This window comes from Buchananella sp. 14KM1171 (assembly GCF_041380365.1).
Classification (GTDB): Bacteria; Actinomycetota; Actinomycetes; order Actinomycetales; family Actinomycetaceae; genus Buchananella; species Buchananella felis.
The window spans coordinates 1,902,191-1,959,861 of sequence record NZ_CP159981.1 but is presented as its reverse complement, the minus strand read 5'-3'; the positions used below and the strand labels follow the sequence as shown (position 1 = coordinate 1,959,861).

40 protein-coding genes and 2 tRNA genes (1 of these 42 cut by a window edge) are annotated in these 57,671 nt (G+C 68.5%); 15 read left to right on the top strand and 27 right to left on the bottom strand.

Annotated features, from left to right (window positions below; genetic code table 11):
- The 3 genes from ABYF38_RS07535 to argS all read right to left on the bottom strand — a co-directional run.
- Positions 1–2,859, bottom strand: partial view of a cell wall-binding repeat-containing protein gene (locus ABYF38_RS07535; RefSeq protein ID WP_371151771.1) — the 5' portion only. It extends 1,185 nt beyond the left edge of the window; 2,859 of the gene's 4,044 nt are visible here — the first part of the coding sequence; it begins with the start codon at positions 2,857–2,859; its stop codon lies off the left edge, out of view.
- A gap of 616 nt (positions 2,860–3,475) precedes the next feature.
- The gene (lysA, locus tag ABYF38_RS07530) at positions 3,476–4,897 is read right to left on the bottom strand and encodes a diaminopimelate decarboxylase (RefSeq protein ID WP_371151770.1); all 1,422 of its coding nucleotides are present in this window, start codon (positions 4,895–4,897) and stop codon (positions 3,476–3,478) included.
- On the bottom strand, positions 4,894–6,570 hold the full coding sequence (gene argS / locus ABYF38_RS07525; RefSeq protein ID WP_371151769.1) for an arginine--tRNA ligase: 1,677 nt from the start codon (positions 6,568–6,570) through the stop codon (positions 4,894–4,896). The genes lysA and argS overlap by 4 nt, the downstream gene beginning before the upstream one ends.
- A gap of 96 nt (positions 6,571–6,666) precedes the next feature.
- Here argS and ABYF38_RS07520 point away from each other — a divergent pair, with 96 nt between their 5' ends.
- Positions 6,667–7,470 carry a nucleotidyltransferase family protein gene (locus ABYF38_RS07520; RefSeq protein ID WP_371151768.1) on the top strand — a complete coding sequence of 268 codons (804 nt, stop codon included), beginning with the start codon at positions 6,667–6,669 and terminating at the stop codon, positions 7,468–7,470.
- Positions 7,467–8,708 (top strand): galactokinase family protein, encoded by a 1,242-nt coding sequence (locus tag ABYF38_RS07515; RefSeq protein WP_371151767.1) that lies wholly within the window; start codon positions 7,467–7,469, stop codon positions 8,706–8,708. Before ABYF38_RS07520 ends, ABYF38_RS07515 begins: the two co-directional genes overlap by 4 nt.
- A 269-nt stretch (positions 8,709–8,977) precedes the next feature.
- Here the strand turns inward: ABYF38_RS07515 and ABYF38_RS07510 are convergent.
- From ABYF38_RS07510 to ABYF38_RS07490, 5 genes are all read right to left on the bottom strand, one after another.
- Positions 8,978–9,050, bottom strand: a tRNA-Arg gene (locus ABYF38_RS07510).
- 105 nt (positions 9,051–9,155) lie between these two features.
- A complete protein-coding gene (locus ABYF38_RS07505; RefSeq protein WP_371151766.1) occupies positions 9,156–10,661 on the bottom strand; it encodes a M81 family metallopeptidase in 1,506 nt (501 codons plus the stop codon).
- 26 nt (positions 10,662–10,687) lie between these two features.
- Positions 10,688–11,785, bottom strand: a complete 1,098-nt coding sequence (locus ABYF38_RS07500) for a M23 family metallopeptidase (protein WP_371151765.1) — start codon at positions 11,783–11,785, stop codon at positions 10,688–10,690.
- 113 nt (positions 11,786–11,898) lie between these two features.
- On the bottom strand, positions 11,899–12,939 hold the full coding sequence (locus tag ABYF38_RS07495) for a hemolysin family protein (protein ID WP_371151764.1): 1,041 nt from the start codon (positions 12,937–12,939) through the stop codon (positions 11,899–11,901).
- Positions 12,936–14,255, bottom strand: a complete 1,320-nt coding sequence (locus tag ABYF38_RS07490; protein WP_371153016.1) for a hemolysin family protein — start codon at positions 14,253–14,255, stop codon at positions 12,936–12,938. The genes ABYF38_RS07495 and ABYF38_RS07490 overlap by 4 nt, the downstream gene beginning before the upstream one ends.
- 262 nt (positions 14,256–14,517) lie before the next feature.
- Between ABYF38_RS07490 and ABYF38_RS07485 the strand changes: the two genes are divergently transcribed.
- On the top strand, positions 14,518–18,477 hold the full coding sequence (locus ABYF38_RS07485) for a multifunctional oxoglutarate decarboxylase/oxoglutarate dehydrogenase thiamine pyrophosphate-binding subunit/dihydrolipoyllysine-residue succinyltransferase subunit (protein ID WP_371151763.1): 3,960 nt from the start codon (positions 14,518–14,520) through the stop codon (positions 18,475–18,477).
- A 195-nt stretch (positions 18,478–18,672) separates the two neighbouring features.
- Entirely contained in the window at positions 18,673–19,293 is a 621-nt protein-coding gene (locus ABYF38_RS07480; protein WP_371151762.1) for a GDSL-type esterase/lipase family protein, read from the top strand.
- Positions 19,294–19,370: 77 nt separating this feature from the next.
- Here ABYF38_RS07480 and ABYF38_RS07475 read toward each other — a convergent pair whose 3' ends face one another.
- The 3 genes from ABYF38_RS07475 to ABYF38_RS07465 form a co-directional block, all read right to left on the bottom strand.
- The gene (locus ABYF38_RS07475; RefSeq protein ID WP_371153015.1) at positions 19,371–19,445 is read right to left on the bottom strand and encodes a 50S ribosomal protein bL37; all 75 of its coding nucleotides are present in this window, start codon (positions 19,443–19,445) and stop codon (positions 19,371–19,373) included.
- 95 nt (positions 19,446–19,540) lie between these two features.
- Positions 19,541–19,801 carry a mycothiol system anti-sigma-R factor gene (gene rsrA / locus ABYF38_RS07470; protein ID WP_371151761.1) on the bottom strand — a complete coding sequence of 87 codons (261 nt, stop codon included), beginning with the start codon at positions 19,799–19,801 and terminating at the stop codon, positions 19,541–19,543.
- Positions 19,798–20,352, bottom strand: a complete 555-nt coding sequence (locus ABYF38_RS07465; RefSeq protein WP_371151760.1) for a sigma-70 family RNA polymerase sigma factor — start codon at positions 20,350–20,352, stop codon at positions 19,798–19,800. Before ABYF38_RS07465 ends, rsrA begins: the two co-directional genes overlap by 4 nt.
- A gap of 164 nt (positions 20,353–20,516) precedes the next feature.
- Here ABYF38_RS07465 and ABYF38_RS07460 point away from each other — a divergent pair, with 164 nt between their 5' ends.
- The 6 genes from ABYF38_RS07460 (at position 20,517) to ABYF38_RS07435 (ending at position 28,748) form a co-directional block, all read left to right on the top strand.
- The gene (locus tag ABYF38_RS07460) at positions 20,517–21,017 is read left to right on the top strand and encodes a DoxX family membrane protein (protein WP_371151759.1); all 501 of its coding nucleotides are present in this window, start codon (positions 20,517–20,519) and stop codon (positions 21,015–21,017) included.
- Positions 21,018–21,064: 47 nt separating this feature from the next.
- Positions 21,065–22,441: a 3-phosphoshikimate 1-carboxyvinyltransferase gene (locus ABYF38_RS07455; RefSeq protein WP_371151758.1), complete on the top strand. Its 1,377-nt coding sequence runs from the start codon at positions 21,065–21,067 to the stop codon at positions 22,439–22,441.
- Positions 22,442–22,454: 13 nt separating this feature from the next.
- Complete coding sequence (gene rsgA, locus ABYF38_RS07450; RefSeq protein WP_371151757.1) at positions 22,455–23,462, top strand: ribosome small subunit-dependent GTPase A; 1,008 nt, start codon at positions 22,455–22,457, stop codon at positions 23,460–23,462.
- A gap of 55 nt (positions 23,463–23,517) precedes the next feature.
- Entirely contained in the window at positions 23,518–24,309 is a 792-nt protein-coding gene (gene hisN / locus ABYF38_RS07445; RefSeq protein WP_371151756.1) for a histidinol-phosphatase, read from the top strand.
- 171 nt (positions 24,310–24,480) lie between these two features.
- On the top strand, positions 24,481–25,701 hold the full coding sequence (locus tag ABYF38_RS07440; protein ID WP_371151755.1) for an exonuclease SbcCD subunit D: 1,221 nt from the start codon (positions 24,481–24,483) through the stop codon (positions 25,699–25,701).
- Complete coding sequence (locus tag ABYF38_RS07435; protein ID WP_371151754.1) at positions 25,698–28,748, top strand: AAA family ATPase; 3,051 nt, start codon at positions 25,698–25,700, stop codon at positions 28,746–28,748. The genes ABYF38_RS07440 and ABYF38_RS07435 overlap by 4 nt, the downstream gene beginning before the upstream one ends.
- Positions 28,749–28,912: 164 nt before the next feature.
- On the opposite strand, the gene ABYF38_RS07430 is transcribed toward ABYF38_RS07435, so the two are convergent.
- Entirely contained in the window at positions 28,913–29,212 is a 300-nt protein-coding gene (locus ABYF38_RS07430; RefSeq protein WP_371151753.1) for a hypothetical protein, read from the bottom strand.
- 2,129 nt (positions 29,213–31,341) lie between these two features.
- Positions 31,342–31,920, bottom strand: coding sequence for a hypothetical protein (locus tag ABYF38_RS07425; protein WP_371151752.1), 579 nt, complete (start codon positions 31,918–31,920; stop codon positions 31,342–31,344).
- Between the two features lie 738 nt (positions 31,921–32,658).
- Here ABYF38_RS07425 and ABYF38_RS07420 point away from each other — a divergent pair.
- Positions 32,659–33,870 carry an ATP-binding protein gene (locus tag ABYF38_RS07420; protein ID WP_371151751.1) on the top strand — a complete coding sequence of 404 codons (1,212 nt, stop codon included), beginning with the start codon at positions 32,659–32,661 and terminating at the stop codon, positions 33,868–33,870.
- Between the two features lie 355 nt (positions 33,871–34,225).
- Here ABYF38_RS07420 and ABYF38_RS07415 read toward each other — a convergent pair whose 3' ends face one another.
- Positions 34,226–34,708, bottom strand: a complete 483-nt coding sequence (locus ABYF38_RS07415; protein WP_371151750.1) for a DUF6912 family protein — start codon at positions 34,706–34,708, stop codon at positions 34,226–34,228.
- Between the two features lie 160 nt (positions 34,709–34,868).
- Here ABYF38_RS07415 and ABYF38_RS07410 point away from each other — a divergent pair, with 160 nt between their 5' ends.
- Entirely contained in the window at positions 34,869–35,342 is a 474-nt protein-coding gene (locus ABYF38_RS07410; RefSeq protein WP_371151749.1) for a hypothetical protein, read from the top strand.
- A gap of 120 nt (positions 35,343–35,462) precedes the next feature.
- On the opposite strand, the gene ABYF38_RS07405 is transcribed toward ABYF38_RS07410, so the two are convergent.
- The 9 genes from ABYF38_RS07405 to ABYF38_RS07365 form a co-directional block, all read right to left on the bottom strand.
- Entirely contained in the window at positions 35,463–36,122 is a 660-nt protein-coding gene (locus ABYF38_RS07405; RefSeq protein ID WP_371151748.1) for a response regulator transcription factor, read from the bottom strand.
- Positions 36,119–37,564, bottom strand: a complete 1,446-nt coding sequence (locus ABYF38_RS07400) for a sensor histidine kinase (RefSeq protein ID WP_371151747.1) — start codon at positions 37,562–37,564, stop codon at positions 36,119–36,121. Before ABYF38_RS07400 ends, ABYF38_RS07405 begins: the two co-directional genes overlap by 4 nt.
- Before the next feature lie 71 nt (positions 37,565–37,635).
- The gene (locus tag ABYF38_RS07395; RefSeq protein ID WP_371151746.1) at positions 37,636–38,979 is read right to left on the bottom strand and encodes a UDP-glucose dehydrogenase family protein; all 1,344 of its coding nucleotides are present in this window, start codon (positions 38,977–38,979) and stop codon (positions 37,636–37,638) included.
- An 18-nt stretch (positions 38,980–38,997) separates the two neighbouring features.
- Entirely contained in the window at positions 38,998–40,113 is a 1,116-nt protein-coding gene (locus ABYF38_RS07390) for a serine kinase (protein WP_371151745.1), read from the bottom strand.
- Positions 40,110–41,300, bottom strand: coding sequence for a phosphotransferase family protein (locus ABYF38_RS07385; RefSeq protein ID WP_371151744.1), 1,191 nt, complete (start codon positions 41,298–41,300; stop codon positions 40,110–40,112). The genes ABYF38_RS07390 and ABYF38_RS07385 overlap by 4 nt, the downstream gene beginning before the upstream one ends.
- Positions 41,297–43,102 carry an ABC transporter ATP-binding protein gene (locus ABYF38_RS07380; RefSeq protein ID WP_371151743.1) on the bottom strand — a complete coding sequence of 602 codons (1,806 nt, stop codon included), beginning with the start codon at positions 43,100–43,102 and terminating at the stop codon, positions 41,297–41,299. The genes ABYF38_RS07385 and ABYF38_RS07380 overlap by 4 nt, the downstream gene beginning before the upstream one ends.
- A complete protein-coding gene (locus ABYF38_RS07375) occupies positions 43,099–44,250 on the bottom strand; it encodes a glycosyltransferase family 4 protein (protein WP_371151742.1) in 1,152 nt (383 codons plus the stop codon). The genes ABYF38_RS07380 and ABYF38_RS07375 overlap by 4 nt, the downstream gene beginning before the upstream one ends.
- Complete coding sequence (locus tag ABYF38_RS07370) at positions 44,247–45,509, bottom strand: glycosyltransferase (RefSeq protein WP_371151741.1); 1,263 nt, start codon at positions 45,507–45,509, stop codon at positions 44,247–44,249. The genes ABYF38_RS07375 and ABYF38_RS07370 overlap by 4 nt, the downstream gene beginning before the upstream one ends.
- Positions 45,509–46,738: a glycosyltransferase family protein gene (locus ABYF38_RS07365; RefSeq protein ID WP_371151740.1), complete on the bottom strand. Its 1,230-nt coding sequence runs from the start codon at positions 46,736–46,738 to the stop codon at positions 45,509–45,511. Before ABYF38_RS07365 ends, ABYF38_RS07370 begins: the two co-directional genes overlap by 1 nt.
- Before the next feature lie 21 nt (positions 46,739–46,759).
- Here ABYF38_RS07365 and ABYF38_RS07360 point away from each other — a divergent pair, with 21 nt between their 5' ends.
- The 3 genes from ABYF38_RS07360 (at position 46,760) to ABYF38_RS07350 (ending at position 50,742) form a co-directional block, all read left to right on the top strand.
- Positions 46,760–47,335, top strand: a complete 576-nt coding sequence (locus ABYF38_RS07360) for a winged helix-turn-helix domain-containing protein (protein WP_371151739.1) — start codon at positions 46,760–46,762, stop codon at positions 47,333–47,335.
- Complete coding sequence (locus ABYF38_RS07355; protein WP_371151738.1) at positions 47,332–48,936, top strand: sensor histidine kinase; 1,605 nt, start codon at positions 47,332–47,334, stop codon at positions 48,934–48,936. The genes ABYF38_RS07360 and ABYF38_RS07355 overlap by 4 nt, the downstream gene beginning before the upstream one ends.
- A gap of 693 nt (positions 48,937–49,629) precedes the next feature.
- Positions 49,630–50,742, top strand: a complete 1,113-nt coding sequence (locus tag ABYF38_RS07350) for an SLC13 family permease (RefSeq protein ID WP_371151737.1) — start codon at positions 49,630–49,632, stop codon at positions 50,740–50,742.
- Positions 50,743–50,777: 35 nt separating this feature from the next.
- Here the strand turns inward: ABYF38_RS07350 and ABYF38_RS07345 are convergent, their stop codons facing one another.
- From ABYF38_RS07345 to ABYF38_RS07330, 4 genes are all read right to left on the bottom strand, one after another.
- The gene (locus ABYF38_RS07345; protein ID WP_371151736.1) at positions 50,778–51,893 is read right to left on the bottom strand and encodes an IS1249 family transposase; all 1,116 of its coding nucleotides are present in this window, start codon (positions 51,891–51,893) and stop codon (positions 50,778–50,780) included.
- Between the two features lie 357 nt (positions 51,894–52,250).
- Positions 52,251–52,324 (bottom strand) — tRNA-Met (locus ABYF38_RS07340).
- A 495-nt stretch (positions 52,325–52,819) separates the two neighbouring features.
- Positions 52,820–54,064, bottom strand: a complete 1,245-nt coding sequence (locus tag ABYF38_RS07335; RefSeq protein WP_371153014.1) for an MFS transporter — start codon at positions 54,062–54,064, stop codon at positions 52,820–52,822.
- Between the two features lie 434 nt (positions 54,065–54,498).
- The gene (locus tag ABYF38_RS07330) at positions 54,499–57,615 is read right to left on the bottom strand and encodes a UPF0182 family protein (protein ID WP_371151735.1); all 3,117 of its coding nucleotides are present in this window, start codon (positions 57,613–57,615) and stop codon (positions 54,499–54,501) included.
- Positions 57,616–57,671: the final 56 nt, after the last annotated feature.

Below are 57,671 nucleotides of genomic sequence, written 5' to 3'. Positions count from 1 at the left end.
GTCCAGCTCGGCGGCACCAGCAAACTGGCTGCCGTTCTGGGCGCTGAGCGCAACCAGCCTTACGCAGCGGGCCTCAACCTCATCGAACTCCACCAGCGAGGGCGCCTTGCCCTGGAACGTGCCGTTAGCGACCTGCGTGAACTCAGTGCAGTCCCGGCTGGTTTCGATCCGGTATTCGCCAATCACTCCGTTAGTACCGGTGTCCTGGCGCGGGATGTAGCGGAAACCGTCAATGCGCGCGAATTTCTTCATGTCCAGGGTTATCTGGTGCGGCAGCGGAGCGATCGACGGGTTGTAGGCGGTGTGCCAGTGGGAAGAAAGGTCACCATCGATGGCCTTTTCCTGCCCGGTCGGTTCACCTTGCGTTTCCTGTGAATCCGCCACTGCCGTCCACCCCGTACGGTTCAGGTAGGGGCTGGGAGCAGCCACTCCGTAGGCGGTCATTTCCGCCGCAGCACCAAAGGGACGGTTGTTGTGGGTGGAGGTTCCTACCAGGCGGAAGTACTGGAAGACTCGCTTGTCCTCCGGAATCGGGATCGCCTGGGTGGAATCCCCCGGCTGGAATTGTCCAGCGGCCACCTGCTGCCAAACTACTCCGTCAGTCGATACCTCGATGCGGTAGTCCTTGAACTGGCCGTTGCCGCCGCCGCCCGGCCGTGGCGTGTATGTCAGCCGGTGTACCTCGTTCGGAGCGCCCATGTTTACCGTCAGCGTGTGCGGAAGCTGGTCGATCCCCCCGCTGTACTTTGTGTGCCAGAGCGTAGAGCTGTTGTCGTCAATGGCGTTCATTGCGCGACCGTTCTCCCCGGTCGTCTCCTCAGAGTTAGCGCTCGCCAACCAGCCCGACTTGGAGATCTTCGTGAACTCCGGGGAGTAAACCGGCTCGGTGGAGTCCGTGGGAGCCTCAGTTGACTCGACGCACTCAAAGAGCAGCACCTCGAACGGATCCAACTCCACGTAGAAGTTCTTGCCCTTGGAAGCAACGAATGGCTGGGCCTGCCCGTCGCGCTCCGTGCACCTGTAGGTGCCGTGGGTCCCGGCGGGCAATTCGAACGCGTCCTCAACATCCAGCGTGTAGTGCTTGGGGCGCTCAGAGGGGTTACGGACCATGAACATGGCTCGCTCATCTCCACTGCCCGGGTTCCAGGCCGCAGTGCCGTAAACATCTACCTGATGCGGGTCGCCACCAATCCAGTGAGCGTCAGCCAACAATGACTGGTTAGTGCGCGCCCATTTGGCGTTCTTCGCCAGTTCATCCCAGAACCAACCCGCATTGGCGGCACCAACCACAGCCGGGTCTACCAGCGTGTTGCGGATGTAGAGCTCTTGCAGCTCAAAACCTTGCGCAAAGTAGCCGCGCATGTCTGCCGCCAAGGCCTTCCGAGTGGCCTCGCTGGAAAGGTTGGTGTCCTGGGAGAACTGGGGAGCCCGGTTGGAGAAAATGAATCCGTGGTTCATGAGCTGGGTGATTGGCACCAGCGGAGCCTCCACCACGAAGTTCTTGTAAACCTCCGCGTCGCGGTAAGACACGTACTGCTCCTGGTCGCTGCCCTCACCCACCTTGAAGGCGTCGTGGCCATCGCGCCAGATGGAGTCGGAGAACCACATCCAGTACGGGGATCCCCACGTGCCCACCGTAGTGTTAATGAATACATCCTCGTTGTGAGCACGCATGTCGCGGCTCAAGTTCTGCATGGCCTCATAGTCAGCCCGGTAGGTTTCAGCCGGGCTGGTCTGGTACAGGCCACCACCAATGCCGTCGAACTTGAAGCCCTGCACACCGTCGTTGTCGATCATCTTGAAGATCGTGTCCCGGAAGTGGCTGTAGTACTTGGGACCGGACAACTTGAACTGGCGACCACCATAGGTTTCCAAGCGTTTCTCAGCGGGCTTGGAGGCATTGATAGCCTGGCGGCGCGCAGCTGACGTGCCGTAGCCACCAAACGGGCTCATCCACACGGAAATAGAACCGCCGTGCTTCTCCGCCGCAGCCCGCTGGGGGGCAAAACCGGTCCCGAACTGCCCCGGGTCAAAGGACCACACGTGCAGATTCGACTCATCTGCCACCTGCGGGTCGCGCAGATAGTCCCAACCATCGTCCACCCAGTAGGAGTCAAGCTTCATGTCACGCTTGGATGCCTCTGCGCCAAAGAGGTCGATGGCGTGGGTGAGCTGGTCTGCAGGCATAGTCAGCACGTCAGTGCCCGCATCGCCTGGCTTCAAGTCGAACCAAGACTGGTAGTGGAGGAACGTACGGCGGGCGTGTGTGCTCTCACGCTCAAAGTAGTTCAGGAACGAGCGGCGAATCTGACCGGCAGGACTCACTCCCACAGCGGTCGTGTAGACCAGGGGCCGCTGCGAAGTGACAGGGTTGGCCCGCCGCATCGAGATAGTGGCACGACCGCCCGCAACGCTCGCCTGCGCCAACGGGTTCTCCACTCCAATCCAGGCGATCTTTGCCCCGTTAGGACCTACAGTGATCGGGTAGCCGGTATCCCGCCCCTCGATGCTCGCCTCAGCACTAGGGGCATCGAAAAGCACAAAGTTGGTCGCCGCAACGGGGGCGTCTACAGCAGCGAACGTCAATTCTTGCTGCACATAGTTGGCACCCTCGCGCAAGATAGCCCGGTAGGTGACGTCCAGGCTCGTCCCGCCAGCATCCAGCCGGTACTTGGCCTCCACTGCCTTGCCCGCTATCTGGTTAGCCACGCGCTTGGAGGAGGAGTCTGCCGCAATATCAACGACCCGAGGAGCAACGCTAACCGTGGCGGTGGACAGGTCGTATTGGGCACCACCCACCGTAATGGTGACGGCCTTAGACGGACCCGCCACCGGGGTGTTGGTTTCGACGTTCCTCACGGCGGAAAGCACCGGACCGGCCGTAAAGTCGATGCTTGCACTAATGACCGCATTACCGATCGTCGCCGTGTTCCCTGTAACCGTGGCCTGCGCCGCTCCAGGGGCTGTGCCCGGATAGGTGACCACGTCTGCACCAGGCAAGGCGCTTGCAGCCGCCTCGCCACCGGGCTCGTCAGCAAATGCAAGCGGACTCAATAGTGTGGGCGGGATGAGCACTAGCGACGCTGCTAACGCCCCAATCCTCGCCACGTTGCTGAAGGATCGCATGTTTGTCCCATCGTCGTCGTTGACTTGGGACGAAGATAACAGCTTGCGACCGGTAATGGCCCCAATCCGTCAAGATTGCTCAAATCGTGCGCGGCGTTTTCTTCCTCACACTGAATTTATGGAGATTCTGCTCGAAGAATCCCACTCTCCATGTACACCGGCTTTCTAAACAGCCGGCACCTGCGAGTTTCGACGCAGCCGACCCCGCCATCTCCCCACCAACGCTGCCCCCAAAGGCGGCGGCAGCCTACGCGTCTGCGCCGCTGACGCGTAGGAGCAGCCAGAACCAGAACAGGCGGGAGCCCCAAGTAGCTGGCGCGGCTTCACAGCGGAGCCGGCATCCAAGTCTCTACTGAACGTCCAGCTCCAGCAGGTGCTCCATGGACTGCCTGCGCACCACCACGCTGGCCCGGCCCCCCTCACAAGCCACCACCACAGGCTTAGCCAACAGGTTGTAGTTGGAAGCCATCGCATAGCCGTAGGCCCCAGTGGCCGGCACCGCCAACAGGTCTCCAGTGCGCACGTCGGCCGGGAGGTCAACGTCGTGCACCACGATGTCACCACTCTCGCAGTGCTTGCCCACCACGCGGCAACGCACAGGCGCCTCACCAGAGAGCCGGTTGGCCAACGTAGCGGTGTACTGCGCCCCGTACAGGGCCGGACGGATGTTGTCGCTCATGCCGCCGTCCACGGACACGTAGCGGCGCACCCCGCCGCCCTCCAGCGTCACGTCCTTGATCGCCCCCACGCGGTACAACGTCACCGTGGTAGGACCAACCACGGAGCGGCCCGGCTCCACAGAGACGCGCGGGATAGACGTTCCCAGTTCGCCACACACCTCACGCACAGCCGTCGCGATCGCGCGCACCACCTCGATCACCGGGGTAGGGGCAGCGTCCACCCCCGTGTAGGCGATACCCACGCCGCCACCCAGGTCCACCTCCGGGGTGGCAAGACCAAGCTCCCGCTCCACCCGGGCGCGGAACTCCAGCACCACGCGCACCGCAGCCACGAAAGCCTCCGTACCCAGAATCTGGGAGCCGATGTGGTTGTGGAAGCCAAGCAGCTCCAGCTCAGGGCGGGCCGCAATAGCCGCCACCACCTCCAGGGCGGAACCGTCAGCCACGGAAACACCGAACTTCTGGTCCTCGTGGGAGGTGGCGATGTACTCGTTGCCGCCGGCGTGGATGCCGGTCTTTAGCCGCACCATCACGCGGGCAAGCGTCCCCAGGCGGCGCGCCACCGCAGCGATCTGCTCCACCTCACCCAAGCTGTCCACGAAGATACGGGCGATCCCCGCCCCCTCGCCCGCGCTCAGCGCCAGCTCGATCTCCTCATCCAGCTTGTTGTTGCCGTGCAGCCCCACCATGGCGGGGTCCGCGCCGGCCCGCAGGGCCAGCGTCAACTCCCCCAGCGAGGCGGTGTCGATCCCCATACCGGCCTGACTCACCACGCGCACCACGTCGCTACACAAGAAGGCCTTGCCGGCGTAGAAGGCATCCCCGCCCGCCATGCCGTAGCCCTCCCAAAACTCCTCCGCCATGGCGGTCGCCCACACCTGGGCACGCCCCGCCAAGTCGGCGCGATCCAGCACAAAAGCAGGGGTACCGAACTCACGCGCCAACACGCTGGCCGCCACGCCGCCGATCTCCAACTCGCCGTCGGGCCGGCGCAACGTCGTCCACGACCACAGGTCAGGGCGCTCCCACGGCTCCGGGCAAACCAGGCTCCCCACCGGCAGGCCGTCCGCCTCGCCCACCCCTGCGCTCACATGCGCTCCGGCGCGCTCACGCCCAGCAAACCTAGGCCGTTGGCCAACACGACAGTGACGGCGTCGTTCAACCACAGGCGCGCAACATGAGCGGCGGTGACCTCCTCATCGGCGCGCGGGGTGACGCGGCACTTGCCATACCAGGCGTGGTAGGCGCCAGCCAGGCTCTCCAGGTAGCGGGCCACCCGGTGAGGCTCCGTCAGCTGCGCCGCCTGCGCCACCACCTCCGGGAAACGAGCCAACTCACCCAGCAACTCCGAATCAGCCTCGGTGCTCAACTCCGCCGGGTCAAAGCCCGCCTCGCGGCTCACGCCGTGCTCGGCGGCGTTGCGGGAGACGTTGCAGGTGCGGGCGTGCGCGTACTGCACGTAATAGACCGGGTTTTCGTTGGTGGTGGAAGCCAGCAGGTCCAGGTCGATGTCGATCTGGGAGTCCATGGAGGAGCGCACCAGCGCGTAGCGGGCGGCGTCCACGCCAACGGCGTCCACCAGGTCATCCAGCGTCACGATCGTGCCGGCGCGCTTGGACATGCGCACGGCCTGCCCGCCGCTGACCAGGTTCACCAGCTGCCCAATCAGGATCTCCATGTTCTTGCCCGGCTCGTCACCAAATGCGGCGCACATCGCCATCATGCGGCCGATGTAGCCGTGGTGGTCAGCCCCCAGCAGGTAGATGGCCTTGTCCGCGCCACGCCCGCGCTTGTCCAGGTAGTAGGCCACATCGCCGGCAAAGTAGGCGGCCTGGCCGTCGGACTTGATCAGCACCCGGTCCTTGTCGTCCCCAAAGTCCGTGGTGCGCAGCCAGGTGGCGCCGTCAAGCTCAAAGATCACGCCGCGCTCGCGCAGGCGCTCGATGGCGCGGTCCACCGCGCCGGAGGAGTGCAGGGAGTCCTCGTGGAAGAACACGTCAAACTCCGCCCCGAAGGTGCGCAGGCGCTCCTTGATCTCCCCGAACATGAGCTCCACGCCGATAGCCCGGAAGACCTCCACGGCCTCCGCCTCCGGCAGCTCGCGCGGGTCGGCCTGCCCGGCCTGCTCACGCAGCGCCACCACCTGGGCGGCGATGTCCTCGATGTACTGGCCGCCGTAGCCGTCCTCCGGCGCCTCCTGGCCCATGGCGCGGGCATAGAGGGAGCGGGCAAAGCGGTCAATCTGGGCGCCGTGGTCGTTGAAGTAGTACTCGCGCGTCACCTGCGCCCCGGTGGCCTTGAACAGGCGGGCCAGGGAGTCACCCACGGCCGCCCAGCGGGCACCACCCAGGTGAACCGGGCCGGTCGGGTTAGCAGAGACATACTCCAGGTTGACGTGCAGGCCCGCACCGGTGGAGGAAGACCCGTAGCTCTCCCCCGCTGTCAAAATCGTGCGCGCCAGCTCGCCGGCCGCCCCGGAGGACAGGCGCACGTTCAGGAAGCCCGGGCCGGCGATCTCCACGGCCTCGATCCCCTCCACGGCGCGCAGCTCGTTGGCCAGCAACTCCGCCAGCTCCCGGGGGTTCATGCCGGCCCTCTTCGCCAACTGCAGTGCGGCATTCGTTGCCCAGTCACCGTGCTCTCGACTCCGGGGGCGCTCCACCTTGACCTCTTGGATCAGGGCCTCATCTAGGGCCAGCTTTCCGGCCAAGCGGAGGGAGCTAAGGGCATCGCGCACGTGCTGAGTCAGTTCTGCGGGAGTCATGGGGAAAGCCTAATACGCGCCAAATGCGTCACGCACCACGCGTTCACGGGCCAGAATTCCCATGAGATCGGGGTTTTGGCGTTTACGATTGGCCGCATGACCATTACGTCCAAGGCTGTAATTTTGGCGCGCGGGCTCGGCAAGCGCATGCGTGAGCAGGCGGAGGGAGCCCCCGTTTCGGCGGCGGCTGACGCCGGCGCCAAGGGGATGATCGAGACGGGCGGGCGCCCGTTCCTGGACTACGTGATTTCCGCCCTGGCGGACGCGGGCGTGAAGGACGTCTGCCTGGTGATCGGCCCGGAGCACAACATGTTCCGCGATTACTACGACAGCTTGGACACCCAGCGCGTGCGAATTCACTACGCCGTGCAGCAGGAGCCGCTCGGGACGGCGGACGCGGTGGCAGCGGCGGAGGAATTCGCCGGCCAGGACTCCTTCATCGTGGTCAACTCCGACAACTACTACCCGCCGGTGGCGCTGAGCGCGCTGGCCGCCGTGGACGGCGCCGGCGTGATCGGTTTTGACCGCGCCGCCCTGGTGGAGCAGTCCAACATCCCGGCCGAGCGCGTAGCCGCCTTCGCGCTGCTCGATGTGGCCGACGATTCCACGATGGTGGACATCGTGGAGAAGCCCACTGCGGAGGAGATGGAGCGCCTGGGCGCCTCCGCCCCCGCCTCCATGAATGCCTGGAAGTTCACCCCGGCTATCTTCGCGGCCTGCAAGGTGATCGAGAAGTCCGTGCGCGGCGAGTTCGAGATCACCGACGCCGTGCGCCGCGCGATCGCCGACGGCACGCCCTTCACGGTGGTGCCCGCCGCCCTGGGTGTGCTGGACATGTCCCGCCGCACCGACATCGACGCGGTGCGCGACGCCCTTGCCGACACCGAGGTGGTGCTGTGACCATCCGCCCGCTGGCCGCCCCCGCCCAAGAGGTCACCTGGGTGGTGCCGGGCCGCATCGAGGTGCTGGGCAAGCACACGGACTACGCCGGCGGTCGCTCCCTGCTGGCCGCCTCCGATGTGGGCATCCGCTTCGCCGCCAAGGCGATCGACGAGCCGGTGCTGCGGGTGCGTTCCGACGCCATCCCGGGCGAGGTGGTGGAGGTCTCCTTCACCGAGGCCCACTCCGACCGCAAGGGCCACTGGTCCGGCTACCCGGCCGCCGTGGCCGCGCGCCTGGGCGCCAACTTCCCCGACCTGGTGCGCGGCACCGAGGTGGAGATCTCCTCCACCCTGCCGCTGGCCAGCGGCATGTCCTCCTCCTCCGCGATGATCGTGGGCCTGGCCCGCGCCGTCATCGACGTCTCCGGCATCGAGTCCAGCGAGGCCTTTAGCGACAACATCTCCACCCTGGAGCAGTACGCCGCCTACCTTGCGTGCGTAGAGAACGGCCAGTCCTTTGGCTCGCTGGCCGGCCATGCAGGCGTGGGCACATTCGGTGGCTCCGAGGACCACACCGCGATGCTGTGCTGTACCGCCGGTGAGCTGTCCCAGTTCTCCTTCTGCCCCACCCGCTTCGAGCGCCGCGTGTCCTTCCCGGCCGACCACACCTTCGTGATCGCCGTCTCCGGCGTGCTGGCCGAAAAGAGCGGCAAGGCCCGCGAGCTCTACAACCGCGCCTCCCTCTCCACCCGCGAGATCGTGGGCATGTGGAACCGCGCCACCGGCCGCAAGGACATCTACTTGGCCTCCGCTGTGCGTTCCATGGACGACGCTCCCGACCGCATTCGTGATTTGCTTGGCCGCGACTCCTACCTGCGGGGCCGGTTTGAGCAGTTCCTCATCGAGTCCGAGACCCTGGTCAGGGGCGCCGGGGACGCGCTGGCAGCCGGGGACCTGACGGAGTTTGGCCGTCTGGTGGACGAGTCGCAGAACTGGACCGAGGAGGGCCTGCAAAACCAGGTGCAGCAGACCGTGTACCTGCAGCGTCTGGCCCGCCGCCTGGGTGCCACCGCAGCCAGTGCCTTCGGGGCCGGTTTTGGTGGCTCTGTTTGGGCACTGGTCCCCACGGCGCAGGCCGAGTCCTTCGCGGCCGAGTGGAAGGCCGCCTACCAGGCCCGCTTCGAGGACGAGGCGCCGCGCGCCTCCACCATCATCACCCGCCCCGGCAAGGGTGTGGAGCGTGAGCACGTCGCCTGACGGACCCGCAGGCGCGAGTGCGGCCGCCCGGCGCGCCCCCTAGCTCGCAAGTGTTGCATTGGGGTACATCCGACCGATTGGGGGCACGCCCCCGAGCGGTCGGATGTACCCCGACCGCACGTTTGTAGCACCGGGGGCGTCCCGAGGCCCCGGGGCCCGGGGCCCGGCGCCCCACCCCCTAGCCACCCCACCCCTGGCCGCCCCGAGAGAGGCGCGAATGGAAAAGTCCCGGGACATCCACTAAAGGATGTCCCGGGACTTCACAGTCGTGCCCCAGAAAGGATTCGAACCTTCGACTTCTTGCTCCGGAGGCAAGCGCTCTATCCACTGAGCTACCAGGGCGCGTCCTACATTCTAGCAAGGTTTGGGCCCTGCCCGCACTCGCAAGCCTTGTCGCGCCCGCCTCACTGCCCGTGCCCCGCACCGACCGGCGCCCGGCCGGCCCCCTCAGCGCTCGCTGGAGCGCACCTGCGCGGTCAGGTCCGGGGTAAAGCTCGGCTCGTCCAGCGGAACGATGGGGCGGCGCACGTGGCGGTAGCCCAGGCGCGTCTGGTCCTGGTCCACGGCGCCCGGGCTGAGCGCCATCACCCAGTCGGAGGCCGCCTGCGCCAGGTCCGGTTCCAGGTAGCCGATCTTGACCACCACCACCTCGCAGCTGCCCAGCGGCTGCCCGGCCGCCTCGAACTGCCGCGCCGTGGCGAACTGCGTGCGCGCGGAAGTCAGGACCACCCGCACCCCGCCGCAGTCGACCACCGCGCTCGGCCCGCCGCGTTCCTCCTGGAACAGGTGGACGACGCTGCCCTCCAGCCGCACCGCCGGCTCGCCCGCCTCCAGCACCACCCGGGCCCCCAGCCCGGCTGCCTCTGCGGCCACAACCGCTGCGGGGGCGTGCAGGGAGGCGAACACGACGCGCCGCCGCCCGGCCCGCGCCAGGTAGTGGCCCAGCACTGCGGTGGAGGTGTCCGTGCCGCCGGCGCCGGGGTTATCGCCCGTGTCAGAGACGAAGAAGGGGGCGGCCACGCTCCTCAGGGAGCGCTCCACCGCCTCCTCCACCCCGGCCACGGGGCCAACGAACTCGAAGTCGGCGGCGCGCCCCCACACCCGCTCGGCCAACTGCTCGGCGGCCCGGCGCACCGCCTCCTGATCGGGCCCACAGGCCACGACTGCGGTGTGGCAGCGTTCCTCGTCCGCCCAAGGAAATCCCATCCAGAGGGCGACGTCGGCCACCCCGTCCCCACACAACTTGGGGATGGCGGCGTAGAGGGAGGCGCCGGGCTCCACGCGGGTGGAGGTCTTCTCCCCCGGCAGCAGGATCGGCACCGCCACGCGGGCGCGATACCAGGGCCGGGGCGACTCGATCAGCGCCAGCAGGTTGGTCACCGCCCGGAACCTGGTGCCCGGCTGGTCCTCGTGCGGGGCGGTGCGGTAGCAGGTCAGCAGGTCGCAGACCTCGAACAGGGCCGGCGAGACGTTGCCGTGCAGGTCCATGGAGGCGCTGATCGGCACCCCGGGGCCCACGATCCGGCGCACCCAGGCGGCGATCTGCCCCTCGGCGTCCGTCATGCCCTCCACGCTCATCGCGCCGTGGATGTCCAGCAGCACTCCGTCCAGGCCGCCGGCCACGGCGGCGCGCAGCAGGCGCTCGTACTCCTCCCACCAGGCGGCAAAGAACTCCGCGCTCACGACCCCGCCCGGCAGGGCCCGGGCGTGCACCAGCGGCACCCACTCCACGTCCTCCAGCAGCGGGATCACATTGGACTGCCCCGGGGCGGGCTTGCCGCGCGGCGCCTGCGGGTTGATCCACGGGTAGGCGGCTAGCAGTTCCTGGCCGCGCAGCACCGTAAAGTCCGCCCATCCCGAGCGGTAGGGCGTGTACTGCGAGGACTCGATGTGAATGCCGCCAACGGCGATGCGGCGCGGCCTGGGGGCGGCGGGAGGAACGTCGTGCACCATCCCAGCCTAGACGCCGGGCGGGATGCTCAGTCGCAGGAGCCGGGGGCGACGGCGTCGTGGTCCGCCAGGAATACCTCCGGGTCCACCACCTTGCCGTCGATGTGCACCTCGAAGTGCAGGTGCGGGCCGGTGGAAACACCCGAGTTGCCGACGCCTGCAATGTGCTGGCCGGCCGTCACCTTCTGCCCCACCTCCACGTAGACCGTGTGCGGGTAGAGGTGCAGGTAGGCGGTCTCGAAGACCTCACCCTTGTACTCGTGGCTCACCGTCATCGACGTACCGTAGGCGTCGGTGACGATCTCCTTCACCTCGCCGTCGGCGGGCGCGAAGATCGGGGTGTCGATCGGGGCGGCGTAGTCCACGCCCTCGTGGAAGGTGTAGGTGCCACGCACCGGGTGAACCCGGTAGCCGAACGGCGAGGTCAGGTCGTAGCTGGAGGGCACCATCGGGCGGAACAGCGGGGCCTCGTCGGAGTAGGCGGCGCGCAGGCCGTCGGCGGCGGTGGAGACGTTCACCGTGCAGGGCTTGACCGGGTTCTCCAGCGCCTGGCGGGCGCGAGCGCGGGTGGCGGCCTGCGGGACGGCCGCCAGCGCGGCGGTACGGCTCTCCGCCTCCTGCAGAGAGTCCAGCACCGAGCCGCCGGCGGCAACGGCGCGCTCACCCGGCTCCAGCTGAGCGGCGTTGAGCGCGGTGACCGTGGAACCCGGCAGGGAGATAGCCAGCGGGACCGAGATGGCCAGCAGGGCGGTGGCAACCGCCCCGGCGGCCGCGGCGCGCATGCCGATGCGGCGGCGCTTGGCGCTGCCCCCGTCTGCGTGACGGGCACGCTCCACGGCCATCTGCAGCGAGGCCGCAGCGGACTGCTCGGCGGGCGCGGACAAGGCAGAGGTGGGCGAGGCGGAGGTGGGCAAGGCGGGCGCGGCCGCAGACATGGCGGGCGCGGGCCGCTCGGCGGGCGCGGGCTGCGCTGCGGTGGGCCGCTCAACCGGCGCCTGGGTGCGCAGGGAGCGACGCGAGGGCAGCGGGGAAACCAAGGGCGCTTCTTCCTGCAGCGGGGTTGCCGACTGCGCCGCTGCTGCGGCCTGCGCGCGCAGCTCCCGACGGCTGGGAAGACGTGAACTCACAAGGCGCCCTTCGATCGACAACGCTCAAATAGTAACGGGAAGGTAACAGCGGCACCACCGGCGCGAGCGCCCCTGTGAATGACTTACATCACGCCCCTATCGGGCACACCGGTTTAGTCCTGTTTTCCCCGCTGCATGGAGTCGCGCACCTCACCAACCAGCTCCTCCAGGATGTCCTCCAGGAACACCATTCCCACCAGCTGCTCGCCCTCCAGCACGCGGGCCAGGTGGGAACCGGAGGCCTGCATCGCGCGCAGCGCCGTCTCCACCTCGTCGTCCGCCTGCACGGCCGCGATCCGGCGCATGCGCCAGGCCGGCACGGGCTCGTCGCGCATCGCTGCGGGCACCGCGATGGCGTCCTTGATGTGCACGTAGCCCTCGAACTGACCGTCGCGCTCCAGCGGGTAGCGGGAGTAGCCGGTCTGGGCCACGGCGGCCTCCACCCCGGCCGGGCTCACCCCGGCCGGCAGCGTCACCAGCTCCTCCGGCGGCACCATCACGTCCCGGGCGCAGTGGTCTGAGAATTCGATGGCGCCGCTGAGCAGACCGCCCTCATCCACCAGCACGCCCTGGGCCTGGGAGTGCTCCACGATCGTGGCGACCTCCTCTACGGTGAACGCAGAGACCACCTCGCTCTTGGGCTCCACCTTCATGGCGCGCAGCATGGCGTTGGCGGAGTTATCCAGCAGCCGCAGCACCGGGTTGAGCATCGCCACGGCGCGCCGGATCACCGGGGCCATGGCCAGCGAGGCGCCCTCCGGGTTGGCCACGGCCAGGTTCTTCGGCACCATCTCCCCCAGCACCACGTGCAGGTAGACCACCATGGACACCGCGATCACCACGGCAACCACGTGGGCCGCGCCGCCGCCCAGGCCCACGTAGGTGAGCGGACGCTCCAACAGGTGCGCCAGGGCCGGCTCTGCGATCACGCCCAGGCCGGTGGAGCACACGGTCACGCCGAGCTGGGCGAAGGCCAGCACCATGGAGACGTTCTCCATCGCGTGCAGGGCGTCCTTGGCCCCGCGTCTGCCCTCGTCCACCAGCGGCTCGATCCGCGAGCGCCGCGCGGAGAGAATGGCGAACTCTGCCGCCACGAAGAATGCGTTTAGGGCCAGCAGGCCCAGGCCCACTAGGAGCGCGGTGGTGGTGTTCACGCCTCTGCCTCCTGCTGCTCCTCGATCTCGCGGACGGACAGGCGCACAACGCGCCGCCCGTCCATCGCCGTCACCTGGAGCCTGACGCGGGCCACCTCTACGACGTCGCCCACCGCCGGGATCCGGCCCAGCCGCTCCATGACCAGGCCGGCCAGGGTCTCGTAGGGGCCGTCGTCGGGCACCACCAGGCCGCACTCGCTGGCCAGCTCGTCCGGGCGCAGCAGCCCGGGCACCGACCACGCGCCGGAAGCGGTGCGGGCGGGCACCAGGCGGGAGCGGTCGTGCTCGTCGGCCACCTCTCCCACGATCTCCTCCACCACGTCCTCCAGGGTGACGATGCCGGAGGTGCCGCCGTATTCGTCCACCACTATCGCCAGCGGCACGCCCTTTTCCCGCAGGTCCACCAGGAGGCCGGCCAGTTCCACCGTCTCCGGCACCCGAAAGACCTCGGAGGTGAGGGAAGCGCTCAGCACCGGCACCTCGGCGCGGCGCTCGAACGGCACGGCCACGGCGCGGCGCAGGTGGGCCACGCCCAGAACGTCGTCCAGGTCCTCGCCGATGACGGGGAAGCGGGAGTTACCGGTCTGCACGGCCAGCGCCACCACGTCTGCTGCGGTGGCGTCCTTGCGCAGGCAGTGGACGCGCCCGCGGTCTGTCATCACGTCCTTGGCCGTCAGGGAGGAGATCCCGATCGAGCGGGTCAGCAGCTGGGCCGTGCCCACGTCCAGGGTGCCCTCCTCTGCGCTGCGGCGCACTAGGGCCGCCAGCTCCGGCGCGGACCTGCCGCCGCTGAGCTCCTCGACCGGCTCTACCCCGAAGCGGCGCACCACCCAGTCCGCGTGGGAGTTGAGCAGGCGGATGGCGGGGCGCAGCGCGGAGGTGAACAGCATCTGCAGCGGGGTGACCCGCCCGGCCACCGCCAGCGGGTCCGCGAGCGCCAGGTTCTTGGGTACCAGCTCGCCGAAGATCATCGACAGGCCGTTGGTGATGACGAACGCCAGCGCCAGCGCGATACCGGTGGCGGCCGCCGCGCCCATCCAGGCGCCCAGCGAGTCGGCCAGCAGGTCTCCGATCGCCACCTGGGTGGTGTAGCCCAGCAGGATCGTGGTCAGGGTGATGCCCACCTGGGAGGAGGAGAGCTCCAGGGACAGGCGCTTGAGCGCGGTCAGAATCACCGCAGCGCGCTTGTCGCCCTCGGCGGCGCGCTTTTCCACGCTCGCCTGGTCCAGGGCGACCAGCGAGAACTCGGTGGCGACGAACAGGGCGGTGCCCAGGATGAGGGGCAGCCCCAGCGCGATGAAGACGATGTTGGCGATCACGGCGTCACGTTCTGGTGACTATGCGGAGTGTCCATTGGTCCCAATTCTACGGGAGGCCCCCTGGCAAGGGGCGGCGCCTTGCTAGCTCTTGTGAGTTGAGCGGGCGCGCCTTTAGGGGGACTTTGGCGGCCTTTTACGCTCGCCGATCCGCTTGGGGCGAATTGGGCCTAAAGGCCCGGTTCGGGGAGATTTTGTGACCTCGATGGCCCTACGCTTGTTTGCGGCGTCACACTGACGCGGCGACAGATAGGGATGCAGCGTGGCAGATCTGGACTTCGGAGCAAATGGTTGGCTCATCGAGGAATTGCGGGAGCGCTTTGAGGCCGACCCGACCTCAGTAACCCCCGCCTGGCGCACCTTCTTTGAAACCGGCGCCCTCCCCTCCACCGGTGTGGACGACGCTGCCGCGCCCAGCGGGGCAAAACTGTCCGCCTTCGTTGGCGAACCGGCCGGAGCCACCGGCCCCCAGGAAGTGGACGCACCCGGCGGGGCGGCCGGCGGCAACGTCGTCCAAACGCCCCCGGGCGCGCAGGCCGGCTTCCACGACCCCGCGCCGGCCACGCACGAGGCCGAGGCGCTGGCGAACCTGCAAACCGCGCCGGCGCCCGTCCCGCTCACCCCGCCGGTCGGGCCCGCCAGCCAGGTCCCCGAGGAGGCCATCGACGGCGCCCCCACCCCCAAGGCCTCAGCCCCCGAAGGACGCGAGCCCGCCCGGTCCAGCGTGCTGCTAGACACCACGCGCTCCGACCTGCCCCCCGCTCCCCCGGTGGCGATCGCCCCGCCCTCCTCCCCCTACGCGGCCCGCCGCCTAGCGCCGGACTCCCCCATGGGCGCCCAGGCCATCGAGGAGGACACCACCACGCGCCTGCGCGGCATGGCCGCCAAGATCGTGCAAAACATGGAGGCCTCCCTGGCCGTACCCACCGCCACCTCGGTGCGCACCGTCCCAGCCAAGCTGCTCATCGAGAACCGGGCCCTCATCAACGACTACCTGGCCCGCACCCGCGGCGGCAAGATCTCATTCACCCACCTGATCGGCTACGCCATGGTGGAGGCGCTGGCCGAAATGCCGGCCATGAACGTCGCCTACGGCGAGGAGGACGGCAAGCCGGCCCTGGTGCAGTTCGCGCACGTCGCGTTCGGCCTGGCCATCGACATCGCCAAGGAAGACGGCACCCGCCAGCTCCTGGTGCCCGCCATCAAGGAAGCAGACCTGCTCACCTTCGACAAGTTCGTCGACGCCTACGAGGACGTGGTCAAGCGGGCCCGCACCGGCGCGCTCACCGCCGCCGACTTCGGTGCCACCGCCACCCTGACCAACCCCGGCGGGCTGGGCACCGTCCACTCCGTGCCGCGCCTCATGGCCGGCCAGGGCGTGATCGTGGGCGTGGGCTCCATGGACTACCCGGCCGAGTTCGCCGGCGCCTCCGCCCAGGCCCTGGCCCGGGGCGCCGTGGGCCGCACCGTCACCCTTACCTCCACCTACGACCACCGCGTCATCCAGGGCGCCGGCTCCGGCGAATTCCTGCGCCTGATCCACCAAAAGCTCATCGGCGCCGACGGCTTCTACCGCCGCGTCTTCTCCCAGCTGCGCATCCCCTACGAGGTGCTGGAGTGGGTGGCCGACGTCGAATACGACTCGGTGACCGAGAAGGACAAGCCCGCCCGCATCATCGAGCTGATCCACGCCTACCGCTCGCGCGGCCACCTGGCGGCGGACACCGACCCGCTCAGCTACCGCACCCGCCAGCACCCCGACCTGAGCCTGAAGAACTACGGCCTGACCATCTGGGACCTGGACCGCGAGTTCGCCACCGGCTCGTTCGGCAAGGCCCCCCAGATGAAGCTGCGAGACATCCTCTCCCAGCTGCGCGACACCTACACCGGCTCCATCGGCATCGAATACATGCACATCCAGGACCCGGCCCAGCGCCGCTGGATGCAGGACAAGATCGAGGGCACCCACCAGCGCCTGCCCCTGGACGTGCAAAAGCGCGCCCTGCGGATGCTGGGGCAGGCCGAGGCCTTCGAGGTGTTCTTGCAGACCAAGTTCGTGGGGCAAAAGCGCTTCTCCCTGGAGGGCGGCGAGTCCCTGATCCCGCTGCTGGACCGCCTGCTGGATGAGGCCGCCCACGAGGGCCTAGACGAGGTCGCCATCGGCATGGCCCACCGTGGCCGCCTGAACGTGCTGGCCAACATCGCCGGCAAGAGCTACGGCCAGATCTTCTCCGAATTCGAGTCCGGCGTGACCACCCTGGACGGCTCCGGTGACGTCAAGTACCACCTGGGCACCGAGGGCCACTACACCGGCACCGACGGCACCGGCACGCGCGTCTACCTGGCCGCCAACCCCTCCCACCTGGAGGCAGTCAACGGCGTCCTGGAGGGCGTGGTGCGCGCCAAGCAGGACCGCATGGGCCTGCCCGACGCCCACTTCCCCGTCATGCCGGTGCTCATCCACGGCGACTCGGCGTTCGCCGGCCAGGGCGTGGTCTACGAGACGCTCAACATGAGCCAGGTCAGCGCCTACCGCACCGGCGGCACCGTGCACATCATCGTCAACAACCAGATCGGCTTCACCACCGGCCCGCTCAACGCGCGCTCCACCAACTACTGCACGGACATGGCCAAGGGCCTGCAGGTGCCGATCTTCCACGTCAACGGTGACGACATCGAGGCGGTGGCCCGGGTGGCCCAGCTGGCCTTCGCCTACCGCAACCAGTTCCACAAGGACGTGATCATCGACCTGACCTGCTACCGCCGCCGCGGGCACAACGAGGGCGACGACCCCTCGATGACCCAGCCGGTCATGTACTCCCTGATCGACCACAAGCCGGGCGTGCGAGAGACCTTCACCAGCGCCCTGGTGGGTCGCGGAGACATGACGCAAGAGGAGGCAGCCGCGCTCCTGGACGAGTTCAACACCGAGCTGGAAAACATCCTGGCCCAGACCAAGGAGCATGGTTGGCAGCGCGGCGCCCACGACGAGCACACCGTGGCCGGCCTGGAGCGCCCCGAGTCCCAGCTGCCCGGCATGGGACAGATGATCGGCTGGACCTCCGCCGCTCCGCGCAGCGTGCTGGAGCGGATCGGGCAGGCCCACTCCCGCGTGCCGGCCGGCTTCAACCTGCACCCGAAGATGGCGCAGCTGTGCGAGCGCCGCGCCAAGATGACGCTGGAGGGCGGCATCGACTGGGGCATGGGAGAGCTGCTGGCCTTCGGTTCCCTGCTGGTGGAGGGCACGCCGGTGCGCATGAGCGGCCAGGACTGCCGGCGCGGCACCTTCGTGCAGCGTCACGCCACCTTCCACGACTACCAAAACGGGCAGGAGTGGACGCCGCTGCACTTCATCACCGAGGACCAGGCGCCGTTCTACATCTACGACTCCACCCTGAGCGAGTACGCGCCGCTGGCCTTCGAGTACGGCTACTCGGTGGAGCGCCCGGAGGCGCTGGTGCTGTGGGAGGCGCAGTTCGGTGACTTCGCCAACGGCGCCCAGACGGTGATCGACGAGTTCATCTCTTCCTCCTTCCAGAAGTGGGGGCAGCGCTCCAGCGTGGCGGTGCTGCTGCCGCACGGCTACGAGGGCCAGGGCCCGGACCACTCCTCCGCCCGCATCGAGCGCTACATGACGCTCGCCGCGGAGGAGAACATGTGGATCTGCCAGCCCTCCACGCCGGCCAACCACTTCCACATGCTGCGTTCGCAGGCCTACGCCCGCCCGCGCCGCCCGCTGATCGCGTTCACCCCGAAGCAGCTGCTGCGGTTGAAGGCCGCCCAGTCCGCCGTGGAGGAGTTCACCTCCGGCCAGTTCCGTCCCGTCATCGGCGAGGTGGACGAGCGCGTGGTGGCCGCGGCCGGAGGGGGCGGCGTGCGCCGGGTGCTGCTGTGCTCCGGGCGCATCTACTACGACCTGGCCGCCGAGCGCGCCAAGCGCGGCACCACCGACGTGGCGATCGTGCGCCTGGAGCAGCTCTACCCGCTGCCGTCTGAGGAGGTGCGTGCCGCGCTGGCCCCGTTCGGGGACGCCCCCCTGGTGTGGGTGCAGGACGAGCCCGCCAACCAGGGCCCGCTGCCCTACATGCTGCGCCACCTCACCGAGGCTTTGGGAACGCACCTGGCCTACGTCTCCCGCCCGGAGGCCGCCTCTCCGAGCGCGGGCAACATGCAGCGCCACAAGGAGGAGAACGCCGCCCTGATGGCCGCCGCCTTCGCGTGATGACGCGGCCCTGATGGGTGGGCGCGCCCCTGTTCGCTGCGGCGGGCGGGGGCGCGCGGCCGTTGCGCCGGGTGACTTAGGGGGACGACGCTGCCGCCCCGCGCCCCCTTTCCCGCGGGCCCGTTGCCCACCTGGGCGGCTCCGCCCGGCGCGCCAGGCGGACGCGCGGGGCCCCCATGGGCCAACATTGGAGACATGACTACGCGCGAGGAAACCGGGCCCGCCCTTCGTCTGTGCTTCGTGGGAGACGAGCTAGTGGGAGGCGTGGGCGACCCGCGCGCCCGCGGCTGGACCGGGCGCGTGCTCAGCCGCACCCCTCACCCCGAGCACCGGCTGGCCGCGATCCTGCCCGTGGCCGGTGAGACCACCGCCGCCCTGGCCGAGCGCTGGGAGAACGAGTGCCGACTGCACTTCTCCCCGCTCACCGACAACCGCCTGGTGATCGCGCTGGGAATCGGCGACATCAAGGCCGGCCAGTCCCTGGCCCGCACCCGCCTGAACCTGGCCAAGATCCTGGACACGGCCCAGGCCTCCCGCATCGCCCCCTTCGTGGTGGGCCCCCCGCCGCTGGCGGGCGTGCCCCAGGCCCTTATCGCCGAGCTGTCTGACACCGCCGCCCAGGTGTGCCAGCGCCGCGAGGTGCCTTACGTGGAGACCTTCACCCCGCTGCAGGGGCACAGCCAGTGGCACACGGACATCTCCTCCTCCCGCCTGGGCCTGCCCGGGCACGTCGGCTACACGCTGCTGGCCTGGCTGGTCTCCCACTGCGGCTGGTTCGAGTGGCTGGGCGTGGAGCCCACGGAGGACTGGCAGTAGCCGCACACGCCCCCACAACCCCGTGCGCGGGCAGACGAAAACGGCGGGCCCTGCTAGGACCCGCCGTTTCTTCACGCTCAGGCGTTGGGGCGCTTGCCGCCGTTCGCCGCGTTCTTCTTGCGCGCCTTGCGCTTGCGTCCACGCTTGGACATATCGAGCCTCCGATCCGCTTTAGCGGGCCAGGCCCGCAACTGCCTGCGGTATTGTTCCACATTTTTGGCCCGCCTGGCACGCCGGGGCGCGCCCGCTACTCACATTGGCTCGTGAACGTGGTCACCCGCAGGGACTGCCTGATGATGACCCGCAGTTCCTCCGGCGCGCCCTGGCAGCAGGAGCGACGCAGCAGTTCGCGCACGTGCATTTCCGCCTCGGCCAGTTCGCGGCAGTGGCCGCATTCCTCGACGTGGCGGGTCAGGGCGTCGTACAACGCCGAATCCACCTCGCGGTCCAGGTACATGAAGAGGTGCTCGATCAGTTCCTCGCAGCTAGTGCGGCCCATCTCAGTCATCGCGCCTCCTTCACGTAGTCAGCTAACGCCTTTCGCAGCTGAGATCTTCCCCGGTGGAGGCGAGACATGACCGTGCCGACCGGCGTGCCCATGATCTCGGCGATCTCCTTGTAGGAAAACCCCTCGACGTCGGCCAGGTAGACCGCCAGGCGGCGATCGGGATCCAGGTCCTGCAGGGCGCCGCGAATGACGTCGTCCCCGATCGAATCCAGCGCGTCCGCCTCCGCACTGCGCAGGCCGGTGGAGGTGTGGGAGGCCGCCTCGTAGAGCTGCCAGTCCTCCACCTCGTTGGTGGCCTCGATTGGACGACGCTGCGCCTTGCGGTAGTTAGAGATGTAGGCGTTTGTGAGGATGCGGTAGAGCCAGGCCTTGAGGTTGGTGCCCTCCTCGAAGCGGTCGAAGGCGGCGAAGGCCTTGGCGTAGGCGTCCTGCACCAGGTCCTGCGCGTCTTGCGGGTTGCGGGTCATGCGCAACGCCGCGCCGTACAGCTGATCCAGGTACGGCAACGCCTGCTCCTCGAAGCGGGCGGCGAGGTCTGATTGGGTGCTCATCGGTTCAGAGCCTAGTGGGCGGCGGGCCGGGGCGCGGCCCGACGCGGCGGATCGACGGCAGGGACACGAGCGGGCACGGCCACTGCGGCCCCGGCCGCCGCCAGGTCCCCATCTCCTCCCCTTAGGGGTGGCGCAACTCACCCAGTTGGAGTATGCAAGTACCTATGAGCCTTTTGTCTGCCCTCGCCCGTCCCCTGCTGGCAATCCCGTTCATCCTGGAAGGGATCGACGCCATCACGCGCCCGGAGCCCCACGCTGACCTGGTCCTGGAGGCTACGGAGACGATGGAGAAGAAGGCCGGCACGCCGCCGCTGACCAGGGCCGACGCGGTGCTGTTCAGCCGCGTGGGCGGGGTGGTGAGCGTGGCCGCCGCCGGTGCGTTGCTGCTGGGCAAGCGCCCGCGCACCGCCGCGTGCGTGTTGGCCGCGCTGAACGTGGCCACCGCCGTGGTGAGGTACCCGTTCTGGCGCGCGGCCACCCGCCGCGAGCGCGACGAGCACCTGGCTGGCCTGGCTCGGGCCGGGGCGGTGACGGGCGGGTTGTTGCTGGCCTCGGCTGACCGTGGCGGCGCCCCGTCGTGGAGTTGGCAGCGCGCCAACCGGCGCGAGCAGAAGCAGGCGCTCTCGGCGCTGCGCCGCGAGCTGCGGGAGAAGTACACGGCCTAGGCGGGCACTCCAGCGCGCCGGCTCCCCGCCCCAATAGAATCGGGGCCATGACGCAGGAGTTTTGGCGCGCTCCCCTGGCGGTGGGCCCGGTGGACGCTGACGTGGCCGTGCCCGGCTCGAAGTCCCTGACGGCCCGGGAGCTGCTGCTGTCCGCCCTCGCGGATGGCCCCAGCGAGCTGCGCGGCGCCCTGCTGGCGCGCGACACGCGGCTTATGACGGCGGCGCTGGAGGCGCTGGGGGCACGCATCGAGGTCCAGGAGGGCGACTTCCCGGTGATCCGGGTGGAGCCCGGGCCGTTGCGGGGCGGGGCCGTGATCGACTGCGGCCTGGCCGGCACCGTGATGCGTTTCGTCCCGGCGCTGGCGGCGCTGGCGCGGGGCACCACCCGGTTCGACGGAGACGCCCACGCCCGCCAGCGCCCCCTCGCCCCGCTGCTGGACGCCCTGGCCGGCCTGGGGGCCGGCGTGGAGAGCGCGGCCGGCTACCTGCCCATCGCCGTGACCGGCACCGGTGGCCTCACCGGTGGCGTGGTGGAGGTGGAAGCCTCCGCCTCCTCCCAGTTCCTCTCCGCCCTGCTGCTGATCGGGGCAAGCTGCGAGGACGGCCTCACGGTGGTGCCGCGCGGCCGCCTGACCTCCCGCCCGCACATCGACATGACTGTGCAGACACTGCGCGAGCGTGGCGTGCGCGTTGACGTGCTGACCGGCCCGGAGGCGGGCGTGCCGGGCGGTGGGGGTAGCGCGGGGGTGGGCGCGGCGACGTCGGCCATCCCGGAGGTGGCCTGGCGGGTCCACGCCGGCCCGATCGCGGGCAGGGTGGTCGAAATCGAGCCCGATCTTTCCAACGCGGGAGTGTTCCTGGCCCCGGCTTTGACAGTGGGCGGCCAGGTGCGGATGCGCAACTGGCCGCTTGCCACCACGCAGGCCGGCGATGCCTGGCGTGAGCTGCTGCCCCGCCTGGGCGCGCAGGTGGAGCTGCGCCCCGACACGCCCGCCACGGGCACGCTGGTGGTGCGCGGCACCGGCCGGATCGCTGGCCTGGAGGCGGACCTGGGGGCGGTGGGCGAACTCGCCCCCACCCTGGCGGCCCTGCTCACGCTGGCCTCCTCCCCCTCGCGGCTGACCGGGATCGCCCACCTGCGCGGCCACGAAACCGACCGCCTGGCGGCGCTGGTGGCGGAGATCCGCCGCCTGGGCGGGCAGGCCACCGAGCTGGCAGACGGCCTGGAGATCGCCCCACCACCGGCCGGGCGGCGGCTGGCCGGCGCGGTGCTGCACTCCTACGCCGACCACCGGATGGCAACGTTCGCGGCGATCGTCGGCACGCGAGTGGCGGGCGTGGAGCTGGACGACGTGGCCACCACCTCCAAGACCCTGCCCGACTTCGCCCGCCGCTGGGGCGCCCTGCTGGGAGAGGGCGCATGAAGAAAGAGCACGTATGAGAAGAGACATCGGCACCGACGACGCGCGGGTGCGGGTGCGCCCGCCGCGCTCCTCGCGCCCGCGCACCAAGGACCGCCCGCAGCACAAGGACGCCGTGGAGGGCTTCGTGTTCTCCGTGGACCGGGGCCGCTACGGCGTCGAACTGCCCGACTCCACCCGCGTGGTGGCGATGAAGGCGCGCGAGCTCGGCAAGGGGCGCGTGGTGGTGGGAGACACGGTGCGCGTGGTGGGAGACCTCTCCGGGCGCAAGGACACCCTGGCGCGGATCGTCGGGATCGCCGAGCGGCGCAGCGAGCTCAGGCGCAGCGCCGAGGATGGCGAGCTGGCCGGGCGCGAACGCACCGTGGTGGCCAACGCCGACCAGCTGCTGGTGGTGACCGCGCTGGCTGACCCGCCGCCGCGCGTGCGCATGATCGACCGCTACCTGGTGGCCGCCTACGACGCCGGCATGGAGCCCATCTTGGTGCTGACCAAGGCGGACCTGGCCGACCCGGCCGAGCTGCTGGCCGCCTACACGCCCCTGGGGGTGCGCGCCGTGGTCACGTCCCTGGCGCCGGGGCGGGAGTGCGACCTGAGCGAGGTCCACGAGTTGCTGGCCGGGCACGTGTCCGTGCTGGTGGGCCACTCCGGGGTGGGTAAGTCCACGCTGGTCAACGCCGTCACCGGGGCCGAGCGGGCCACCGGGCACGTCAACGACGTCACCGGGCGTGGCCGCCACACCTCCACCTCCATGGTGGCCCTGCGCGTGGAGGGCGGCTGGGTGATCGACACCCCGGGCGTGCGCTCCTTTGGCCTGGCCCACATCGACACCGACTCCATCCTGGCGGCCTTCACCGACCTGGCCGAGGTGGCCGCCGCCTGCCCGCGCGGCTGCACCCACACCGCCACCGAGCCTGACTGCGAGCTCTCCGCCGCCGCAGGGGACGCCGCGTTGGCCGCCCGGCTGGAGAGCTTCCGCCGCCTCGTGGCCGCCCGCCTGGGCGGGGAGGAGCCCGGCAGGTAGAGGCGCGCGTGGACGGCGCCGCCTAGGCCCGGGCGGCAGCGGCTAGATTGGCGCCATGGAACTGCGCTCTGACTACCTTGCCGACCTGAACCTGGCGCTGGAGATCGCCGACCGGGTGGACCGCCTGACCATGGAGCGCTTTGGCGCTGCGGACCTGGTGGTGGACTCCAAGCCGGACCTGACCCCGGTTTCGGACGCGGACAAGCGCGCCGAGCAGATCGTGCGCAGTGTGCTGGGTGAGCACCGCCCGGCGGACGCGATCCTGGGCGAGGAGTACGGCAGCCAGGGCCAGTCCGAGCGCCGCTGGATCGTGGACCCGATCGACGGCACCAAGAACTTCGTGCGCGGCGTGCCACTGTGGGCTTCCCTGATCGCGCTGGTGGACGGCGATGAGGTGGTGGTCGGCGTGGTCAGCGCCCCGGCCCTGGGGGCGCGCTGGTTCGCCGCGCGCGGGGCGGGCGCGTGGCGCGGCCCGCGCCTGGAGGGCGCCCGCCGCCTGCAGGTCTCTCGCGTGGAGCGCTTCGAGGACGCCTCGCTGGGCTACTCCTCCCTGGCGGCCTGGCGCGGCCACCCGCGCCGCGAGCAGTTCCTGGCCCTCCTGGAGGAGTGCTGGCGCACGCGCGGCTACGGCGACTTCTTCCCCTACATGATGGTGGCCGAGGGCGCGGTGGACGCCTGCGCCGAGCCCGAGCTGGAGGTCTACGACATGGCCGCCCTGGTGCCGATCGTGGTCGAGGCCGGCGGCCGCTTCACCAACCTGCGCGGCGTGGATGGCCCCTTCGGCGGCAACGCGGCGGCGAGCAACGGGCTGCTGCACGAGGCCCTCCTGGAGCGGCTGGGCGAATAGGCGGTCTGCACCGTGCCAAGCGGCGCCTTCCTGGTGGGCCGGCACGCAGGCGCGGCCTGGCTGGGCAAACGGGCCGGGTGGACGACGTCGGCCACCCCCGCCACCCAGCAAAACGGCCGCGATTGCGGGCGGCCGGAATCAAATGTTGGTGCCTCGCGTTAGCGTGGGCGCATGCGAATCCTGCACACCTCGGACTGGCACGTGGGCCGCACCCTGCACGGGGCGAGCCTGGAGTCCGCGCACGCGCGCTTCTTCGACTGGCTAGTAGAAACGGTCAAACAAGAGGCGGTGGACGCGGTGATCGTGGCCGGGGACGTGTTTGACCGGGCAGTGCCGCCGCTGGAGGCCGTACAGCTGGTAGACCGGGTGATAACCGCGCTGTCTGCCCACGCGCGGGTGGTGCTCACACCCGGCAACCACGACTCTGCGCTGCGGTTGGGCTTTGGCCAGGACTGGAACGGCGAACGCGTAATAGTGCGCTCCCGAGTGGCCGATGTGGGCCAGCCGGTGGTACTGCCGAAGCCAGACGGTCAGGCCGGTGCCGTGCTATTCGCCCTGCCCTACCTGGACCCGGAGCTGGCGCGCGGCCAGCTGGCCCATGCCCTGGCCGGCCGGGAGGTGGCGCGCTCCCACGAGGGGGTGGTCGCCGCCGCCATGGAGATGGTGAGGGCAGGGCACGCGCGGGTGGATCAGGACCTACCCGTGGTGCTGGTGGCCCACGCCTTCGTGGCCGGGGGCAGGGCCAGCGATTCGGAGCGGGACATCAAGGTGGGCGGTGTGGACCTGGTGCCCAGCGAGGTGCTGGTGCCGCCCCAGGGCTGGCAGCCGGACTACGTGGCGCTGGGGCACCTGCATCGCGCGCAGTTCGTGGCCGGGCTGGACGGCGGCGACGGCGGCAGCGTCGTGCGCTACTCGGGCTCGCCGGTGGCCTTCTCCTTCAGCGAGGCCGAGGACCAAAAGAGCGTCACGATCGTTGAGCTCGATAAGCGAGGAGCTGGAGTGAAGATTCGGGTCCTGTCTACTCCGGTGGAGCGGCCCTTAGCGGTACTAACTGGGCAACTTGCAGAGCTGCTGGGGCCGGCCTACGCCCCGTTCCGGGAGCACTACGTGAGCGTCGAGGTCACCGATCGGGTGCGTCCTGCGGAACTGGTAACCCGAGTAAAGGCCGTCTTCCCCTGGGCGCTTTCCACCCAGCACAAACCCGTGGACGCCCTCAGCCAGAGTCAGGTAGACCTGGCCTCCCGCCGGGCCAGCCGCGCGCAGTCCAACCCGGTGGATGTGGTGGGTGAGTTCATTGCCGCAGTAACCGGGCGCGGGGCTGACGCGGAAATAGTGTCCGTGATCAGGGAGAGTTACGAGTCGGTGCGCTCCAGGAAGGCGGGAACCAAGTGAGAATCCACCGCCTGGAGTTTCAAGCAATCGGCCCGTTCCCGGGCCACCACGACATCGACTTCGACTCCCTGAGCCAGGCCGGGCTGTTCCTGCTCACCGGGCAGACCGGCGCCGGCAAGTCCACCATCATCGACGCGATCGTCTTTGGGCTCTACGGCAGCCTGGCCGGCGCCAACTCCGATCCCGCCCGCCTGCGCTGCAAGCTGGCCGAGGGCACAGTGCCCAGCTTCGTGGAGCTCACCTTCTCCACCGGTGCCGGCATCTACCGGCTGCGCCGCAGCCCGCAGTACGAGCGTCCCAAACAGCGCGGCACCGGCACCACCATCGAGAAGAGTTCGGTGGTGCTTACGCGCCTCAGCGAGGCCCAGCCGGGGGCAAGCGGTGAGCTGCTCAGCACCTCGCAGCAGGAGGTCGGTCGCCAGATGCTGGCCATCGTGGGGTTGTCCAAGGACCAGTTCACGCAAACGGCCGTGCTTCCGCAGGGCCAGTTCGCCGAATTCCTGCACGCCAAGCCAGAGGATCGACGCAAGGTATTGCAGCAGGTTTTCTCCACCGGCATCTACGAGGACCTGCAAACCGAACTCACCGAGCGCGCCAAGGCGGTGCGAGCCCAGGCGGACCAGTTAGCCACCCAGGTGCGGACCAAGATCGAGCTGGTGGCCGGCGCGGCGGGCCAAAAGGAAAACTGGCGAGGCTACGTCACCGGGCTGTTCGACTCTTCCCGCACCCTGGAGGCGGTGGAGGTGTGCGCGGGCCTGGTGGCAGACTCCGGCGCTACCGCGCGCGCACTCGAGCACAGGGAGCGGCAGGCCAAGCGGGCCAAGCAGGCGGCCGACGCGGCCCTGAGCGCCGGGCAGCAGACCCAGCAGCGCAAGCTCCGCATCAGTGAACTGAACGCACACAGGCAAGCCCTAGTTGAACGCGCCCAGCAGATCGCCGGCCAGCGGGGCCAACTCGATTCGCACCGAAGAGCCCTGCCCGTCTTCCAAGCAGACCAGACGCACTCCAACGACCGCGCCCTCCTGCCAGCTGCCCAAGAGTCTTGGCAAGAGGCGCAGGCAGCAGCGCTGTTAGCCCTTTCCGAAGTGGGGATCGAGCAGCCGGATTCCACCGGCTCTGCAACTGACAGTGCACAGCAGCTGGGACAGTTGCGGGACGCGGCCGTGGGCCGCCACGGCTCCCTGGAAAACGCGCAGCAGCTGGAGGAAGCACTGCCACGGCTAACCCAGCAGGTGGCGCAGGCAACCGCAGCAGTAGAGAACGCCAAGGCTGCCTACCAGCAGGCCGCCCAAACCGTCGCCGCCCTGCCCGCCAAGACTAAGAAGTGCGAGGAGGAGCTTGGCCAGGCGAACGCCCAAGCCGCCCTGCTGGGGCAAGCCCAACTGGAGGTAAGTGAACTCGAAAACGCACAAAAACTAGCCGACCAGCACGCCAAGGCGCTCGCAGCACTGCAGCAGGCCGATTCCAGCGTCGAAAGCGCGCTGGTGGCCCTGGAATCGGCACGCCGCAACCAGCAACACACCCTGGGAGCGTGGCTAGCGGGCTCCGCCAGCGCGCTAGCCCAGCAGCTCCAAGACGGCAAACCCTGCCTGGTGTGTGGCTCCACGGAGCACCCAGCCCCAGCCAGCGGTCAGAGCGGTGCGGCCGGAGTCAGCGAGGAGGAAGTAAACGCCGCCGCGCAGCGCTCCGAACAGGCCGCCTCCGCGCACAGCGCGGCACTGGCAAAACAGGCCGCCTGCTTGGAGAAGGTCCAGGAGCTGGCCGGGCAACTAGCCGGCGTGGAGCTTGACTCCCTGGCCTCACGGCTGGAAGGAGCCAAGGCCGCGCTGGGCGAGGCGCAGCAGGCCGGCCAGCGCGTCACCACCCTGCGGCAGGAGGAGCAGGAGCTACGCGACCAGCACTCTGCACTAACCGAGCGACTGCACCAGCTAGAGATAGACATCCAAACCCGCACCTCCGAGCTCGCATTTGCTGAAGACAGCCGCGCGACCGCCGTCAAGAGCGTGCAGGAGGCGCGTGGCCAGGCCCAAAGCGTCTCAGCAATCCGCGCCGAATTGCTGGCGGCCGCCAGCGAGGCAGAAGCTGCATTGGCGCTGCACAAGGCCTGGCAGGATGCCACCGCACAGGCCGAGCGCAGCCAGGAGGCAGTGGCACAGGCATTGGCCGCCTCGGGCTTCGCCACCGTGGAAGGGGCACTCGCTGTAGTACTGCCCGCAGAGCGGGCCAGCCAGTTAGAGACAGAGCTACAGCAGTACGACACGGACCTCTTGAAGGCCGAAACCGCCCTCAATCAACCAGAACTCGTTGCCGCCGCCGCCCAACCGGCACCCGACCTGGAGAGCCTCCAGGCCGACGCTCAAGCCGCAGCGGACCAAGCAGACGCGGCGGTTTCCGCCGCCGCCACAGCGGCGGACGCTGCCGGGAGAGTCGCCACCGCCTACTTGGCCCTCCGGGAAGCAACCGAGCAGCACCAAAAGGCCGTGGCCGGGGCGCGGGCCCTGCTGTTCGTCGCCGCCGCCGTGGCCGGCGGCGGGGCAAACCAAAAACAGATCCCCCTGGCCTCCTTCGTGCTGCTCTCCCGCTTCGACGAGGTCCTGGCGGCCGCCAACCCGCGCATCCTGTCCATCTCCAACGGGCGCTACGAGCTGGTGCGCACAGACGACGAAGGCGGCCAGCGCGCCCGCCTGGGCGGGCTGGGGCTGGCGGTCATCGACCACCACACGCGAGACGACGCGCAGCGCAGCCCGCGCACCCTCAGCGGCGGCGAGACCTTCTACGTCTCCCTCGCCCTGGCGCTGGCGCTGGCCGAGGTGGTGCGCCAGGAGGCCGGCGGGGTGGAGATCTCCACCCTCTTCATCGACGAGGGATTCGGCTCCCTGGACGCCGAGACCCTGGACGAGGTAATGGACCAGATCGGGGCACTACGCGAGGGCGGGCGCGCCGTCGGGCTGGTCAGCCACGTCGCGGAGATGGCCCAGCGCATCCCCGACGGCATCAAGGTGAGGCGCTCCCCCCAGGGCTCCACCCTCAGCGTCACTGCGAGGTAGAGCGTTGGGGCGCGCCCACAGATGCGGGCGCGCCCCGCAAACAAGATTCCGCCCCAGCGGATGAGGTACGGAAACAAGACAAGTCGACCTCCCGATCCAGGATAGGAGGCAGCCTGCGAACAGTCGCCTTTCAGCTCTCTCCCTCGCGATAAGTGGCGTGTTTTTCACCCAACGCAATGTTTTGTCACCCCTAAAAGCCCGCACCTACCGAGCCGACCATTACGCGGCACCTCCAGCACACCGTCAGTAAACAGTTTGGGTTGGGCAGGTAATTCCAAGCTGGCCGTTTTTGCTAGCTTTGCAAATTCCGCTGCAAAGGAATCCACCTCTGCCCAGTCCGTGTAGTCCACCCGCACTCCCTGACCGTGTGGCTTGCCGGTGTGATCTAACATCACTCCCAGCGCCCACCGGTCAAGCCCGCAGTACATGTTAAGGTTGAGTTCACCGCCAAACAGGCGCACCACCGTCGGTCGCCACGGCGTGGAAGCTAGGAACTTGCGGATGTACGGGTTGGACTAAACAGGGGTCTTGCCTGGAATCATGGCAGACAGGCTCACCCCCAGAAACGCAGTGGTCAGTTGATTCAGTCATACCGCGTGCTGACGCGCAAAGCGCTTAAGCTGCGGAGTGTAAAAGCCGAACCGACCCAGCCAGGATCACTGCGTCCACCGCCGGGTCCAGGTCACGCACCACAGAAACAGGCCGTATCTCTACTTGCACACTGGCAAGTTCTAACCCCACAGCCACCCTATGCAGAATGCGGGCAGTGTGACCGAAGCAGGAGGAGCGAAGAGCCAGGATCCTCATGTGCGTCCTTTGGTGGACCTGGCGCCACAGTTGGAACAGCGTCAGTGCAGCGCGGTGCCGAACGCCTGCGATTATTTCCGCTCAGCACCCCGATCCGGCTGACCAGCCGTCATCTCGCCAGTTTTCCCCGCAATTTCAACACCAAGGGCCCACACACGATGACGAAGCTTCGCCAGATAGACCCTCCTGAGTGCCGGTTCCCGCCATGTTTTGTACCCTTGCCCTGCACAAAATGCGCGCTCCCCCACACCCGGGTTGGAACGGCACTCGCGATGCGGGATCACTCACCACACACGAGCCACGCACCTCTAAACTAACTCTTCCCAAAATGATGATCTGGGTGTGGCGTGCTGGCGTATGGAACGGGTTGAGGTCTTCGATTAATGCGAGTCGTAACACCGTCGACGCGACAGGCCTCAACGTGCCCAGCGCTACATTCTCTGCGCCAGATCTGACCACTTTTGCCTGAGGTTACGCTCCCAGCACCCTCAAACCCGCAAACCATCAACCCCTTATTTCCTGCGGTTATCAATGAAGGTTATTAAGAGGCGTCCTTGAGTTTTAGCGTGTCTAGCTAGGGCGACTGCTGGATATTTTGAGATAATTCGTGTGCGACAAAGCAGATTCTTCAAAAGAATAATCTGTCGTGATGAACTATAGCGCACGGTTGAGTGTGGGCCATTTCGCCGATCTGATTGCTTGGACCAAAGAAGAGGTGGAGGCTCAGTACAATCCGCAACGCGGCGCGGACGCATTTCATATACTCGCGGCACGACCTATCCCAAGCCCGTATCGGCAAGTTAATTGGCGTGCCACAGTCCAAAATCAGTCGGGCTGCGCGCGCTTAACGGCTTGATCGTCCAGGCCTCGGATGTATGGCTGTCCACCGCAGAAGAGATCGACCCGCGTCAGCCCTACATGCTGGACGGCACTCTTTCGCCTTATTGAACCTGAAAGGGCCAGTATGCTCTCTACAGTCGCAGGCATCGGCGCACCGGACTAAACTGGCAAGGTTCTAGCTAGCTTGGATGGCAAGCTAGCATGGACTTGAGGACCCGCTACCTGGCAGCGTGCATGACGTGCGCGCTCTAGATATCTCGAGCCCGGCAGACCCGACTCATGCAACTATAGCCACCGAGCACTGCCAATCCTTTTTGATTACTAAAGTTGCACGAGCCAGATGAACTCAGCGTACAATATTGAGATTGGGGTATGCGGCTTTGATGCGCCCCCATGGAGCGGCAAACTGACCCGTCTCGGTACCACCCACTACAATACCTCGAGGAAGTGCTGCACCATTTACTTTCCCATAAAACGGGCCGCCAGAATCGCCGTTGAGTGAACCGTTGTTGGAAAGCCGTGTTAACACGTATGTACAGTAACCGTACTCGTCACAGAAGCCAGAGTTCAGACTTACCGCAGAGTGACCACAACGCTCACCGGCTGCGGCACCGGAAGTGCAGTAATTTCCACCAAGACCGGGGCTGCCCCCTGGACCACCTATGGTCATTGCACTGCCATCGTTAGCTGGCCCTCCATACAATGCGCCCCCATACGAACTGCCCCCAAGCAGCGCTAAGTCGAATGTTGGGGACGGAGCCCTATTCACCATCCAACCAAACGAGTGTCCGCCCAGTTCGCTATACCATTGACTATTCGCAGCGCCGCAATGTGCTGCCGTAAGCTGATACCTTTGACTTCCGCCGTTTGCTACTGCCCAACCACTCGTACACTTCGAGGTGCCGCTTTTTATGCTAGCCCCTGCCCAGTGAGGCGGGCTATCGCTTTAGCGTGAAAACCGCTCAACTCGCTCTCCATCAACAATGGAGTACTTGACATCGCCGAGTAGCTGAAAAGCTACGCCTCGATCGACCTTGCCCACGATTACGAACAAGTCTTTTCGCGCATCATACTCGGCAATGAAACCACTTGAACCGGGAGCTTTCGCCAACTCACTTAGCTTAGAGTGTATAAAGTCAATATCTTCCTTGCTGTATTCAGAGTCCAGTACCTCAATCTTGGAGCCATTACCGTCCCTGACATCACCATTCGCCTCGTCAGCATATTTTCTTGCAATCAGATTTCCCGAATCGTCAAGGAAGTACCCGGCAATGAAGTCATATTCTACCTCTGGCATTTTTTGTGCTTCACCCTCAAGTGCTGTCGCAACAGACTCTGCAGCAACGTCTCCGCCCTCTGATGTGAACAGGTTGGCGTTATTGCTCCCTTCGAATGCAGATTCTGATTCATCGGGAAGGGCGGTACTCGGCTCGGAGGGCAGGTGTAGATGCCCCATCGCAACCGTGGGTGAGAGGGCGACTGCAAATAACGCAGCGACGATAGCTACGCTTCGACGCTTCTTCATGATGGCCCCTTTGATTGAAGGTACGTCTTTTGACGATGGTAACTATTGAGAACAGCATGTCAAGAGGCCGACGAGACTCATCTCAGGTGCCCGTGAAAGTGGTTCGGTGCGTCATCCGGGTACTGCCCGCGAGAGTCGCGGATCGTGGTGGGCATGGGGAGTGGGGTGTTAGTGCTGGCCAGGGCTGAGATCACCATGAAGTACGCGGGGGCGTATGCCAAGGCGTCGAAGAAGGGCAAAGGGAGGATACTGGACGAGGTGTGCGTGGTGACCGGTTGGAGTCGGGATAACGCCAGGCGACGCCTGAGGGCGGTGGCCAAGCGCCCTCCTGGTGCAGGAAAGCCTCAGCCGCGTGCCCAGGCGCGTTAGTACTCCGACGACGCGTTGAAGGTCTTACAGCGCGTGAGGGCGGCCAGCGGCGGGCGGTTGGCCTCATCAGTCACGTTGCAGAGATGGCCCAACGTATCCCCGACGGCATCAAGGTCACGCGCTCTCGCACTGGCTCCACCCTCACCGTCACCGCCGGGTAGTCCCGACCGACTGTGGCAACCCCACCCGGAGCGGCTGCTACAAGCATCCCGACCATTACCCAAGGCCCTTCATGCCGGGCTCTCCGCACTGGGGGAGGGAGTCAGTGGGAACTGCGGCATGGTGGTAGCGCCCCGAACCCAAGGTTATGAAGCTTAGGGCGGTTTATTTGCACGTCCTAAACCCGCCTAACCTTGATAAACTCAGTGCATGGATCCCATCCGAAACCCATACTCCCCCAGCGCTGGAGCCCAGCCAACCGAGCTGGTGGGACGCCACGAGCAGATCAACGCATTCGAGATCCTGTTGGGCCGCATCGCTCGCGGACGCCCCCAACAGTCGATGATCATCACCGGCCTACGCGGCGTGGGAAAGACGGTGCTCCTGGGCAGGTTTCGGGAGATTGCCTTTAGGGAGAACTGGATCGCAGTCGAGTTGGAGGCTTCAAAGCACGACGAATCGACCTTCCGTTCCAGGATCGGAGCCAGCCTGCGCACAGTCCTCTACCAGCTCTCCCCTCGCGACAAGTGGAGCGACAGGCTCAAGGCAGTTGCGAGCCTACTGACCTCCTTTTCTTTGTCAGTGGACCCGGACGGCAACGTACGAGCCGGTGTAGATGTAAAGCCGGAATCGATCTGGGAAGGCGGAAGCGACCTTTCCATAGACCTCACCGAAATACTGCTAAACGTGGGCCGTGCCGCTCAGGAACACAAGCGCGCAGTTGTCTTACTGATTGACGAGCTTCAGTTCCTCCAGGGACACCAACTCGAAGCACTTATCTCTGCCCTCCACCGCGTTGTTCAGCACGGGCTTCCACTAACCATGTGCGCTGCGGGACTGCCTCAAATCGCAGAGCGCGCCGGTGACGCTAAATCCTACGCCGAGCGGCTTTTCAACTTCGTTTCCCTCGGAAACCTCAGCCCAGAAGAGGCCAAGAACGCCATTCGCATTCCTGCGGCGGAGGAGGGCGTCCACTTTGAGGAAGACGCTTTGGAGCTGATTGCGGACATCACTGAGGGCTACCCGTTCTTCGTGCAAGAACTGGGCTCCGCAGTCTGGACCGTGGCAGAAGGAGACACGGTGACCGCCAAAGACGTGGAGGCCGCTCGCGAGTTGTACCAAGCGAAGCTAGATGGATCCTTCTTCCGTGTCAGACTCGACCGGACAACTGATCTGCAACGCGCCTACCTGCGCGCAATGGCCGAGCTTGGCTCCGCCCCGGCACAGTCGTCCGAGATTGCCGCCAAGATGGGGCGCACCTCGCAAAACGTCGCTCCGGTCCGTGCGGAACTGATCAATATGGGCCTTCTCTACACACCCCAGCATGGGATGGCCGCGTTCACAGTCCCACAATTCGACCAGTTCTTGCTACGTGCAATTCCGGTGCTTGAGGTCCCCCCCCTCAGGAAGCGAAAGCACTAGTCGGCGTCTCGCGCCGCCGCCTCAACGTAGGGATTCGGGCGTGAATCGGCAGGGCGAAGAAGGAGGTATCGAGTCTCCTCTACCCCGCAGCGCCGGGAACCGTGCCGGCCTCCGTTGCGCAAACGGTTGAGGGGTTACCCGACCTATTGAGCCCCTAGTGCACCTATTGAGCGGTTAATGCACCTTCTGAGGGATTACCGGGCCGGGTAAGTACTCGGAAGGTGCACTAACCCCACGACAGGTCGCAAAACCCCTCGACAGGTGCACTAACCCCTCAACCGGTTGCGCACACCCGTGCCCATGGCCCCACCCCGGGCGGGCTGCGAGTGCAGCAGCCGGCCCACAGCCCGGCCAGTCACCCCTGCGCCAGGCGGGAGCGCTCGGTGGAGTCGTACCAGGACAGCACGTGCTCGGCCAGCAACCCGTCGGCTTCCTCGTCTGCCTCCCCACCCGGCGCGGCCGCAAGCAGAGCGCGGGCCGCTGCCACGGCGGCGCGGGCGGCAACGTCGTCCACGTCATCGGCGTAGAAGGAGTCCACGTGCTTCCATGCCACCGGCTTTGTAAGCAGAAGCGCGCCAACGTACAAGTCGGTGCGGTCTTCCACCTCAGCAAGGGCGGCGGCCGGAACGTCGGCTGCCACCACCACCCGGACGTCGGCGCCTTCTTCCAGCAGCTTCACCGAGTGCAAGGCGGCGCAGTCCAGGGCAATCGCCTCCAACTCTTCGTCGTGGTCCCCGGGGAAGGCGGCGCGCAGATCGTCGGTGATGGCGTATGCCACCTCGCCGGTCAGGTGGTCGGCTTGCAGGCTGCGCGCGGTGGCGGGAATGTAGACGAACATGCCCCCTAGTGTGCCCCAGCCCCCGATTGCCAGGCTCATGCCGGGCCGGGAGGATTAGAGGTAGGGCAAAGAGCCACGAACATTAAGAGTTCTCTCATGAACCCCTGAATGAGGTCTCATGCGAGCGCAGTTAACTACCGGTAGGAGGTGAGGAAACACCATGACTACTCGAACCGAAGGTTTCCGACTGGGGGCGCTGCTGGTGGCTATCGCGCTGGGTGCGGTCGCCCTGTTCGCGGGGTACCACGCGCTCGCCGCACTGCCGTCTCAGGACTCTGAGCAGCCCGCGATCTCCCTGGAGAAGGAAACGGACAAGACCGTAAAGCCCAGCGCCACGCCGTCGGCGACCGCGTCGCCCTCCGCGTCCGCGACCGCCAGCCAGGTGCCCTCTACCGCCCCGGTAGCGAGCTACCCGGCGTCCGACTCCGCCACCGGCACCGGCTCCACCGGGGGATCCGCCGGTAACTCCCAGCAGGACACCAACACCAGCGGGCAGGCACCGGCCAACCAGCCGCCCGTTGTCATCGCCCCGGCTCCCCCGGTGGACCTGGATGACGACGCAGATGACGTCGACGACGCCTACGAGGTGGATGACGACGTGGACGACGCCGACTCCCCCGACGACAACGACTAGGCCCGCCTCCCGCGAGGCCAAGATCCCCTGGGGCTGGAATGACCAGCCCCAGGGGATCTGCTTTTGCCCGCCGCGCCAGCCGGCCGGCGCCCGCGCGGAGCCGGCGCGGCGCGAGGCGGTTTAGGTGAGGCGGTAGCCCATACCCCGCACGGTCTCGAAGCGTTCCTTGCCGAGCTTGCCGCGCAGGTAGGAGACGTAGACGTCCACGACGTTGGAGCCGGGGTCGAAGTCGAAGCCCCACACGGTGTTGAGCAGCTGCTCGCGGGAGAGCACCTGGCCGGGGTTGCGCAGGAACGTCTCTGCGAGCGTGAACTCGCGGGCGGAGAGGTCCACCCACTTGCCGTCCACCTGGGCGCGCCTGGTGCGCAGGTCCAGGGTCAATCCGTTGTGGGAGAGCTGGGAGACGTCGCTGGTGGGGGTCTCGGTGCGCAGGCGCAGGCGGATGCGCACCAGCAGCTCCTCGAAGGAGAAGGGCTTGGGCATGTAGTCGTCTGCGCCGCCGGACAGGCCGGCCACGCGGTCCGCCACGGAGGTGCGGGCGGTCAACATGATGACCGGGGTGTTGACGCCCTGCCCACGCAGGCGCTCCAGTACCTCGAAACCGTCGATGTCGGGCAGGCCCACGTCCAGGACGATCAGGTCCGCGCCCTCCTCGACGGCCATGAAAACGCCTTCTTCCCCCGACCCGGTGGTGCGGGGGGTGAATCCGGCTGCGCGCAGGCCTTTGGCGATGAATCCTGCGATGCGTTCCTCATCCTCGATTACCAGGATGGTGCTCAAGGCTGGGGTCCTTCCGTTGAGATTGGGACGTCGAGTGGTAAGACCATGGTGAAGGTTGAGCCCACGCCGGGCTGGGAGGAAATATCCAGCTTGCCGTGGTGAGCCCGCACTATGGAATCGACGATACTCAATCCGAGGCCGGAGCCATGGGCGTGTAGGTGTGCTTGATCCCCGCGCGCGAACCGTTGGGTGACTCGCTCGATGTCTTGGGGCGAAATCCCTACCCCTTCGTCGCGCACCCACATGCGAAGCTGGCCGCTCTCCACTGCCGAGCCGAGCGTGACCTCGCTTCCAGGCTGGGAGTATTTCACGGCGTTGTTTACCAGCTGGAGCCATGCCTGGGTGATGCGGGAGGCGTCCAGCAGGTGCTCCACCTCGGCCACCTTGGCCAGCTGCCACTTGCGTTCCCCGAGCGCCACGGACTTGGTGAACACCTGCTCGGTCAGGCCGGCCACGTCGGTGTGGACGGGGGTGACGAAGTCGCTCTGCCCGGACTTGGCCAGCACCAGGATGTCGTTGACCAGCCCGGCCATGCGGTCCAGTTCGTCGATGGAGAGGTCGCGCACTTCCATCACGTCGTTGGCGTCGCTGGGGTCCACCAGTTCCAGGTGGCCGCGCACCACGGTGATGGGGGTGCGCAGTTCGTGGCCGACGTCGTCCAGCAGGTCCCGCTGCGCGTTGACCGAGCTCTCTACCCGGTCGAGCATGCGGTTGAAGGCGGTGGCCAGGGCCCCCAGGTCGTCGGCGCTGCGGACGGGCACGCGGCTGGTGAGGTCGGTTTCGTCGATGCTTTCCGCTGCCGATCTGAGTTCCCCGATTGGTTTGAGGAGACGACGCACCACCGGCCAGGCGGCCCCGACCACCAGTGCGAGGGTGGCCGCCGCTGCGCTGGCGAACATGAGCATGGCGTGGCGCAGGTCCTTGGTGGCCTGCCCGAAGTCGACCACGTGCAGGAGCGCCGCGGTCTGGTTTGCCTTCACGACGGGGACCACCAGGATCTTGTAGGTGGTCTTGGGGGTGGTGACGGTCTCGATCCGGCTGGTGGTCCCGATCACCAGGGGCGCCACGTGGGCCATGAGGACGGCGTCGTCCTCTGGGCGCAGCTCGACTGCGGGCGGGGCCACGAACCGCAGCACGCCGTCCACAAAACCGGCCTCGCCCTCCGTTGGGCCGAGCACCTGGGTGCTGAGGTGTTGGCGCAGCAGCTGGACGGGGTCCTCGAAGGGCTTGCCCGTCTCGAGGTCCAGGCCCGTGGCGGCCAGCTGGGTGAGCTGGCTGCGCACCCGCTCTAGGTGCGAGTGGGTGGTGGCGTGAATGCTGCGCTCCTGCAACGCCGCCAGCAGGGTGCCGGAGATCGCCACGGCCACGCCAGCCACCAGCACCATGGCCCACATGATGCGGGTGTGGATGGACGACTTTTGGGCAACCTTCTGGGCACTCACTAGGTCAGCATATGGGCGCTGGGGTGCGCCGGAGACAAACAACACTCACGCCACCACCGGCAGGGGCGGGCTCAGCGGCCCAGGCCGTGGTACTCCCAGCCGGCCGCGCGCCACTTGGCCGGGTCCAGGGCGTTGCGGGCGTCCACGATCACGGCCTGCTCGGCCAGCTCGGCGCAGCGGCTCGGGTCCAGGTTGACGAAGTCGGCCCACTCGGTGGCCAGCACCACCATGCTGGCGCCGGCCAGGGCGGCGTGCACGTCCTGCTCGGCCACCAGTTCGGGGGCGGCGGCGCGCACGTTGTCCAGCGCCTTGGGGTCGGTGATCTGCACGCGGGCGCCCAGCTCCTGCAGGCGGCGCGCCACGTCCAGCGCGGGCGAGTCGCGCAGGTCGTCGCTGTTGGGCTTGAAGGCCGCGCCCAGCACGGTGACCTTGGCGCCTACCAGGTCCTGGCCCAGGCGGTTCTTCACCAGGTCGATGACGCGCTGGCGGCGGCGGTTGTTGATCGCGTCCACGTCCCGCAGGAAGGAGACGGCGTCCTCCACGCCCAGTTCCTCGGCGCGCGCCATGAAGGCGCGGATGTCCTTGGGCAGGCAGCCGCCACCGAAGCCGATGCCCGCGCCCAGGAAGCGGCGCCCGATGCGCTCGTCGCGGCCGATGGCGTCGGCCAGGACGGTGACGTCTCCGCCGGTGGCCTCGCACAGCTCGGCCATCGCGTTGATGAAGCTGATCTTGGTGGCCAGGAAGGAGTTGGCGGCCACCTTGACCAGCTCGGCGGTCGGGTAGTCGGCCAGCAGGCGCTCGATCCCCTCCTCCAGCAGCGGGGCGTAGACGCGGTCCAGCTGGGCGCGGGCGTAGTGGCCCTCGACGGTGAAGTCGCCGGTGGCGGCGTCCTTGGGCAGGCCGTAGACGATCCGGTCGGGGTGCAGGGTGTCCTGGACGGCGAAGCCCTCGCGCAGGAACTCGGGGTTCCACACCAGGGTGATGCCGGCGGCGGCCAGGCGGTCGGCCACGGCCTGGGCGGTGCCCACCGGGACGGTGGACTTGCCGACCACGATCGGGCGCTGGGCGGGGTTGGCGGCGGCGTTGGCGAGGATGGCGTCCACGGCGGCCCACAGGTAGGTCAGGTCGGCGGCGCCGCCGTCGGCGCGCTGCGGGGTGCCCACCGCGATGAAGTGGACGTCCACGTCGGCCAGGCCGGCGGTGGCGGCGTCGGCGGTGAAGCGCAGCTTGCCGCTGTCCAGGGCGGGGCGCAGCACCTCCTCGAAGCCGGGCTCGTAGAAGGGGGCCTTGCCCTGGTTGAGCAGGTCGATCTTGCCGGGGTCTACGTCCACGCCCACCACGTCGTGGCCCAGCTTGGCCATGCAGGCGGCGTGAACAGCACCGAGGTAACCGCAACCGATAACAGAGATACGCATTTCTTTTTCTTCTTTCAGCTAGTTGGAGTTGGTCAGGGTGGCTTCGACCCAGCGGGGCAGCCACTCCTGGGCGGAGGGACGGAAGGAGTAGACGAAGGCCAGTCGCAGCGCGCTGGCGCGCTTGTAGGTGGCCAGGCGGCGGGGGGTGACGCCCAGCTGGTCGGCTAGGGCGGCGATCACCGCTGTGAGCGGCTCACCGAGGTGGGCCGGGTAGATGCCCTGCAGCAGGCGCAGGTCGATGTGGGCGGCCAGGTTGCCCAGGTCGAGGGCCGCTTCCGCCCGGGCGGCGGTGTCCAGGTCGAGCAGGCTGAGGTTGGTGCCGTCCCACATGAGCTGCTTGTCGTGCAGGTCGCGGTGGGCGTTTACCCACTGGGGGCGCGCCGTCACCTGGGCTGGGTCCAGCAGCTCGCCGCAGCATTCCGCCACCGCGCCTGCCAGCTCCTCGAGGCGGGGCAGGCTGGAGTGGGTGAGGGCGTGGGCGTGCCAGGTGCGCAGCACGGCGGCCTCCTGCTCGGGGCCGTGGGTCGGCAGCTGCGCCTGCTCCCTGGCCGACGGCCGGGCGAGCGTAGCCCACCGGCGCTGCAGCTCCCGCCAGGCGGGCAGGCCGGCCTGACCGAGGTCGTGCAGGGTGGCCCCGCCCAGGCGCTCGAAGACCAGGTAGTCGTCCCCGGCCTCCAGCACCGCAGCGGTGTTGATGCCGGCGCGCCCGCAGGCCTCGGTGAGCGCCTGGGAGGCGCTGGCCAGCTTGGCGGCCTTGCCGGCGCGCAGGTGCTTGACCACGTGCGCCTCGTGCAGGGTCACGGCCCGCTTGCCCAGCCGGTGCACCACCAGGCTCGCCCCGGCGGGGACGCACAGGCGGGGCAGGCGCGCGTCGGTGGCGTAGGGGGCCACGCTCACCTCGCCGTCGGCCAGCACCCGGCCGGCGCGCAGCTGGCCGTCGGCGTCTAGGCCCTCGAAGACCAGCTCCCCGCCGGGGGCGGGCCAGGCGCGGCGCACGCAGTGGAGCGGCGCGCTGGCCGAGCCGCCCTCGTGGAGCAGGCGCAGGCTGGCCATGGCCGCGCTGGGCAGGCCCTGCCTGCCGCTAGGCGCGTGCGCGGCGGCGCCGGCGGGCGGGGTGGAAAGCGTCGGGTTCATCGGAGCACCTCCTCGATTTCGTCTAGTAGTTCGTTGATTCGTTCCGCCCAGTCGGGGGCGGCGGTGCGCAGCGGCCCGGCGGCGCGTTCCAGCAGGGAGGCGGCCCGCGCGGCGCGCAGCTCCTCTGCCTTCGGCAGTTCCTGCCCGCCCTGCGCGTAGCCGGCCAGGAACGCCTCGCCGGCCTCGGTGCCGGCCTCCGCCAGGTACGAGCCCAGGTCGCGGGCGGCGGGGGCCAGGCAGACGCGGTCGAAGTCGGTCAGCCAGAGGCGGCCGCTGTGGGCGTCCACCAGCACCTGGTCGGGTGAGGCGTCGCCGTGGCTGAGCACGGCCGGTCCCTTTACTTCGAGCCCGGGGTGGGCGGCCAGGCGGCGCAGGCGAGCGGCCAGCGGCGCGTCCAGGTGGTCCAGGATCTGGGCGTGTGCGTGGGCCTGGCCGCGCGGATCGGCCTCCCGGCTAGCCAGGGCGGCGGCGATGCCGCTCGGCAGCGTGGCGCCGCCGGCGTGCAGGCCCGCCCAGATCCGCCCTGCGGCCTGGTGGTGGGCCAGGCAGCTGTCCGCCCCCTGTCCCGCCTGGTCGCAGGCGGCCAGGTCGTGGTGCCCGCAGTGTTGGACGACGCTCACCTGGCGCCCGGATTCGCCCGGCCGCTGCTCGTCTAGGCGCTGCGGGAGCGGGGCGAGCTGCGCCAGCCGCGAGTAGAGGCCGTGGTCCAGGACGCCGGGGCGGGCCTGCACCCGCACCACGCTGTCGCCACGGCGGTAGACCACGCGGCGCAGCGGGTTGTAGCGCAGCAGCCGGTCGTCTCCCGCCGGCGCGCCGGCCTGTGCCTGGACCGCCTGCGCCGCCCCAGCGGGCAGCGTCGGGGTGGTGGCCTGGGCCAGCAGCTCGGCCAGGGCCGGGTCCGCCGCCACGCCGCCCGTGTCGCACAGGAGCTGGTCGCTGAGCTGGTGCACGCGGGTGGTCTGCCCCAGGCGCTGGGCGAGCTTGCTGGCCTTCTTGGCCTTGGAGTGGCTGACGGGCCACAGCAGCCGCAGCCAGCCCAGCTCGGCACCGGTGACGGGGTGGGCGATGGCGGCGATCAGGGCCACCTCCGGCTTGATCCGCACACGGCTGGCCTTGACCTCCTGCCCGTAGACCTCGCTCAGGCGGCCGCTGTCCAGCAGCAGTTCCAGGGCGGTTTGCGTGTTCATCGCTCCTCCACCCGGATGTCGTCGGCGGAGCGGCCGGCGGTGGAGACCCACTGCCTGAAGACCTCGGACTCCTCCAGCAGGGTGGCGGGCGGAGCGTCCAGCAGCACCCGGCCGTCCTGCAGCCACAGCACGCGGCTGGAGCGCAGCACCACCTCGACGTCGTGGGTGACCGCGAAGGTGGTGCGGTCATGCACCAGGCCGTCGATGGCGTCGAGCACCTGGGTGGCGGCCTTCGGGTCCAGGCCGGTGGTGACCTCATCCAGGATGACCACGGGGGAATCGCGCAGCAGGGCGCGCGCGATGGCGATGCGTTGGCGCTGCCCGCCGGACAGGGTGCCGCCGCGCTCCCCCACCAGGGTCTCGTATCCCTCCGGCTGCTCCAGGATGAACGGCTCGGCGTTCGCGGCGCGGGCGGCGGCCTCCACCTCCTGGTCCGTGGCGTCCATGCGGCCCATGCGGATGTTCTCGCGGATGGTGCCGGCGAACAGCACCGCCTCCTGGTGGAGGGTGGAGACGTTGGCGCGCAGCTGGGCCAGGTCCAGGGTGGGAAGGGCGTGGCCGTCCAGCAGCACCTGCCCCTGGGTGGGGTCCTGGGCGCGGGTGAGCAGGGAGACCAGGGTGGACTTGCCCGCCCCGGAGGGGCCGATGATTGCCACGTACTCGCCCGGGGATACCCGCAGGTCCACGCCCTTGAGGATGGTGTGGTCCTCGTACTGGGTGTAGACGTCCTCGAAGCGCACCTGGCCGCGCACGGCCACCGGGCGCACCGGCTCCTCGGGGGCCACGATCTCGGGCTGCACGGCCATCAGGTCCGCCACGCGCTCGCCGGAGGCGGATGCCTTGGCGATGCGACCGGTGTACTTGGCCATGTCCCGCAGCGGCTTCATGGTGGTGCGCAGGTAGGTGGTGAAGAGCACCAGCTCGCCCACGGTCATGTCGCCGTGCAGCACCCGCAGGCCGCCGCCGATCAGCACGGCTGCGGTGGCGACCCCGACGATCACGTCGGTGCTGCGCTCCAGGCGGGCGGACAGGCGCAGGGTCTTGACGCCCTCTCGCAGGGAGGCCAGGTTGGCGCCGGTGAAGCGCTTTTCGATCATGGACTCCAGGCCGTAGGTCTGCACCACCTTGATGGAGGCCAGGGACTCCTGGGCCGTGTTGGCCAGTTGCCCCTCGCCCTTGCGGCTGCGGCGGGAGGCGGTGGTGATGCGGGAGGACGTTCCGCGCGAGGAGAGCAGGAACACCGCGATCGCGGCGACCACCACCAGGGCGAGCAGTGCGTCCAGCACGAACATCACCACGAGCATCACCACCAGGGTGGCGATGTTGGCCAACAGCGGCAGGCCGGCGGTGATGGCCACGTCCTGCAGGCGCGCCACGTCTGAGACGATGCGCTGCACGGTGTCCGCGCTGCGGTTTTGGGCGTGGAACTGCTGGTCCAGCCCCTGCACGTGGCGAAATACCTTGGCCCGCAGGGAGGCGGCCACGCGGGAGCCCACCAGGGCGAAGCACACGGTGGCCAGGTAGTTGGCTGCCGCGCGCAGGGCCACGGTGGCCACCAGCAGGACGCCGCACACCACCAGCAGCGAGATGGCGGAGCCGGCCGGGGAGCCGGTGCCGGCCCCGACGTCCTCGAGCACCGAGTCGATCACGATCTTCAGTGGCCAGGGCTCCAGGACGCGGAAGGAGACCTCCAGCACCAGGGCGAAGACGCCTACCGCGATCAGCGGCCACTGCGGGCGCAGCTCGGGGCGAACCAGGGCGAGCGTGCGCTTGGTTGCCTGCGGGTTCTTCTTGGCGCTCACGGCTGGCTCATCTCCCCCTCACCGCTCCCGGCCAGGGCGAAGATGCGCTCCACTACCCCGCTCCAAGAGTGGTTGGCCACCGCCAGCTCGCGGCCGCGCGCGCCCAGCCGCTGACGCAGCTCGGGGGCGGTTGCCAGCTTGTCGATGGCCGCAGCCAGCTGGTCGGGGCGGGAGGGCGCCACCAGTTCGCCGGCGCCGGCCAGAACGTCGGGCATCTGCCCGATGGCGCTGGCCACCACGGGCAGGCCGGCGGCCATGTACTCGTAGACCTTCAACGGGGAGAAGTAGTGGGCGTCGGAGTCAGCGGGGGCCGGGTAGGGCGCCACGGCCAGGGCGGAACCGGCCAGGTGGGCGGGCATGTCCGCCGGCGCGATCGCGCCACGGAAGTCCACCGTGATCCCGAGCTCGGCCGCGCGCTGCTCGAGCGCAGCGCGCTGCGGCCCGTCGCCCAGCACGCGCAGGGTCCAGGACTCCTCCGCCAGCGCGGCGGCCTCCAGCAGGTCCTCCACACCGTGCCACGGCTTGAGGGTGCCCACGAAGGTCACCACCACGCCCGCCGTCTCCTCCGGCTGCGGCTGGATTCGGTCGGTGTTGACGCCGTTGGGCACCACGTGCACCCGCTCGGCCGCGTCGGCGTGGGCGCGCACCCAGCGGGCCACGGGCTCGGAGACGCAGATGGTGGCGTCGGCCGCGCCCACCTGGCGCGTGAGCGCGCTCCAGGCCACGTCCTCGTTGACCAGCACGCGGTGGGCGGACTGCTCCTCGATGAGCGGGGAGTTGACCTCCAGCACGCAGGTGGGGGTCTTGCCGTCCTGGTCCTTGAGCGTGGCCAGCACGTCGGAGAACAGGGAGTAGCGCTCGTAGACCATGTCGGGCTGCTCGGCCGCGACGGCCGCGGCGATGGTGGCGGCGGCCCGCCGCTGGGCGGCCTCACGCTCGGCCGGGTCGGTGGTGTCGATCTTGTACTCGATCACCTGCAGGTCGGCCAGGTCGGCAGGGACGTCCTTGCCGCGTCGCAGGGTGTGCACCACCACCTCGTGGCCGCGAGCGCGGAACTGTCGCACGACCTCCTGGATGTGGACGCAGGCGCCCTTGGTGCCGAAGACGGGAATGCCGGGGTCTACGCAGACGTAGGAGATACGCATCATGCGGTCCTTTCGGTGGTGGTGTCGCTCTGCCAGGCGGAGAGGGTGGCGGCCTGGCGGCGGGAGTCGAAGTTGCGCTCGATGAGCTGACGGGCGCGGCGGGCCAGCGGGGCGGTGTCGATCTCGCCGCGGGCCACGGCCACCAGCGCCTGCGCCAGGGCGACGGGCTGGCCGGGGGCCAGCAGGATGCCGGTGTCGTCGTTGATGACCACCTCGGGCAGGCCGGAGACTGCGGTGGCGATCACGGGGGTGCCGCACGCCATCGCCTCGAGAATGACGGTGGGCAGGCCGTCGATGTTGCCGTCGTCGGCGGGCACGCACGGGGTGACGGACAGGTCGGCCCTCTTCAGGTGGGCGATGATCTCGGCCTGGGTCTGGGGACCGATCAGCTTGACGGCGCCGCCCAGGTCCAGCTGGTCGATCTGTGCCTGCAGGGCGGTGCGCAGCTCGCCGTCGCCGGCGATGGTGACCTGCACGTCCACGCCGTGGCTGCGGGCGATGTGCGCGGCCTCCACGAGGTCGCTAAATCCCTTCTTGGGCACCAGGCGGCCCACCGCCAGCACGCTCAGGGCCCGCCCCTGGGCGGCCGGCGCGGCCGGGGAGGCCTCGCTCGCCGGCGCCTCACCCGCCGCCTGCTCGCGCACCGGGAAGCGGTCCAGTTCCAGGGCGTTGTACTGCAGGCTGATGTTGGCGCCGGTTCCCGCCAGCACCTCGGTGAGGTAGTCCTGGTTGAAGCGGCTGATCGCGATGACGCGCTTGGCGTCGCCGCACACCTTGCGCAGCCAGTCGCGGTCCACGGACTGGTGGTAGATGTCCTTGGCGTGGGTGGTGACGGTGTAGGGGATGCCGCTCAGGCGGGAGGCGATCCAGGCGGTGCGCCCGGCCAGGGAGGCGAAGTGGGCGTGCAGGTGGGTGATGCCCTCCTCGCGGGCCATCTTGGCCAGGGCCACGCCCTGGGCCACCTCGTCACCGGGCAGGTCAGCCACCTCCGGCAGGAGGGCGGCGAAGGCCTCGCTCAGCCCGCCCTCGACGAGGGTGGTGGTCAGCTGCTTCCACAGCTCGGAGGGCTTGAGCGGGCGCTCCACCCACTTCACCGGGGCCTGCACCCGAGCGATCTCGGGGTGGAAGCGCGCGTCGGTGGTGGGGCGCAGGGCGAAGATGGTCAGGTCGTCGCCGTGGGCCTCGCGGGCCAGGATCTCGGTGACGATGAAGGTCTCGGAGAACCGGGGGTAGACCTTGAGGACGTAGCCGATGCGGGTCATTAAACACCTACGCTTTCGTTGAGGAGGGACGGGACGGGGACGGCCGGGGCAGCTGCCTGCGCCCGGGCGGCCCGAATGAGGTCATTGGCCAGTTGGGGGACGACGTCCAGGCCGTCCCGATCGATCTGCGAGCGCCCCACGCTGCGGCGCACCGCCTTGGCGATCCACTGCGAGATGGCGGCGCTGCTGACGTCCGCAGAGCGCAGGTAGTCCACGCCGCCCACGGCGTGCAGGGCGCGGGCGCGGATGAGCTGCTCCTTGCGGGGCTCCTCGCGCGGGATGATCAGCGCCGGGGTGGAGGTGGCCAGGATTTCGCAGGCCGTGTTGTAGCCGCCCATGGAGATCACGGCGGAGGCGAAGGAGATGTGGCGGCCCAGGCCCGGCAGGGAGCGGATCACCTCGGTGCGGGGGGCGGCCAGGGCGGCAACGTCGGCGTAGTCGGCGTCGCTGATCTGGGGGCCGGTGACCACAACGTGGCGCAGGCCGGCGGGCACGTCGGCCCGGGCGGCGGCCTTCAGCATGGCGGCACCGTCGGAGCCCCCACCGGCGGTGGTGAGCACGAAGGGAACCTCCGGGTCTTCCTGGGCGGAGTCGGTCACGCGGCGACCCAGGGCCAGGTAGCCGGTGAAACGGATGCGGTCGGCCAGGCTGGCGGGGACCTCGCCGGAGGCGATCAGGTCGTGGACGCGCGGGTCGCCGTAGACCCACACCTGGTCAACCAGGCCGCGCATCAGGTCCGGGTCGCCCAGCGCGTCCCACTCGGCGGCGGCCACGTGCGGCTCGTCCAGGATCTCGCGCAGGCCCAGCACGACGCGGCTGTGCGGGTGGGCGGCGCGCAGCTTCTCCAGCGGGCCGCGCAGCTCGTTCCACACGCCGTAGATGTGGCGATCCACGATCAGCAGGTCCGGGGCGAAGCTGAGCAGGCTGGCCTCGATCAGCTGGGAGCGCAGGTGGATCAGGCTGCCGGTCTTGGAGCCCAGGCTGCGGGCCTGGTAGCCGTTCTTGCCCTTGGAGACGCCCGGGATGGTCACCCAGTCGAAACCGGGCGGCAACGGGAAGCGCACCGTGGGGGCCAGGCCCGAGATGAGCAGGCCGCTGACGGGACGGCCGGTGAGCGCGGGCAGGTCGCTGGCCAGGTGGTGGGCGATCGCCAGGTTGCGACGCACGTGGCCAAGTCCCTGGGAATCGTGGCTGTAGAGCACCACCCTGATCTCGCTGGAGTCCTTCACGGCCCTCTCCGTTTCGTTTGCGTGTTTGCGGACGAAACAGACAATGCCGACGGCGGGCGAGACGGGAATGAAAGAACTATTAGAGACTTCTCAGACTCAAAGCGGTGGGCCCGCCGGGAGGGGAAAACCTCCCGGCGGGCCCACTGCTTTGGCCCAGGCTGGCGCCAGCGACCAGCCTTCCTACTGGCCCTGGCCACCCGGGCCGCCCTGGCCACCCGGGGCACCGGGCGGGCCGCCCGCGTGGACGCGCTGCTGCGCCGCAGCGGCATGTCGAGCGCGGTCGTCCCGGCCGAGCTGAGCGTCGGGGACCTCACGTTGAACGAGGACTCTCACGAGGTGAGCCGGGCGGGCGAGCCCCTGGAGCTGACCAACACCGAGTTTGAGGTGCTGCGCTACCTGATGGAGAACCCGAACGTGGTGCTCTCCAAGGGGCAGATCCTGGACCGCGTCTGGTCCTACGACTTCGGCGGGAACAGCAACGTGGTGGAGCTGTACATCTCCTACCTGCGAAAGAAGGTGGACCGCGGCCGCTCCCCGATGATTCACACCGTGCGCGGAGCCGGGTACATCCTTCGCCCCGCCAAGGAGACGCCGTGACCCCGGCTAGGCGCCGTCCGCTGTCCGTTCGCTTCAGCGCTTTCGTCGCCCTGGTGTTGACGATCGCGTTGGCCGCCTCCTTTGCCGCCCTGGTGTCCTTGACCCGCTCGTGGATGCTCTGGCAGCTGGACGTGGCGATCCGCGAGGACGTTCAACGGATGGTGAGCAACTATTCGGCCGGCGCCGCCGCGCCGGGCGGCGGGGTGCCCGCCGCGCCCGGCCCCGACGCTCCCGCCCCCGAGGCGGGCGCCTCCGCGCCCGTACCGTCCGCTCCCGCCCCCGGGACGGGCCCCGGCCGGGTTGTGCCCACGCTCTCCCCGCCCGAGCTGTTGCAGGAGCCCGCCGGGAGCACGGATTTGCCCCCGGTCTCCAGCCCGGAGCCCTCCCTGGGCACGCTGTTCCTGGTGAGCGACTCCACGGGCACGAGCGCGGGGCTGATCCAGCGCTTTCACATTCACGACCTGCCTGCCACAGCGGTGACCTCCCTGGAGGCGCTACCGGCCTCCCCCGCGCCCCAGCACGTGGACTTGCCCGAGCTCGGCTCGTTCAGGGTGCTCGTGCACGACGCCGGCGGGGCGCGCTTCGTGGCGGCCCGCGGCCTGGGCGAGGTCAATCGTGTGGTGAGCGCCAGCGCTCTGGCCGGCCTCGGCATCTTTTTGCTTGCCCTCGCTGCGGTGGCGCTGGTGACGCGCGGGTGGGTGCGCCGGGAGTTGAGGCCGCTGGGCGAGGTGGTGAAGGTGGCCCGCCGCGTCGGCACCGACGTCCTGGACTCGAACACGCGCACGAGCCTGCGGGTGGATGCGGCCATGCTGCAGGGCGGCTCCGAGGTGGGCGACGTCGGTTTCGCGCTCAACGCCCTGCTCGACGACGTCGACACCGCGATGGACGCCCGCGACCGGTCGGAGGAGCGCCTGCGCCAGTTCGTCGCGGACGTCTCCCACGAGCTGCGCACTCCCCTGGCTTCAATTCAGGGCTACGCCCAGCTGATGGGGACCAGCGGCGTGGACACGCACCGGGCGCTGGAGAGGATCACCGCCGAGTCGGCGCGCATGCGCGAATTGATCGAGGACCTGTTGCTGCTGGCGCGGCTGGACGCCAACAAGCAGGTCGAGCCCGTCCCGGTGGACCTGATTCCCCTCGCCATCGATTCGGTTTCTGACGCCCACGCGGCCTGTCCCTCCAAGAGCTGGCGGATCGAGGTGGAGCCCGCGGACGCCGAGCGTTGCGTGGTCCTTGGCGATCCGGCGGCGCTGCGGCAGGTGCTCGCCAATCTGCTCGCAAACGCCAGGGTCCACACCCCTGCGGGCACCCGGGTGCAGCTGGAGGTTGCAAGGGTGGGAGACAGGGTGGTTGTCGAGGTCAGCGACGACGGCCCAGGCATCGACCCGGCCCTGCTGCCGCGCATCTTTGACCGGTTCGCTCGGGGGGATTCCTCGCGGGCCCGAACGGGGGCGGGCTCCTCGGGGCTCGGACTAGCGATCGTGCAGGCGATCGTGCGTGCCCACGGCGGCCAGATTGGCGTGGAGTCCGCCTCTACGGGGACGACGTTCCGCCTCTCGCTCCCCGCAGCGCGGCCGCCCTCTTCTACCACGCCCCACTAGCCCGCCCTCTCCACGCGCCCAGCCCGCTGGGTCCTTCGTCCCCAAAATCGCCCCAGGTGGGGGCGGTGGCGACGCTCGCGCTGCGGCGGGCGGAACGTCGTCCACATGCTCGCGTGCGCACAAGAAGGCCGGAATTTCAGCAGATTTGCGCACCAAAAGGTCAATGCTCGCCCAGCGGTACGCAAAATGAAACTTTGCTTTTGTGCGTTCTGACATATTTGGGACTAAATGCCCCTATGGCGGACACTTGTGCGACCGGCCCCGCCCCCTTTCCAAGTCCCACAGGAGATGAACATGAGCGTCCCGCACACCCTGGTTTCCTCCTCCAAGGCCCGGCCGTCAGCGAGGATCTTGCAGACAAAGCCACCGTCCGCCGCCGGCTGATCGGCGTATTCGTTGGCCTGATCCTGGCCGCGCTGGTCTACTACCTGTTCCCGACCAGCGGAGCCGAGCAGGTCAACGAGGTGGGCCGGTCCGCAGCCGAGGCCGCAGGAAAGACCTACACCGACATCACGGACACCGGGCTGCGCACCGTCGCCGCCGCCGCGATCCTCATGGGCGTGTGGTGGATGACCGAGGCGATCCCGCTTGCCGCCACCGCGCTCTTGCCGCTGGTGCTGTTCCCGGCCCTGCAGGTGGCCACCTTCAAGGAGGCGGCCGCCCCCCTACGCCTCCGAGACGATCTTCCTGTTCATGGGCGGATTCATGCTGGCCCTGGCCATGCAGCGATGGAACCTGCACCGGCGCATCGCCCTGGCCGTCGTGATGATGGTCGGCACCAAACCCCGCCAGCTCATCCTGGGCTTCATGATCGCCACCGGCTTCCTGTCCATGTGGGTGTTCAACACCGCCACGGCCGTGGTCATGCTGCCCATCGGCATGTCCGTGCTCAGCCTGGTCTCTGACCCGGTGGGCGGCATCGGCAAGGTCAAGAAGTTCGCCACCGCGCTCATGCTCGGCATCGCCTACGCCGCCTCCATCGGCTCCGTCGCCACCATCATCGGCCCCCCCAACGCCCTACTGGTGGCCTACCTGTCCGAGACCCACGGCATCCACATCGGGTTCGGCCAGTGGATGATCCTGGGCGCCCCGCTCGCGGTGGCGCTGATGGGATTCGCCTGGTGGCTCATGGCCTTCGTCCTGTTCAAGCCCGAGGTCAAGGAGATCCCCGGCGGCCGCGAGGTGATCGCCCAGCAGTGGAAGGAGCTGGGCCGGGTCACGCGCGGAGAGGCCCTGGTGGGCATCATCTTCGTCCTGACCGCGTTCTCCTGGGTGTTCGTGCCCATCTGGCTAGACAAGACCGGCTCCGAGCTGAAGATCCCCGACGCCCTGATCGCCATGATCTGCGCCGCCCTGCTGTTCCTAATCCCGGCGGACTCCAAGGGCCGGCGCCTGCTGGACTGGAAGTCGGCCAACGAGCTGCCGTGGGACGTGCTGCTCCTGTTCGGCGGCGGCCTGTCCCTGTCCTCCATGTTCGGCAAGCTGGGCCTGTCCGTCTGGATCGGTGAGCAGACCAAGGGACTGGGCACCCTGCCCATCGTCGTGATCGTGGCCGCCGTGGCCACGCTGATCATCTTCCTCACCGAACTGACCTCCAACACCGCCACGGCCGCGGCCTTCCTGCCGATCATGGGCGGCGTTGCCACCGGTATCGGCATCACCGCGGACAACCCGATGAACGTCCTGCTGCTGGTGGTCCCCGTGGCGCTGGCCGCCACCTTTGCGTTCATGCTGCCCGTGGCAACTCCCCCGAACGCCGTGGCCTACGGCTCCGGCTACATCAAGATGGGAGACATGGGGTTATAGGACAAAATGTGTTGCTCTGGGGTGGGTGGGGTTGCTTAGTCCCAGTCGTTGTGGTATGGGGTTGTGTGGTGGAGTTCTCTCCAGGTAATCGCGTCTCCCCAGCGGGGCAGGAAGTCATCGGGTTTGGCGTGGAGAGCAGCGGCTTGGTAAGCGGCCTCGATCTGGGCGTCGGTGGGCATGGTCTTAAGGATCTTGGCTGCCGGTAGCGGGGCTTCGGTGTGCATGTAGCACCACCAAAAGATCGCTTTGATCCGCCTGGTTAGCCCCAGGCCGCGGTGATCGCGCAGCATCTGACGCAACGGGGCGTTAGTTGCTCCTTCGATCTGGTTGTTCATCGCGGGCATCACCGTTTCCCAGCCCGGGTCGAGAAAACTGAACAACACTCCTGCCCGCAACAGGCGGTTGAGACTGTTGCGCGCCTTGACTAAGGGCGCGTGGGTGAAGAACTGCTTGCCGTCTGGCCCGGTGGTCTTCTCGTTTAGAAATCCCTGCCAACGTGTGGTCCAGGCTTGATAGGCCTGGACCCAGCCCAAGGCCTGGTCACGGGTGTGTAGACGGATCAGGTCGAGTCCGAGAGCGTAGAGCTGGCGGGAGGCTTCCAGCTTGGGACGGGTGGTGGTAGCGGTCTTGATCAGCCCAAAAACGTGGAAAGTACAGCGCTGGACCATAGTGTCTGGCCAGTGCTGTCTGCGGGCCTTTTCAAAACCACTGCCCCCGTCAGTGACCACCATCTGTGGTGGGGCGATCCTGGCTAAGAGCGCTGCCCAGGCCCGGGAGTTTTCGTTGCGGGCCACGTACCAGCCCAGCACGTGGTGCCTACTGCGGGCAATCAAGACCACTGCTTTGCGTCCCAGATGGATACCGTCAACGAAGATGACTTCGTGGACCTCGTCCACGATCGGGGACAAGGGCCACAGACACCAAAACTGTTGGCAGTGGCGCCGAAAGGTCCTACCAGCGCCAGGCATGTCGACCTGACGGCCCGCACCCAACAACCAGGCCAAGAAAGCCTGTAACTGTTTGGCGCTTGAGTCAATATGGCCAACCCGGGAGACGTTACAGCTACGACAACGCCACCGCTGGGCCCCGCCACGGGTCTTGCCATGCCGGGTCATCACCGCCGCACACAGTGGGCATTTGGGAGTGTTCATCCCTCAAAACTGCCCCCGCCAACTTCAACACCGCCAATCCGTTGCAAACACAACGAAAACCAGGCCCGAGAGCAACACATTCTGTCCGACCTTGAAGTTGACCCACCCCAACTTCAAACCCCACTTTGCCCAACAAACACAACGAAAACCAAGCCCCAAAGCAACACATTTTGTCCTATAGCCCGAGACATGGTCCGCACCGGCATCTGGCTGAACCTGGCCGGCATCGTCCTGATCACGCTGGCCATGCTCACCATCGGGGTGCCGGTCTTCGGGCTGACGTTCTAGCGTCTGCCCCGGGACGGTGGGCAAAGCGAAAGGGCGGAATCTCGCTGAGATTCCGCCCTTTTCGTTTAGTAGCGGGGACAGGATTTGAACCTGCGACCTCCGGGTTATGAGCCCGGCGAGCTACCGAGCTGCTCCACCCCGCGTCGGCATGTAATAGCTTAGCGCGCCCGCTTTCAGACCTCAAACCGAGCGGCGGTGAGATGGCGCACGTGCCCGGCCCCACGCCCACCGTGGCCCGGCCCCTCGCCACCGTGGCCCGGCCCCTCGCCCACCGAGCCACGGCGGGCGTGGGGGCTGGGCCGATGTTTGTTGCGCAACCGGTTGAGCCTTTGTGGTTCCTGTTTCGCCTTTGTTGTAGCGGTCGTGGCTTTGTTGCACCTCTTGTGGCGCTACGGGGACGATTAACGCCTCAATAGGTCGCACAACGGCGCAAGAGGAGCAGCAAAGGCTTAAGAGCTGCAACAAAGGCTCAACCGCTTGCGCAAGACCCCTGGCCGGTTGCGGCGCTCCCGCCGCTATCCCCCGTACCGTCCCCAGCTGGTTGTGGCGCGCGCCTCCGGCCCGCTCAACGCCACCCTGGCGGGCCCGACCAAGGCCCCAGAGTCGCTGAAAGGGCCAATCTTGGCATCGCAGCGGAACTAGTGGGCCTCGCGCCGGACCCCGCGCAGGCGCGGGTGCAGCCAGGCCACGCTGACGCTGACACTCAGCACCGCGAGCGCCAGCAGGAAGGGCGCCAGTGGCCGCCAGCCGTACAGGGCCGTGGCGCTGAGCGGCGCGAATATCCAGGTGACCGCACCGGTGGCGTTGAGGACGCCGGCCACGCCGCCCTGCTCCTCGGCGCTCACCGCCAGCGATCCGCCGGCGCTGAAGCCCGGGCCCACCAGCCCGCCAGCCACCCCGGAGGCCAGCATCGCGGCCACCAACAGCCAGAGCTGCCCGGCCAGGGTGAGCACCACCAGGGCGGCCAGCCCCACGGTGGCGCCGCGCTTGAGTAGCTGCCCTGGCGTCCAGTTCAAGCGCGGGACCACCAGCAGCTGCATGGTCATGGCTCCGGCGGCGTGGGCCAGCAGCATCATGCCGGTGAGCTGCACGGCGTGCTGGGTGGTGACCTGCAGGCGGTCTTGCACCACGAAGCCGGCCAGGATCTGGGTGACGCCGACCGCGAAGAAGCTGCCGAACGCGCCGAGCATCCAGGGCAGCACGCGCGGGTCGTTCCAGGCCACGCGCGGCGGCAGCTTGCGCTCGCCCGGCCCCTCGCCGCCAGCCGCGTCTTCCCGACCGGCCGCGTCTTCCCGACCGGCCGCGTCTTCCCGGCCGGCCCGCCGGTGGCCGGCGGGAGCGGGGCGGCGGGAGGCAGCGTCGTCCACGGGCAGGAAGAACCAGGCAATGGCAAGGGCGATGGCCACGAACCAGGGGGTGGCGTGGGCGGGCAGCTCTATCCACCACATGGCCAGCAGCGCAGAGACCCCGGAGCCCACCATGATCGAGGCGTTGACCGCCCCGGAGAACGCGGCCATGCCCCGCACGCGGGCGGCCGGGGTGTCGGTCAGGGCGGAGATGAGGGCCTGGCCGGTGGGCGGGATGGCGGCCACGGCGGCACCGAAGAACGGTCCGCGCGCCGCGATGATCGCCCCGGCAGTCAGGGCGGCCCCCAGCAGGCCCACGGTGCGCGCCCACACCGCAGCGGAGAACAGCGCCCCGGCCAACAGCGCGCAGGACAGGGCCAGCAGGATCACCCGGCGCGCTCCCCACGCCACCGAGCGCCGCCCCCAGAACTGGGAGAGCAGCGCCACAGTGAGCGCCGCCAGGGAGACGGCCGCGCCGATGCTCCATTCGGGCAGGCGCAGCTCGCGGGCCAGCGGCGCCACCGACACGTTCAGCATGTTTTGCGCCGTGTACGTGAACAGCACGACGGCCAGCAGCGCGCGCACCGTCGGATTGGCGGTCACCCCAGGCAGTCGCGCGGCCTTTCGGCGCCTGCGTACCGGCGCACTGTTTGCCTGCGCCCCTCCTGCCGGCGCGCCACCCGGCAGTCCCGGGGACGACGCTCCGCCCGCCTCCCCCTTCACCCGGCCCGGTCCCTGCCCTGCCGGGAGCGGGGCCTGAGCTGGCTGCGAGGGACGGGAGGGCTTTGCGGGGCTAGGCACCTGGGCACTCTATCGCCTGGCGGCGTCGAGCGCGCGCGAACCATCCGCCGGGGCGCGCGAACCGCCTGCCAGAGCGCGCGAACCGCCCGCCGGGCCAAAACGAGGGCGGGGTGGCCGGGAGCGGTCTGATCGGACCGTCCCGGCCACCCCGTCGGGTGCCTAGCGCGCGTTCAGCGCAGCGCGGCCTCGGCCGCGATGGCGTCCTTGATGGCGCGGTCCAGGTCCTCCTGGGCCTTGCCGTAGGCGGCCCAGTCGCCGGCGCGCATGGCGGAGTCGGCGGCCTGCATAGCGGCGTTGGCGCGGGCCAGGGCGTCGGCCAGCGCGGCCTTCGGGTCACCGGTCACGGTGCCGCCCGTACCGCCCGGTACGGCGGGGTTGGCCGGGTCCGGCGGGGCGATGGTGCTACCGGGCTCTGCCGGGGCGGCCGGGGCGCTGGAGCTGCCCGTCTCGAACGGGGCCCCGGAGGCCTGGGCGGACGGCTCCTGGCCGGGCTGGCCGGGCTCCAGCGGCTCGGTGGGCTCCAGGGCCTCAGAGGGCACCTCGTCCGCGCCGGTCTTGGCGCCGGAGTCGCCGCCGAACACCTGGTCCAGGGCCTCGCCGAGCGTGGGGGCGAAGCCCACCTTCTCACCGAAGGCGACCAGCACGGAGCGCAGCAGCGGGTACTGGGTGCCCTGGGCGGACTGCACGTAGATGGGCTGGACGTAGAGCAGGCCGCCGCCCACGGGCAGGGTGAGCAGGTTGCCGCGCACCACCTGGGAGGAGTTCTGGGCCAGCAGGTTCAGCTCGGTGGAGACCCGGGCGGTGGAGTCGAAGATGTTCTTCACCTGGCCCGGGCCGGGCACGGTCAGGTCGCGCGGCAGCTCCAGCACGCGCAGCTTGCCGTAGCCCTCGCGCACCTTGCCGGCCTGGTTGCCGGTCTCACTGTCCACGGCCACGAAGCCGGTCAGCACGTTGCGGGTGTCGTTACCGCCGGGGATGAACACGGAGGTGAGGGAGAACTCCGCGCCCTCCTGGCCGGGCATCTGCATGGTCAGGTAGTAGGGGTCCTGCGGCACGCCGGAGTCCGGGTTGGACGGGTCGGCCGGCTGCTTCCAGAAGTCACCACCGGAGTAGAAGGAGCGGGCGTCGGTGACGTGGTAGCGGCCCAGCAGTTCGCGCTGCACCTGGAACAGGTCCTCGGGGTAGCGCAGGTGGGCCATCAGGTCGGCGCTGATCTCGCTCTTGGGGGTGAGCACGCCGGGGAACACGTTGCCCCAGGTGTTCACGATGGCGTCGTCCTCGTCCCACTGGTAGAGAGTGACGGAACCGTCGTAGGCGTTGACCACGGCCTTGACGGAGTTGCGCACGTAGTTGACCGTCGGCGTGCCCGTGAAGCCGGCCGGGGTGCCCGGCATGGTGACGCGGGCGGCGTAGGGGTAGGCGTCGGTGGTGGTGTAGGCGTCCACGATCCACACCAGTTCCTTGGGGGTGGCGGGGTTGCCGTCGCGGTCCACCACTGCCGGGTAGGCCTCCTCGTCCAGGGTGAGCCAGGGGGCCACCTTGGCTACGCGCACGTGCGGGTCACGGTCGTAGAGGATCTGGGAGTGGGAGTTGACCTGGTCTGAGAACAGGATCTCCATGGACCCGAAGCGGATGGCGTAGAGCAGCTGGTTGAAGACGTTGCCGACGCTGGGGCCGCCGTTGCCCTTGAAGGTGGTGTTGACCTGGCCCGTGGAGGCGGCGTCGTCCGGGTAGTCCAGCTCCTGCGGCTCGCTGCCCTCGGGGCCACCCACGATGGAGTAGTGCGGGGAGTTCTTGCCGAAGTAGACGCGCGGCTCGTATTCGCCCATGTCGCCCTGGGAGGGGATGCCCTGCTCCCAGAAGGCGGGCCGGCCGTCGGCGCCGGTGGCGTTGCCGTATGCGGCCACCACGCCAAAGCCGTGGGTGTAGACGGTGTGGTCGTTGACCCAGGTGCGCTGCTCGGCACCCAGGCCGTCCTGGTTGAGCTCGCGCACGGCGATAACCGTGTCGCGGCGCTGCCCGTCCACCACGTAGCGGTCCACGTTCAGGGCGCGGGAGAAGCCGTAGTACTGGCGGTTTTGCTGCAGCTGCCGGAAGGTGGGGGAAATGATGTTGGGGTCCAGCAGGCGCACGGAGGCGGTGGATTCGCTGTCGTGGCGCAGCTGGCCGCTGGAGGCCTCGGTGACGGCCCGGTAGGTGGTGGTCTCTACGCCCTGCAGGCCGTGGGCGGCCAGGGTGGCGTCGATGTTGCGCTGGATGTAGGGGGACTCGGCCTCCTGCGCGTTGGGGTCAACGGAGAAGCGCTGGATGAGGGCCGGGTAGGCCACGCCGATCACCAGGCCGGAGGCCACCATGACGGCGATGCCGACGATCGGCAGTTTCCAGGAGCGCACGAACACGGAGGCGACGAACAGCAGGGCCACCACCACTGCGATGCCGGCCAGGATGCCCCGGGCGGGTAGCACGGCGTTGATGTCGGTGTAGGAGGCGCCGTCGAACTTGGCGTTCTCTCCCACCAGGAGGGCGTAGCGGCTGAGCCAGTACTGGGCGCCGATCAGCAGGGAGATCAGGGCGGCGATGGCGGAGGTCTGCACCCACATAGCGGTGGTGCCCCAGCCCTTGCGCAGGTGGGTGGCGCCGTAGAGGTAGTGGATGGCGAAGTTGGCCAGCAGGGCCGCGATGAAGGCGGCCAGGGCCACGCTGGCCAGCAGGCGCAGCAGCGGGAGGGTGAAAACGAAGAAGGACACGTCCAGCCCGAACTGCGGGTCGCTCACCCCGAAGGGCACCTGGTTGAAGGCGGCCACGATGACGGTCCAGTTCTGGGCCAGCTGCCCGGAGAGGAACAGGCCCACCGCCACGGGGATGACCACGAAGGCGATCTTGCGGAAGCGTTCAAATGCTCGGGCGTAGGGGGCCAGGGCCACGTAGCTCTTGGCCAGCTCGGTGCGCTGGGGGCGGGTGCGCCAGGCCACGAACAGGGCGGCGAACACGATGGCGGCGATGATGAGCGTGCCTACCGCCGCCACCCCGAAGGTGGTGAGCCACTTGGTGAGCAGGACGCGGGTGTAGCCGAGCTGCTGGAACCAGAGCACCTCGGTCCAGTAGAGCGACGCCAACCGGATCAGCCCGCCCAGCACCGCCAGGATCAGCAGCGTGATGGAAAGGGGGCCGGGCTTGCGGAAGGCCGGGCCCGGCTTGGCCGGTGTGCGGGGCGGGGTGGGGCGCTTGGGGGCGCCGTCCTGCCCTTCCTTGTCCTCGAACATCGAGCTGTAGAAGCTGAAAACCACGGGTTACCTATCTCCTGCGACGGCGCGCGTTCCACGCCGAGGGGTCGCTTCCATCG

What these genes read in the sequence shown, in the direction of transcription:
- argS (WP_371151769.1), bottom strand. Translation starts at nt 6,570, where the DNA reads ATGACTCCCGCAGAACTGACTCAGCACGTGCGCGATGCCCTTAGCTCC.
- ABYF38_RS07520 (WP_371151768.1), top strand. Translation starts at nt 6,667, where the DNA reads ATGACCATTACGTCCAAGGCTGTAATTTTGGCGCGCGGGCTCGGCAAG.
- ABYF38_RS07505 (WP_371151766.1), bottom strand. Translation starts at nt 10,661, where the DNA reads ATGGTGCACGACGTTCCTCCCGCCGCCCCCAGGCCGCGCCGCATCGCC.
- ABYF38_RS07480 (WP_371151762.1), top strand. Translation starts at nt 18,673, where the DNA reads ATGACTACGCGCGAGGAAACCGGGCCCGCCCTTCGTCTGTGCTTCGTG.
- rsrA (WP_371151761.1), bottom strand. Translation starts at nt 19,801, where the DNA reads ATGACTGAGATGGGCCGCACTAGCTGCGAGGAACTGATCGAGCACCTC.
- ABYF38_RS07465 (WP_371151760.1), bottom strand. Translation starts at nt 20,352, where the DNA reads ATGAGCACCCAATCAGACCTCGCCGCCCGCTTCGAGGAGCAGGCGTTG.
- ABYF38_RS07460 (WP_371151759.1), top strand. Translation starts at nt 20,517, where the DNA reads ATGAGCCTTTTGTCTGCCCTCGCCCGTCCCCTGCTGGCAATCCCGTTC.
- ABYF38_RS07455 (WP_371151758.1), top strand. Translation starts at nt 21,065, where the DNA reads ATGACGCAGGAGTTTTGGCGCGCTCCCCTGGCGGTGGGCCCGGTGGAC.
- rsgA (WP_371151757.1), top strand. Translation starts at nt 22,455, where the DNA reads ATGAGAAGAGACATCGGCACCGACGACGCGCGGGTGCGGGTGCGCCCG.
- hisN (WP_371151756.1), top strand. Translation starts at nt 23,518, where the DNA reads ATGGAACTGCGCTCTGACTACCTTGCCGACCTGAACCTGGCGCTGGAG.
- ABYF38_RS07440 (WP_371151755.1), top strand. Translation starts at nt 24,481, where the DNA reads ATGCGAATCCTGCACACCTCGGACTGGCACGTGGGCCGCACCCTGCAC.
- ABYF38_RS07425 (WP_371151752.1), bottom strand. Translation starts at nt 31,920, where the DNA reads ATGAAGAAGCGTCGAAGCGTAGCTATCGTCGCTGCGTTATTTGCAGTC.
- ABYF38_RS07420 (WP_371151751.1), top strand. Translation starts at nt 32,659, where the DNA reads ATGGATCCCATCCGAAACCCATACTCCCCCAGCGCTGGAGCCCAGCCA.
- ABYF38_RS07415 (WP_371151750.1), bottom strand. Translation starts at nt 34,708, where the DNA reads ATGTTCGTCTACATTCCCGCCACCGCGCGCAGCCTGCAAGCCGACCAC.
- ABYF38_RS07410 (WP_371151749.1), top strand. Translation starts at nt 34,869, where the DNA reads ATGACTACTCGAACCGAAGGTTTCCGACTGGGGGCGCTGCTGGTGGCT.
- ABYF38_RS07395 (WP_371151746.1), bottom strand. Translation starts at nt 38,979, where the DNA reads ATGCGTATCTCTGTTATCGGTTGCGGTTACCTCGGTGCTGTTCACGCC.
- ABYF38_RS07390 (WP_371151745.1), bottom strand. Translation starts at nt 40,113, where the DNA reads ATGAACCCGACGCTTTCCACCCCGCCCGCCGGCGCCGCCGCGCACGCG.
- ABYF38_RS07385 (WP_371151744.1), bottom strand. Translation starts at nt 41,300, where the DNA reads ATGAACACGCAAACCGCCCTGGAACTGCTGCTGGACAGCGGCCGCCTG.
- ABYF38_RS07375 (WP_371151742.1), bottom strand. Translation starts at nt 44,250, where the DNA reads ATGATGCGTATCTCCTACGTCTGCGTAGACCCCGGCATTCCCGTCTTC.
- ABYF38_RS07370 (WP_371151741.1), bottom strand. Translation starts at nt 45,509, where the DNA reads ATGACCCGCATCGGCTACGTCCTCAAGGTCTACCCCCGGTTCTCCGAG.
- ABYF38_RS07350 (WP_371151737.1), top strand. Translation starts at nt 49,630, where the DNA reads ATGGGCGGATTCATGCTGGCCCTGGCCATGCAGCGATGGAACCTGCAC.
- ABYF38_RS07345 (WP_371151736.1), bottom strand. Translation starts at nt 51,893, where the DNA reads ATGAACACTCCCAAATGCCCACTGTGTGCGGCGGTGATGACCCGGCAT.
- ABYF38_RS07335 (WP_371153014.1), bottom strand. Translation starts at nt 54,064, where the DNA reads ATGCTGAACGTGTCGGTGGCGCCGCTGGCCCGCGAGCTGCGCCTGCCC.